48 protein-coding genes (1 of these 48 only partly in view) are annotated in these 57,671 nt (G+C 60.5%); 26 read left to right on the top strand and 22 right to left on the bottom strand.

The genetic code is table 11. From position 1 onward, the window contains the following. From ACLBW8_RS07460 to ACLBW8_RS07480, 5 genes are all read right to left on the bottom strand, one after another. On the bottom strand, positions 1-1,774 hold the 5' portion of the coding sequence (locus ACLBW8_RS07460; protein WP_447805068.1) for a sarcosine oxidase subunit alpha. The gene continues 1,244 nt to the left of window position 1, outside the view; the window shows 1,774 of its 3,018 coding nt (coding positions 1-1,774); the start codon lies at positions 1,772-1,774; its stop codon lies off the left edge, out of view. Then, the gene (locus ACLBW8_RS07465; RefSeq protein ID WP_003194855.1) at positions 1,771-2,073 is read right to left on the bottom strand and encodes a sarcosine oxidase subunit delta; all 303 of its coding nucleotides are present in this window, start codon (positions 2,071-2,073) and stop codon (positions 1,771-1,773) included. The genes ACLBW8_RS07460 and ACLBW8_RS07465 overlap by 4 nt, the downstream gene beginning before the upstream one ends. A 15-nt stretch (positions 2,074-2,088) precedes the next feature. After that, positions 2,089-3,339 (bottom strand): sarcosine oxidase subunit beta, encoded by a 1,251-nt coding sequence (locus ACLBW8_RS07470; RefSeq protein WP_010207084.1) that lies wholly within the window; start codon positions 3,337-3,339, stop codon positions 2,089-2,091. A gap of 22 nt (positions 3,340-3,361) precedes the next feature. After that, positions 3,362-4,615, bottom strand: a complete 1,254-nt coding sequence (gene glyA / locus ACLBW8_RS07475) for a serine hydroxymethyltransferase (protein ID WP_064454447.1) — start codon at positions 4,613-4,615, stop codon at positions 3,362-3,364. A gap of 249 nt (positions 4,616-4,864) precedes the next feature. After that, positions 4,865-5,593 (bottom strand): TraX family protein, encoded by a 729-nt coding sequence (locus ACLBW8_RS07480; RefSeq protein WP_447805069.1) that lies wholly within the window; start codon positions 5,591-5,593, stop codon positions 4,865-4,867. A 90-nt stretch (positions 5,594-5,683) separates the two neighbouring features. Here ACLBW8_RS07480 and ACLBW8_RS07485 point away from each other — a divergent pair, with 90 nt between their 5' ends. After that, positions 5,684-6,724: a threonine aldolase family protein gene (locus tag ACLBW8_RS07485; protein ID WP_432751454.1), complete on the top strand. Its 1,041-nt coding sequence runs from the start codon at positions 5,684-5,686 to the stop codon at positions 6,722-6,724. A 183-nt stretch (positions 6,725-6,907) separates the two neighbouring features. Beyond that, positions 6,908-7,108, top strand: coding sequence for a hypothetical protein (locus ACLBW8_RS07490; RefSeq protein WP_064454450.1), 201 nt, complete (start codon positions 6,908-6,910; stop codon positions 7,106-7,108). Positions 7,109-7,189: 81 nt separating this feature from the next. Here ACLBW8_RS07490 and gbcB read toward each other — a convergent pair whose 3' ends face one another. Next, the gene (gbcB, locus tag ACLBW8_RS07495) at positions 7,190-8,290 is read right to left on the bottom strand and encodes a glycine-betaine demethylase subunit GbcB (protein WP_064454451.1); all 1,101 of its coding nucleotides are present in this window, start codon (positions 8,288-8,290) and stop codon (positions 7,190-7,192) included. A 282-nt stretch (positions 8,291-8,572) separates the two neighbouring features. Here gbcB and gbcA point away from each other — a divergent pair, with 282 nt between their 5' ends. After that, the gene (gene gbcA / locus ACLBW8_RS07500) at positions 8,573-9,868 is read left to right on the top strand and encodes a glycine-betaine demethylase subunit GbcA (protein ID WP_262666428.1); all 1,296 of its coding nucleotides are present in this window, start codon (positions 8,573-8,575) and stop codon (positions 9,866-9,868) included. 845 nt (positions 9,869-10,713) lie between these two features. Here gbcA and etfB read toward each other — a convergent pair. The 6 genes from etfB to ACLBW8_RS07530 form a co-directional block, all read right to left on the bottom strand. After that, positions 10,714-11,484 carry an electron transfer flavoprotein subunit beta gene (gene etfB / locus ACLBW8_RS07505; protein WP_447805070.1) on the bottom strand — a complete coding sequence of 257 codons (771 nt, stop codon included), beginning with the start codon at positions 11,482-11,484 and terminating at the stop codon, positions 10,714-10,716. Positions 11,485-11,494: 10 nt separating this feature from the next. Next, on the bottom strand, positions 11,495-12,715 hold the full coding sequence (gene etfA / locus ACLBW8_RS07510; RefSeq protein WP_447805071.1) for an electron transfer flavoprotein subunit alpha: 1,221 nt from the start codon (positions 12,713-12,715) through the stop codon (positions 11,495-11,497). Then, on the bottom strand, positions 12,715-14,658 hold the full coding sequence (gene dgcB / locus ACLBW8_RS07515; protein ID WP_447805072.1) for a dimethylglycine demethylation protein DgcB: 1,944 nt from the start codon (positions 14,656-14,658) through the stop codon (positions 12,715-12,717). Before dgcB ends, etfA begins: the two co-directional genes overlap by 1 nt. Before the next feature lie 170 nt (positions 14,659-14,828). Further along, the gene (gene dgcA / locus ACLBW8_RS07520) at positions 14,829-16,889 is read right to left on the bottom strand and encodes a dimethylglycine demethylation protein DgcA (protein WP_064454456.1); all 2,061 of its coding nucleotides are present in this window, start codon (positions 16,887-16,889) and stop codon (positions 14,829-14,831) included. Positions 16,890-16,904: 15 nt separating this feature from the next. Beyond that, positions 16,905-17,435 (bottom strand): DUF5943 domain-containing protein, encoded by a 531-nt coding sequence (locus ACLBW8_RS07525; protein WP_003194877.1) that lies wholly within the window; start codon positions 17,433-17,435, stop codon positions 16,905-16,907. A 213-nt stretch (positions 17,436-17,648) separates the two neighbouring features. Further along, the gene (locus ACLBW8_RS07530) at positions 17,649-18,626 is read right to left on the bottom strand and encodes a dipeptidase (RefSeq protein WP_064454458.1); all 978 of its coding nucleotides are present in this window, start codon (positions 18,624-18,626) and stop codon (positions 17,649-17,651) included. A gap of 219 nt (positions 18,627-18,845) precedes the next feature. Between ACLBW8_RS07530 and ACLBW8_RS07535 the strand changes: the two genes are divergently transcribed. Together ACLBW8_RS07535 and ACLBW8_RS07540 are read left to right on the top strand one after the other, a co-directional pair. Further along, positions 18,846-19,247 carry a lysozyme inhibitor LprI family protein gene (locus tag ACLBW8_RS07535; RefSeq protein WP_064454459.1) on the top strand — a complete coding sequence of 134 codons (402 nt, stop codon included), beginning with the start codon at positions 18,846-18,848 and terminating at the stop codon, positions 19,245-19,247. Between the two features lie 40 nt (positions 19,248-19,287). Beyond that, the gene (locus ACLBW8_RS07540; RefSeq protein WP_447805073.1) at positions 19,288-19,704 is read left to right on the top strand and encodes a DUF3010 family protein; all 417 of its coding nucleotides are present in this window, start codon (positions 19,288-19,290) and stop codon (positions 19,702-19,704) included. A gap of 121 nt (positions 19,705-19,825) precedes the next feature. On the opposite strand, the gene ACLBW8_RS07545 is transcribed toward ACLBW8_RS07540, so the two are convergent. Continuing rightward, positions 19,826-21,004 carry an ATP-binding protein gene (locus ACLBW8_RS07545; RefSeq protein ID WP_221295796.1) on the bottom strand — a complete coding sequence of 393 codons (1,179 nt, stop codon included), beginning with the start codon at positions 21,002-21,004 and terminating at the stop codon, positions 19,826-19,828. 68 nt (positions 21,005-21,072) lie between these two features. Beyond that, on the bottom strand, positions 21,073-22,017 hold the full coding sequence (locus ACLBW8_RS07550) for a GlxA family transcriptional regulator (RefSeq protein WP_221295797.1): 945 nt from the start codon (positions 22,015-22,017) through the stop codon (positions 21,073-21,075). A gap of 193 nt (positions 22,018-22,210) precedes the next feature. Between ACLBW8_RS07550 and ACLBW8_RS07555 the strand changes: the two genes are divergently transcribed. From ACLBW8_RS07555 to ACLBW8_RS07580, 6 genes are all read left to right on the top strand, one after another. Then, positions 22,211-23,155: a choline ABC transporter substrate-binding protein gene (locus ACLBW8_RS07555; RefSeq protein ID WP_447805074.1), complete on the top strand. Its 945-nt coding sequence runs from the start codon at positions 22,211-22,213 to the stop codon at positions 23,153-23,155. A gap of 78 nt (positions 23,156-23,233) precedes the next feature. Then, positions 23,234-24,121: a 3-keto-5-aminohexanoate cleavage protein gene (locus ACLBW8_RS07560; RefSeq protein ID WP_447805075.1), complete on the top strand. Its 888-nt coding sequence runs from the start codon at positions 23,234-23,236 to the stop codon at positions 24,119-24,121. Between the two features lie 175 nt (positions 24,122-24,296). Continuing rightward, on the top strand, positions 24,297-25,262 hold the full coding sequence (locus ACLBW8_RS07565) for an L-carnitine dehydrogenase (RefSeq protein WP_447805076.1): 966 nt from the start codon (positions 24,297-24,299) through the stop codon (positions 25,260-25,262). A gap of 126 nt (positions 25,263-25,388) precedes the next feature. Further along, positions 25,389-25,868: a thioesterase family protein gene (locus ACLBW8_RS07570; RefSeq protein ID WP_447805077.1), complete on the top strand. Its 480-nt coding sequence runs from the start codon at positions 25,389-25,391 to the stop codon at positions 25,866-25,868. Positions 25,869-25,877: 9 nt separating this feature from the next. Next, positions 25,878-27,038 (top strand): gamma-butyrobetaine dioxygenase, encoded by a 1,161-nt coding sequence (locus ACLBW8_RS07575; RefSeq protein WP_447805078.1) that lies wholly within the window; start codon positions 25,878-25,880, stop codon positions 27,036-27,038. 377 nt (positions 27,039-27,415) lie between these two features. Further along, positions 27,416-27,679: a hypothetical protein gene (locus tag ACLBW8_RS07580; RefSeq protein ID WP_053258396.1), complete on the top strand. Its 264-nt coding sequence runs from the start codon at positions 27,416-27,418 to the stop codon at positions 27,677-27,679. 95 nt (positions 27,680-27,774) lie between these two features. Here ACLBW8_RS07580 and gbdR read toward each other — a convergent pair whose 3' ends face one another. Then, positions 27,775-28,878, bottom strand: coding sequence for a choline metabolism transcriptional regulator GbdR (gene gbdR / locus ACLBW8_RS07585; RefSeq protein ID WP_447805079.1), 1,104 nt, complete (start codon positions 28,876-28,878; stop codon positions 27,775-27,777). Positions 28,879-29,387: 509 nt separating this feature from the next. Beyond that, positions 29,388-30,764, bottom strand: coding sequence for an L-serine ammonia-lyase (locus ACLBW8_RS07590; RefSeq protein WP_064454469.1), 1,377 nt, complete (start codon positions 30,762-30,764; stop codon positions 29,388-29,390). Positions 30,765-31,180: 416 nt separating this feature from the next. Here ACLBW8_RS07590 and ACLBW8_RS07595 point away from each other — a divergent pair, with 416 nt between their 5' ends. The 3 genes from ACLBW8_RS07595 to choV all read left to right on the top strand — a co-directional run bounded on the left by ACLBW8_RS07595 (position 31,181) and on the right by choV (position 34,216). Beyond that, positions 31,181-32,128 carry a choline ABC transporter substrate-binding protein gene (locus ACLBW8_RS07595; RefSeq protein ID WP_064454470.1) on the top strand — a complete coding sequence of 316 codons (948 nt, stop codon included), beginning with the start codon at positions 31,181-31,183 and terminating at the stop codon, positions 32,126-32,128. A gap of 67 nt (positions 32,129-32,195) precedes the next feature. After that, positions 32,196-33,041, top strand: a complete 846-nt coding sequence (gene choW / locus ACLBW8_RS07600) for a choline ABC transporter permease subunit (protein WP_017139374.1) — start codon at positions 32,196-32,198, stop codon at positions 33,039-33,041. After that, positions 33,038-34,216 carry a choline ABC transporter ATP-binding protein gene (gene choV / locus ACLBW8_RS07605; RefSeq protein ID WP_064454471.1) on the top strand — a complete coding sequence of 393 codons (1,179 nt, stop codon included), beginning with the start codon at positions 33,038-33,040 and terminating at the stop codon, positions 34,214-34,216. The genes choW and choV overlap by 4 nt, the downstream gene beginning before the upstream one ends. Before the next feature lie 184 nt (positions 34,217-34,400). Here the strand turns inward: choV and ACLBW8_RS07610 are convergent, their stop codons facing one another. Further along, entirely contained in the window at positions 34,401-36,335 is a 1,935-nt protein-coding gene (locus tag ACLBW8_RS07610; protein ID WP_407016407.1) for a BCCT family transporter, read from the bottom strand. A gap of 390 nt (positions 36,336-36,725) precedes the next feature. Here ACLBW8_RS07610 and betI point away from each other — a divergent pair, with 390 nt between their 5' ends. From betI to yccS, 10 genes are all read left to right on the top strand, one after another. Continuing rightward, entirely contained in the window at positions 36,726-37,319 is a 594-nt protein-coding gene (gene betI, locus ACLBW8_RS07615; RefSeq protein WP_010207128.1) for a transcriptional regulator BetI, read from the top strand. Between the two features lie 109 nt (positions 37,320-37,428). After that, positions 37,429-38,901 (top strand): betaine-aldehyde dehydrogenase, encoded by a 1,473-nt coding sequence (gene betB / locus ACLBW8_RS07620; RefSeq protein ID WP_064454473.1) that lies wholly within the window; start codon positions 37,429-37,431, stop codon positions 38,899-38,901. A gap of 142 nt (positions 38,902-39,043) precedes the next feature. After that, entirely contained in the window at positions 39,044-40,747 is a 1,704-nt protein-coding gene (gene betA, locus ACLBW8_RS07625; RefSeq protein WP_447805080.1) for a choline dehydrogenase, read from the top strand. A 205-nt stretch (positions 40,748-40,952) separates the two neighbouring features. Next, positions 40,953-42,395, top strand: a complete 1,443-nt coding sequence (locus ACLBW8_RS07630; RefSeq protein WP_447805081.1) for a TldD/PmbA family protein — start codon at positions 40,953-40,955, stop codon at positions 42,393-42,395. Next, positions 42,395-43,711, top strand: a complete 1,317-nt coding sequence (locus tag ACLBW8_RS07635; protein WP_447805082.1) for a TldD/PmbA family protein — start codon at positions 42,395-42,397, stop codon at positions 43,709-43,711. Before ACLBW8_RS07630 ends, ACLBW8_RS07635 begins: the two co-directional genes overlap by 1 nt. 310 nt (positions 43,712-44,021) lie before the next feature. After that, entirely contained in the window at positions 44,022-44,912 is an 891-nt protein-coding gene (locus tag ACLBW8_RS07640) for an alpha/beta fold hydrolase (protein ID WP_447805083.1), read from the top strand. Between the two features lie 36 nt (positions 44,913-44,948). Next, positions 44,949-46,376, top strand: a complete 1,428-nt coding sequence (gene mdtD / locus ACLBW8_RS07645) for a multidrug transporter subunit MdtD (RefSeq protein WP_064454478.1) — start codon at positions 44,949-44,951, stop codon at positions 46,374-46,376. 130 nt (positions 46,377-46,506) lie between these two features. Beyond that, the gene (gene dbpA / locus ACLBW8_RS07650; protein ID WP_237140927.1) at positions 46,507-47,844 is read left to right on the top strand and encodes an ATP-dependent RNA helicase DbpA; all 1,338 of its coding nucleotides are present in this window, start codon (positions 46,507-46,509) and stop codon (positions 47,842-47,844) included. A gap of 188 nt (positions 47,845-48,032) precedes the next feature. Further along, entirely contained in the window at positions 48,033-49,211 is a 1,179-nt protein-coding gene (locus ACLBW8_RS07655) for a BaiN/RdsA family NAD(P)/FAD-dependent oxidoreductase (protein ID WP_064454480.1), read from the top strand. 234 nt (positions 49,212-49,445) lie between these two features. Further along, positions 49,446-51,629: a YccS family putative transporter gene (gene yccS / locus ACLBW8_RS07660; protein WP_262666439.1), complete on the top strand. Its 2,184-nt coding sequence runs from the start codon at positions 49,446-49,448 to the stop codon at positions 51,627-51,629. Between the two features lie 87 nt (positions 51,630-51,716). Here the strand turns inward: yccS and ACLBW8_RS07665 are convergent, their stop codons facing one another. Next, positions 51,717-52,454 carry a substrate-binding periplasmic protein gene (locus ACLBW8_RS07665; RefSeq protein WP_262666440.1) on the bottom strand — a complete coding sequence of 246 codons (738 nt, stop codon included), beginning with the start codon at positions 52,452-52,454 and terminating at the stop codon, positions 51,717-51,719. Between the two features lie 198 nt (positions 52,455-52,652). Here ACLBW8_RS07665 and ACLBW8_RS07670 point away from each other — a divergent pair, with 198 nt between their 5' ends. Next, positions 52,653-53,105 (top strand): GNAT family N-acetyltransferase, encoded by a 453-nt coding sequence (locus tag ACLBW8_RS07670; protein WP_447805084.1) that lies wholly within the window; start codon positions 52,653-52,655, stop codon positions 53,103-53,105. Positions 53,106-53,219: 114 nt separating this feature from the next. On the opposite strand, the gene ACLBW8_RS07675 is transcribed toward ACLBW8_RS07670, so the two are convergent. Genes ACLBW8_RS07675 through ACLBW8_RS07685 form a run of 3 tightly spaced genes read right to left on the bottom strand, consistent with a single transcriptional unit; the run spans position 53,220 to position 56,184 of the window. After that, positions 53,220-53,516: a winged helix-turn-helix domain-containing protein gene (locus ACLBW8_RS07675; RefSeq protein ID WP_447805085.1), complete on the bottom strand. Its 297-nt coding sequence runs from the start codon at positions 53,514-53,516 to the stop codon at positions 53,220-53,222. Between the two features lie 19 nt (positions 53,517-53,535). After that, positions 53,536-54,036, bottom strand: coding sequence for a M48 metallopeptidase family protein (locus tag ACLBW8_RS07680; RefSeq protein ID WP_064454485.1), 501 nt, complete (start codon positions 54,034-54,036; stop codon positions 53,536-53,538). Positions 54,037-54,078: 42 nt separating this feature from the next. Further along, the gene (locus ACLBW8_RS07685) at positions 54,079-56,184 is read right to left on the bottom strand and encodes a putative bifunctional diguanylate cyclase/phosphodiesterase (RefSeq protein WP_447805086.1); all 2,106 of its coding nucleotides are present in this window, start codon (positions 56,182-56,184) and stop codon (positions 54,079-54,081) included. 309 nt (positions 56,185-56,493) lie between these two features. On the opposite strand from ACLBW8_RS07685, the gene ACLBW8_RS07690 reads away from it, so the two are divergent. Next, the gene (locus ACLBW8_RS07690; protein ID WP_064454487.1) at positions 56,494-57,159 is read left to right on the top strand and encodes a polysaccharide lyase family 7 protein; all 666 of its coding nucleotides are present in this window, start codon (positions 56,494-56,496) and stop codon (positions 57,157-57,159) included. 47 nt (positions 57,160-57,206) lie between these two features. Here the strand turns inward: ACLBW8_RS07690 and ACLBW8_RS07695 are convergent, their stop codons facing one another. Continuing rightward, a complete protein-coding gene (locus ACLBW8_RS07695; protein ID WP_447805087.1) occupies positions 57,207-57,629 on the bottom strand; it encodes a hypothetical protein in 423 nt (140 codons plus the stop codon). Between the last annotated feature and the right edge of the window lie 42 nt (positions 57,630-57,671).

The following is a 57,671-nucleotide window of genomic DNA, read 5'->3' on the forward strand; positions in this document are numbered from 1 at the left end:
GGAACATGGTGGTGCCCATCTGCGGGATGGTCACGTTCAACGAGCGCGCGGCAATCGCCAAGCCGTTGACGTTACCCAGCTTGCCCTGGTCGGTGCCAAAACCCAGCGCGGTGTAGCGTTTGACGTGCTCGACCGACTCGAAACCTTCACGGGTGGCGAGTTCGATGGCGGCAGCGGTCACGTCGTTTTGCAGGTCGACAAATTGCTTCGGCGCCCGTGCAGTGGCTTTTTCGTGAGGCACCTGGAACAGCGCCAGCGTCGGCTCTTCCAGACGGCTCAAGGCTTTTGGCAGCGTGCCCTGCACGGGCGCGAAACCGGCTTCGCTGGCTGCGCGCACGCCGCCTTCAAAACCATCCGCCAGGGAATCGCCAAGGCCGTACACGCCGTTGATACCACCGACGCACACGCGTTTTTGTGGTGCTTCGCCCGGTACAAAACCGAGGATATCTTCACGCCAGGTCGGCTTGCCGCCCAAGTGCGAGGCCAAGTGAACAACCGGGCTGTAGCCGCCGGAGCTGGCAACCAGGTCGCACTCCAGCCACTCGCCGGGGCTGGTGACTTTATGCGCTTTCACATCGATGGCTGCGACACGAGCACCCGTCACATGCTTACTGCCACGGGCCTCGATCACGGCGCTGCCGGTGAGGATGCGAATGCCTTTGGCACGGGCTTCTTCGACCAATGCACCGCGTGGGTTATGGCGAGCATCGGCCACCGCTACAACCGCAAGGCCTGCATCAAACCAGTCCAGTGCCACGCGGTAGGCGTGGTCGTTGTTGGTCGACAGCACCAGTTTTTTGCCGGGTGCCACGCCATAGCGACGCACGTAAGTGGAGACTGCGCCGGCGAGCATGTTGCCCGGCACGTCGTTGTTGCCGTACACCAGCGGGCGCTCGCACGCACCGGTCGCCAGCACCACACGCTTGGCGCGCACACGGTGGATACGCTGACGCACCACACCAATCGGCGCGCGGTCACCGAGGTGGTCGGTGAGGCGTTCGTGAATGGTCAGGAAGTTATGGTCGTGGTAACCGTTGACGGTGGCGCGAGGCAACAGCAGCACGTCCGGCAGGGAGTTGAGCTCGGCGATCACACTGGCGACCCACTCGGTGGCCGGTTTGCCGTCGAGGCTTTCGCGGGAATCAAGCAGCGAACCACCAAACTCTTCCTGCTCGTCCGCGATGATCACTCGCGCACCGCTGCGCGCAGCCGCCAGGGCGGCCGACAGACCGGCAGGGCCGGCGCCGACAATCAGCACGTCGCAGTGACGGTTCATGTTGTCGTAAGTGTCCGGGTCGTTCTCGGTCGGCGAGCGACCAAGGCCTGCGGCCTTGCGGATGTACTTCTCGTAGGTCATCCAGAACGATTGCGGGTACATGAAGGTTTTGTAATAGAAGCCCGGCGGCATCAGCTTGCCGCCGACCTTGCCGAGAATACCCATCATGTCGTTGTTCACGCTTGGCCAGCCATTGGTGCTGGTGGCGACAAGGCCTTGGTACAGCGCCTGTTGCGTGGCGCGCACGTTGGGAATCTGGGTGGCTTCGGTGGCGCCGATCTGCAACACCGCGTTCGGCTCTTCGGCGCCGGCGGCAAAGATGCCGCGTGGGCGCGAGTATTTGAAGCTGCGACCGATGATGTCGACGCCGTTGGCCAACAGTGCAGCGGCCAGGGTGTCGCCTTCAAAGCCTTTGTAGCTCTGGCCGTTGAAGGTAAACGTCAGGACTTTATTACGGTCGATGCGGCCACCGTTGGACAGGCGATTGATCTGGCTCATACCTTCTCTCCAGAGGCCTTGGCGGTGAATTGCGGCTTCTCGCCGATCTTGTAGGTTTCAAGAATTTCGTAGGTCACGGTGTCGCGCGTGGCGTTGAAATACTGGCGGCAACCGGCGGCGTGAATCCACAGCTCGTGGTGCAGGCCACGGGGGTTGTCGCGAAAGAACATGTAGTCGCCCCACTGTTCGTCGGTGCAGGCGTTCGGGTCCAGCGGGCGCGGAATGTGCGCTTGGCCGGACGCGTGGAATTCCTCTTCGGAGCGCAGTTCGCCACAGTGAGGACAGAAGATATGCAACATAGGGGATTTCTCCTGTTAGTGGGCGACGGCCGCAGCGCCGTGTTCATCGATCAACGCACCGTTGTGGAAACGGTCGATGGAGAAAGGTGCAGCCAACGGGTGCATTTCACCCTTGGCGAGGCTGGCGGCAAACACGTTGCCTGAGCCCGGCGTGGCCTTGAAGCCACCGGTGCCCCAACCGCAGTTGAAGAACATGTTCGGCACCGGGGTTTTGGAGATGATCGGGCAGGCGTCCGGCGTGGTGTCGACGATGCCGCCCCACTGACGGTTCATGCGCACACGCGACAGCACCGGGAACATCTCGACGATGGCCTGGATGGTGTGTTCAATCACCGGGTACGAGCCGCGCTGGCCGTAGCCGTTGTAGCCGTCGATGCCGGCGCCAATTACCAGGTCGCCCTTGTCGGACTGGCTGATGTAGCCGTGCACGGCGTTGGACATGATCACGCTGTCGATAATCGGCTTGATCGGCTCCGACACCAGGGCTTGCAGCGGGTGGGATTCAATCGGCAAGCGAAAGCCCGCCAGCGAAGCCATGTGGCCGGAGTTACCGGCCGTCACCACACCGACGCGCTTGGCGCCGATAAAGCCTTTATTGGTTTCCACGCCAATACACACGCCGTTTTCCTTGCGGAAACCGATCACTTCGGTCTGCTGGATCAAGTCCACACCAAGTGCATCAGCAGCGCGGGCAAAGCCCCAGGCCACGGCATCGTGACGGGCCACGCCGCCGCGCCGTTGCACGGTGGCGCCGAGTACCGGGTAGCGGGTGTTTTTTGAGCAATCGAGGTACGGGATCTCGTCGGCCACTTGTTTGGCGTTGAGCAGTTCGCCGTCCACGCCGTTGAGGCGGTTGGCGCTGACGCGGCGCTCGGAATCACGAATGTCTTGCAGGGTATGGCACAGGTTGTAAACGCCACGCTGGGAGAACATCACGTTGTAGTTCAGGTCCTGGGACAGGCCTTCCCACAGTTTCATCGCGTGTTCGTACAGGTGCGCCGACTCGTCCCAGAGGTAGTTGGAACGCACGATGGTGGTGTTGCGCGCGGTGTTACCGCCGCCCAGCCAGCCTTTTTCGACCACGGCCACGTTGGTGATGCCGTGCTCTTTGGCCAGGTAATAGGCGGTCGCCAGACCATGCCCGCCGCCGCCGACGATGACTACGTCGTAGACCTTTTTAGGGGTCGGCGTGCGCCACATCTTCTGCCAGTTTTCGTGGTGGCTGAGTGAGTGCTTGAAGAGGCCGAAGCCCGAGTAGCGTTGCATAGTCATTACTCCAAAACCGCGCTCAGCGATAAACCGGGAAATCAGCGCACAGGGCAGACACGTGCTTGGCCACGTTGGCCTCGACATCGGCGTCGCCGAGGTTGTCGAGGATGTCGCAGATCCAGCCGGCCAACTCGATGCACTGCGGTACTTTGAAGCCACGTGTGGTCACCGCCGGGGTGCCGATGCGCAGGCCCGAGGTCACGAACGGCGACTGCGGGTCATTCGGCACGGCGTTCTTGTTGACGGTGATGTGGGCGCGACCGAGGGCGGCGTCCGCCTCTTTGCCGGTGAGGCCCTGGCGAATCAGGCTGACCAGGAACAGGTGGTTATCGGTACCGCCGGAGACAACATCGTAGCCACGTTTGATAAACACGCCGGCCATGGCCTGGGCGTTGTCGATCACTTGTTGCTGGTACACCTTGAAACCTGGCTCCGCCGCTTCCTTGAAGCACACCGCCTTGCCGGCGATGACATGCATCAGCGGGCCGCCCTGGGCGCCGGGGAACACCGCAGAGTTGAGTTTCTTTTCAATTTCTTCGTTGGCCTTGGCCAGGATCAAACCGCCACGTGGACCGCGCAGGGTCTTGTGGGTGGTGGTGGTGACCACGTCGGCGTAAGGCAGCGGGTTCGGGTACAAACCAGCGGCCACCAGGCCGGCGACGTGAGCCATGTCGACGAACAGCAGCGCGCCGACCTTGTCGGCAATCGCGCGAAAGCGTGGGAAATCCAGGGTTTTGGAGTAGGCGGAGAAACCGGCCACCACCATCTTCGGCTTGTGCTCGACCGCCAGACGCTCAACTTCGTCGTAGTCGATCAGGCCGGTGTCGGTGTTGATGCCGTATTGCACCGCGTTGTACAGCTTGCCCGACGACGACACTTTGGCGCCGTGGGTCAGGTGGCCGCCGTGGGCCAGGCTCATGCCGAGGATGGTGTCGCCAGCATTGATCAGCGCCAGGTACACCGCGCTGTTGGCGGACGAACCGGAGTGTGGCTGCACGTTGGCGTAATCGGCACCGAACAGTTGCTTGGCGCGCTCGATGGCCAGCGCTTCAACCTTGTCCACGTGCTCGCAGCCACCGTAGTAGCGCTTGCCCGGGTAACCTTCAGCGTATTTGTTGGTGAGGCCGCTGCCTTGCGCTTCCATCACACGTTTGCTGGTGTAGTTCTCTGACGCGATCAGCTCGATATGATCTTCCTGACGCTGCTCCTCGGCATTCATCGCCGCCAGCAGTGCGTCGTCATATCCCTGGATCTGGTCTTTTTTGCTGAACATCGCGTCTCTCCCAGCCTTTCGTATTGTTAAGGCCCGTGCAGGGCCCTTTGATGCGATGGTAGGGCTGGCGCCGGTAGATCAAATGCCTACGGACGCCACGCAAAGGTGCGTTTACGACATTGCCGGAACAACACCGAATAAATGTGGAAGCAGGCTTGTGTGGGAGCTGGCTTGCCTGCGATGCAGACACCTCGGTGTATCAGTTGCATTGGGGTGATGCAATCGCAGGCAAGCCAGCTCCCACAAGGGTTAGGCGATAATCTGTCGGACGATTAGCAGCATCAAAAAATGCAGTGGATATAAGCTATATGCCCAGCGCCGCATGGCGGGTGGAGACACATGCCTGGCATGGCGCACTAAGACCAACCCCGCCAATGGCGCAATCAGGCAAGCGCCCAGCCCGAGCATCGCAACGAGGCTGCCGCTGTTGAGCAAAATCTGCCATTGATTAGCCGCCACACAGACCAAACCCGGTAACAAGCTGAAATACCATGGGCGGCTGAACACCAGCAGCATTGCCAACGGCAGCAAGACACCGAAAAAGCCGAACATCAGGTGTGTGGAAAACACCGCGCCCATCGCGACGGCGATCAGCGCCAAACCTCGATCAAAAAGCGTCTTCTGCTGCCATCCTCGGGCAACGAGCAGGCCCAGCGCCAGGGTCGGCAAGACGTTTAATGTATCGGCATCGTCGATAAACATTCGGTACGGCACTTCGCTGATCACACTGAACAGCAACAGCCAGCCCAGGTAGCGCCACTGGCCGGTCACAGGCGCATGCCGGACCCGGTGCACATTGGCCGCAATCGCCAGGCAAAACCAGGGAAACGCCAGCCGGCCTGGCACATACAGGCCATCGAGGCTCAAACCGACATAACGCAAGTGATCCAGCACCATGCTCAGCAGCGCCAGCCACTTGAGCAAATCCAGGGCGCCATCCCGGACGCGTCCGACAGGAATCGTTTCAGTACCGTGCATAATTCCCCAGTGACTTTGCATTTACAGTGCGTGCGCACCCTGGACAATCTTGGTTACAGTGCGCACCAACATCGACCACAGGAATGGGCCATGACCGACAAGAGCCAACAATTCGCCAGCGACAACTATTCCGGCATCTGCCCGGAAGCCTGGGCCGCCATGGAACAAGCCAACCAGGGCCATCAACGCGCCTACGGCGATGATGAATGGACCCACCGCGCCGCCGACGGATTCCGTCACTTGTTCGAAACCGACTGCGAAGTATTCTTCGCTTTCAACGGCACAGCCGCCAACTCCCTGGCACTGTCCTCGCTGTGCCAGAGCTACCATAGCGTGATTTGCTCGGAAACCGCCCACGTTGAAACCGACGAATGCGGCGCGCCGGAGTTTTTCTCCAATGGTTCCAAGCTCCTCACCGCTCGCACCGAAAACGGCAAGCTGACCCCGGAATCGATCCGCGAAATCGCCCTCAAGCGCCAGGACATCCACTACCCCAAGCCCCGCGTAGTGACCCTGACCCAGGCCACTGAAGTCGGCAGCGTGTACACCCCGGAAGAAATCCGCGCGATCAGCGCCACCTGCAAGGAACTGGGCCTGAACCTGCACATGGACGGCGCGCGCTTCGCCAATGCCTGCGCGTTCCTCGGTTGCTCCCCGGCCGACCTGACATGGAAAGCCGGTGTGGACGTGCTGTGCTTTGGCGGTACGAAAAACGGCATGGCGGTGGGTGAAGCGATCCTGTTCTTCAACCACAAACTGGCCGAAGACTTCGATTACCGCTGCAAACAGGCCGGCCAGCTGGCGTCGAAAATGCGCTTCCTCTCGGCACCCTGGGTGGGCCTGCTGGAAAACGACGCCTGGCTCAAACACGCACGCCACGCCAACCACTGCGCACAATTGCTGAGCAGCCTGGTGGCGGATATTCCCGGCGTGGAATTGATGTTCCCGGTGCAGGCCAACGGCGTGTTCCTGCAACTCTCGGAAGCGGCCATCGAAGCCTTGACGGCCAAGGGCTGGCGCTTCTACACCTTCATCGGCAAAGGTGGCGCACGGTTCATGTGTGCGTGGGATACCGAGGAAGAACGTGTAAGAGAATTAGCCGCGGATATTCGCCAAGTGATGGGCGCCTAAGCGCGACGAATAGTGGCTGATTGCCGAGACTGTTATCTGGTGTTTCCGACAGCATACGACTGCATTTTCATCGACTAGCCTCTTGGAACCCGAAAGGAAAAAGCCGCTGCAGCGGCCTCCTTTCGGGAATACCTGCCTGCCGAATAATCGGCCGGAAACGGAAATCCAGCAGAGGGTTAGACCATGGAAGTTCAATGCTACGCCATGAACGCACGCCAAGAAGGCAGTCTCAGCAACACATTCGTAAGCTGGGACGAGTTCAGGAAGCTTGCGAAAGTCGGTGACACCATCAGGGAGCCTTCGAGAACCCTGACTATCTATGAAAAAGTCTATGAACTGACAGCCTCCGGTGATCAGTTCGCCATTCAGCTCTACGCCCGCTAAGCACTAAGGACTGCGTCGGAGACTCATGACCTCCGACGCGGGACTGACTCACCTGTTGATAAGTGGTGAGCGCGCGGCTAATTAGAACTCAATACGCACATCGCCCTTCGGCACGCTGCAGCACGACAAAATGTAGCCTTCGGCTTCGTCTTCCTCGGTAATCCCGCCGTTGTGGTCCATCTCGACCTCACCGCCCAGCTTCATCACCTTGCACGTCCCGCAGATGCCCATGCCGCAAGCCTTTGGAATCAGCAGGCCAAGTTTGGCCGCAGCGGCGTGGACGGTTTCGCCCGGCGCCACACGAATGCTTTTGCCTGAGGCAATGAACTCCACCTGGTGCAGATCCGCCAAGTCGACTTCCGGTGCATCGGCAGCCTGTTCGGCTTGTTCCACTGCGTCGGCACGGGCTTCCGGCGGCGTGGCACCAAAGGACTCCTCGTGATAACGCGCCATGTCAAAGCCCGCCGCTTCCAGCAAGCGTTTCACCGCACTCATGTACGGCGTAGGGCCGCAGCAGAAGACTTCGCGCTCCAGGAAGTCCGGCACCATCAACTCAAGCATTTTGTGGTTCAGGTAGCCGCGATAACCGGCCCAGGGTTCGCCCAGGCCGTGCTTTTCGCAGATCAGGTGCAGGCTGAAGTTGTCGATCCGCGACGCCATGTGCTCCAGCTCGCGGTGGTAGATGATGTCTTTGGGCGAGCGGGCACTGTGAACAAAGGTCATGTCGACATTGGCGTTGGTGTCGTAGAACCAACGGGCCATGGACATCACCGGCGTGATGCCGACGCCACCGCTGAGGTACAACACTTTCGGGCTCGGGAAGTCGATGGCATTGAACAGCCCAACCGGCCCGTGCACCGCCAACTCCTGGCCTTCATGCAGCGTGTCGTGCAACCAGTTGGAGACACGCCCGCCCGGCACGCGCTTGATTGTCACCGAGAAGCTGTAAGGCACCGACGGTGAACTGGAAATGGTGTAGGAGCGCATGATCGGCTGGCCTTCGATTTCCAGCTCCAGGGTGACGAATTGCCCAGGCTTGAAGAAGAACAGAATCGGCTGGTCGGCCATGAAGCAGAACGTGCGCACGTCCCAGGTTTCCTGGATGACTTTGACGCAACGGACGATGTGCCGACCATTGGCCCAGGTCTGGGTCGTTACCGGATTCAGGAAGTTGTTGGACATGCTGTTCTCCACCGCCGATATTCGGCCTTATGGTGGCGATTCTGCGTAACGCGAGAACCACCCATTTACCTATCTGCGACATTCACATACTTATCGCGACCAGCCCCCATACCACGGGGCTTGCGCGTCGGGATCAGAGTGGGCCATGTCGCTCATGGATAAGGTTCTGGTATTCACCGGCCCCACACTCGCTCCCAACAAAGACGCTTTCTTTACGCCTTGCACTGCACTAACCGTAGCCACTTTCGCCGGCCACACAGAATGGCCATGAGGACACACACGATGGACGTCACCGCAACCTTAAGCTTGGGCGATCCGCTGGAACCCGCACGCAAGGCCACCGCGCAAATGCTGCAAGAGCGTGAGCGCACCTTTTCGCTGCCGCAGCCGTTTTACTCTGATGAGCGGTTGTTTGATATCGACATGCAGGAGATCTTCCAGAAAGAGTGGTTGATCGCCGGCATGACCTGCGAGATCCCCACCAAGGGCAACTACCTGACCCTGCAAGTGGGCAAGAACCCAATCATCGTGATCCGTGGCGCCGAAGGCGTGGTGCATGCGTTCCACAACGTGTGCCGCCACCGTGGCTCGCGCTTGTGCACCAGCGAAAAAGGCAAGGTCGCCAAACTGGTCTGCCACTACCACCAGTGGACCTACGAGCTGGACGGCCGTCTGTTGTTCGCCGGTACCGAGATGGGCGCCGACTTCGACATGAAGCAGTACGGCCTCAAACCGGTGAACGTGAAGACCGCCGGCGGCTATATCTTCATCAGCCTGGCAGAGAATCCACCGGCTATTGATGACTTCCTGTCGACGCTGAACCATTACATGGAACCGTACGACATGGAGAACACCAAGGTGGCGATTACCACCACCTTGTTTGAAAAAGCCAACTGGAAGCTGGTGCTGGAAAACAACCGCGAGTGCTACCACTGCAACGCGTCGCACCCGGAACTGCTGAAAACCCTGCTGGAATGGGACGACGTTACCGACCCGCGCGCCGACCAGGCCTTCAAGGACCACGTCGCCGCTTCGGCCGCTGCCTGGGACGCCGAGAAAATCCCTTACGCCCACGCCAGTTTCGGCCTGCGTAACCGTATCGTGCGCATGCCGCTGCTCAAGGGCACCGTGTCGATGACCCTCGACGGCAAGCAAGGCTGCAAGAAGTTGATGGGCCGCATCAAGAACCCGGACCTGGGCTCGATGCGCATCCTGCACCTGCCGCATTCGTGGAACCACTGCATGGGCGACCACATCATCGTGTTCACCGTGTGGCCGATCAGCGCCCAGGAAACCATGGTCACCACCAAGTGGATCGTGCACAAGGACGCCGTGGAAGGCGTGGACTACGACGTTGACCGCATGCGCCAGGTCTGGGACGCCACCAACGATCAGGACCGTCGCCTGGCCGAAGAGAACCAGCGTGGGATCAACTCCACCGCTTACCAACCAGGGCCGTACTCCAAGACGTATGAGTTCGGCGTGGTGAACTTTGTGGATTGGTACAGCGAGCGGTTGCTGAGCAACCTGGGGGCTGCGCCGGCGCCATACCTCAAGGGCGTGGCCGTACACGAATAACGGCTACACCACAGATCAAAATGTGGGAGCGGGCTTGCTCGCGAATGCAGTGGATCAGCCAGCATATCTGGCGACTGACACACCGCCTTCGCGAGCAAGCCCGCTCCCACATCAGGTCTTCACACTGCTCAAGAATTGATCAATTCCCTCGCAACCCTTTACCGCCCTGCCCTCCAGCCTTTGCCCAACAACTTATCCACAAAGCCACCCACAGCAATTGTGGGCAAGTGCGCTTCCCACCTGTAAATAAATGAAGAAAATCCGTGACTTATTCAAGTAGGCCGGTTTAAACCCCACCTGATCATTTATTGATCAAATCTTTGAAAGCCACGAATGACGTGCCCTGTAGCAGTGCGCGAACACCTTATCCACAGAAGCACCAACAGACTTTGGGGGCAACTTTGCCGGCACTGTGGAAAACCACGTCAAACCTTCATAAAACGGGGGTTTCAGGGTTTTAATTCACCAAACAGGCCGGATTGATCAATTATTGATCAGACCAGTAAAAGCCTTAATCTACGTGGCCTGTAGCCGATAGCGAACATCTTATCCACAGAAGCGCCAACAGACTTTGGGGGCAAGTCGGTACCGGCGAATAGAGTTATTCATGGGAAAACCCCAGGAAAAACCGCTGGTTAGCCTGGTTGTTTTTCATACAGCGGGCTGCAGGGCTTGATATACCGGGGGCGTGGACAGCCGCGAACAGGTTATCCACAGGTGGGTCAACAGGGATTGTGGGTAATCCTACTTTCTGTGGGAGTCGGGTTTGCCCGCGATAGAAGCGCCGCGGTCTATCAGTTAGACCGCGGTGATGCCATCGCAGGCAAGCCAGCTCCCACAGGGAATCAGCGCACCACGCCTTCTTCTATGAGTAACTTGAGGATGGCGTCTGCGCCCGCTTCAGGGCTAAGCCCCTTGAGGACTTGCCCACCGCCGCCGCTGGCTTTGGCCGTGGCAGCCTTCATGCGGTCCGCGCCGCTTTTGGCCTTGATCACCTTGAGGCGCTTGGGCCGTGGCTTGGCGGGTTGCAACACCGCGCCTGTGAATAACTCGTCTTGCTCAATTTCGACCTCATGGGCCGCCAGCTCCCCGCGTTGTGCAGGCCCGTAGGCGCTTTGCCGTGGTTTGGGCGCGGCGTTATCCACCGTGGCCAGAAACGGCAGACGCACTTTCAAACGCCGCCGTTGACCGCGCGGCAAAGCTTGCAGCACATGGGCCACGCCGCCGTCGATGGACTCCACCTGCGCCAGCCCGACAATCAACGGCCAGCCCAATTGCTCGGCCAGCAGGAACGGCAACATGCCCGAGCCCTCGCCGGTTTCGGCCTGGGTGCCGGTGAGCACCACCTGGGCGCCTGCGTCGCGCAAATACTCACTGAGCACCGGCAACGCATCAGCGCCTGCCGGCTGTTCCAACACGTGCAACTGCGGCAAGCCCATGCCCAGGTAGCTGCGCAAGGTCGGTTCGTGGAGGCTGCCGGCGTGCAGCACCTGCAACTTATCCCCAGCCATTTGCAGGCCCAGCTCGACGGCACGTGCGTCTTGCTCGGCACGGCGCGGGCGACCGGACGTGGGGTGGGCGCCGATGGAAACCAGGCTGATTACATTCGTCGTCATGGTCATGTCCCTAAGCTGCATCGCGCTTGGCGCCGTTGCGGTAAACCTGCACCGCATCGATCAAGGCTTGCAGAATCGCGGCGCTTTCGCCGATCACCGACAGGTCGGCACGCTTGATCATGTCGCAGCCAGGATCCAGGTTGATCGCCACCACCTTGTCGCAGGCACCGATGCCTTGCAGGTGCTGGATCGCCCCGGAAATCCCCACGGCCACATACACCCGCGCCGTGACCCAGGTGCCGCTGGCGCCGACCTGGCGATCACGCGCCATAAAGCCGTCGTCCACCGCCACCCGCGAGGCGCCTTCGGTCGCACCGAGGGCGGCTGCAGTCTGGTGGAACAGTGCCCAGTCCTTCACGCCGTTACCGCCAGAGAAAATAAACTCCGCTTCGGCCATGGGAATCGCCGCCGGGTCGACTGCCACGGCGCCGAGATCTTCGATCCGCGACAAGCTGCGCGCAAGGGGTGTGGATAACTCGACGGGCAACACTTCATGGCGCGTGTCGCTGACCGGGTCGGCACATTCGACTGCGGCCAGAATCAAGCGTGGCAACGGGCGAGCCATATCCTCCTGGCCCGCACCGGCACGGCCGATGCACTCCTCACCTTTGATTTGCCAAACCCGCGTGGCCGGGCGTTCCTTGAGGCTCGCAGCAAAACGCCGGCCCAACTCGCCGCCGCCACTGCGACTGTCCGGCAGCAACCAATGGCGCGGGTTGAACTGGTTATCCACAGCCCGCAGGCCCTGGACGCGTTGCTCCGGTGAATAACCGTCGAATGCGTGGCCTTCGAGCACCAGCAGGCGATCAACGCCCGCCGTCGCAAAGGCATTCTCCTTGTGTTCGCCGAACACCACCGCCAGCACGGCGCCGTCGCTGCCGGCGAGTTGCCGGGCCAGGCCGAGCACGTCGCGGTCGTGGCTGCTCAGGCGGCCGCCGACCATGTCCGGCACCACGTTGATGTAGAACGCGGGCGCCGGCACCTGATGCAGCGGCAATTGCACCTCCACCGCCGCCGTACGCTTCGCCGCGCCGCCCTGTTGGGCGCCGCTGCGGTCAATACGCTTGAGGCCGTTGGGGCCGATAAAACCGATGCCATGCAGGTTTTTGCGGATGACACCGTTAGGCCCCATCCAACTGTGTTGCAGCGGCTGCATCGCCGCATGCAAGGGGTGCAGGCGGTTACGGGCGATCCATTCGGCCCGTGGATCGCGGCGGATAATGTCGCTCATCAATGCACCTCCGCAGGTTCACGCTTGATAGGGGCTTTCACCGGGGCGGCGTCTTCGAGCAAGGCGTCAGCGACCAGTTCGGCGATGTCCTTGATCAATGGGCGCGGCTCGACGACGCCTTCGAGCATCGCCGTGCATTGCGGGCAGCCCACGGCCACCAGCTCGGCGCCGGTTTCGCGGATGTCTTCCATACGCATATCCGGGATACGTTGCTTGCCGGGGATATCGGTGATGGGCGCACCACCGCCACCGCCACAGCAGCGCGAGCGGAAACCGGAGCGTTGCATTTCCTTGACCTCGATACCCAGCGCCCGCAGCACTTGGCGCGGCGCCTCGTATTCGCCGTTGTAGCGGCCGAGGTAGCACGGGTCGTGATAGGTCACGCTACTGCCCTTGTGCTGACCCAGGTTCAGCGCACCCTCGCCGATCAGCTCGGCCATGAACGTGCTGTGGTGCTGCACGAGGTAGTTGCCGTTGAAGGCGCCGTATTCGTTTTTCAGCACATGGAAACTGTGCGGGTCGCAGGTGACGATGCGCTTGAAGCTGTACTTGGCCAGGGTCTGGATATTGCGCGCAGCCAGCAGCTGGAACGTGGCTTCGTCCCCCAGACGCCGCGCCACATCACCGCTGTCGCGCTCCTCCAGGCCCAGCACCGCAAAGTCGACGCTGGCCGCTTTCAGCACCTTGACGAAGGCGCGCAAGGTGCGCTGATTGCGCATGTCGAAGGCACCGTCGCCCACCCAGAACAACACCTCGGTGCTGCCTTTTTCGCTGAGCAGCGGCAGGTTCAAATCCGCCGCCCAGTTCAGTCGACCGCCGGGGGCGAAGCCGCCGGGGTTGTCGGTGGCGATCAGGTTCTCGAGGACTTCGGCGCCCTTGTTCGGCGTGGCACCTTTTTCCAGGGTGAGATGGCGGCGCATGTCGACGATGGCGTCCACGTGCTCGATCATCATTGGGCACTCTTCCACACAGGCACGGCAGGTGGTGCACGACCACAGGGTGTCGGCGTCCACCAGACCGTTGACGATTGGCTGGTGCGGGTTGCCGCTGTGTTCGCCAATCGGCTTGCCTGGATACGGGCTACCGGCAAAGTTGGCATCGGTGCCGCCGGCCAGGCCAACCACCATGTCCTGGATCAGCTTCTTCGGGTTCAATGGCTGGCCGGCCGCAAAGGCCGGGCACGCGGCTTCACACTTGCCGCACTGCACGCAGGCGTCGAAACCAAGCAGTTGGTTCCAGGTGAAATCCTTGGGTTTTTCCACGCCCAGTGGCGCGGTTTTATCGCTCAAGTCCAGCGGTTTCAAACCGGTGGAGCGGCCGCCACCAAAGCGCTCGGCGCGGCGGTGCCAGGCCAGGTGCAGGGCACCGGCGAAGGCATGCTTCATCGGGCCGCCCCAGGTCATGCCGAAGAACATCTCGGACACGCCCCACAACACGCCGACACCGAGCAGTGCGGCGAGCAGCCAGCCGCCAAAGTCAGCCGGCAGAACCCCGGCCACCGGCAAGGTCACCAGGAAGAAGCTCACCGAGAACGCCATCAGGCTTTTCGGCAGGCGCATCCACGGGCCTTTCGACAGGCGTGACGGCGGGTTACGCCGGCGCAGATAGACGAACGTGGCGCCGACAAACATCAGCACCGAGGCGAGCAGCAAGGCGTAGCCGAGGATGCGGTTATGCAGGCCGAAGCCGTGGACCAGAATCGCCAACAGCGCCGACAGCACAAAGCCCAGGGCCGTGGCGACATGGGTGTTGGCGATGTATTTGTCGCGGGCGACGACGTGGTGCAGGTCGACCATGTAGCGCTTGGGCATGGCCAGCAGGCCGCCGAGCAAGTCGACCCTGGAGGCGCGGCCCCGGCGCCACATGTTCACCCGGCGCAATGCGCCGAGGACGGCAAGGCCCAGGGCGGCAAACAAGAGAATAGGCAGCAAGGTGTTCAACATGGTGAAGCTCCCAAAGACCACACAGGTCTACTGTGAAACCGGACCTTAATGTGGGAGGGGGCTTGCTCCCGATGGCGGACTGTCAGTTCCTGTATCTGTCGCTGACCCACCGCTATCGGGAGCAAGCCCCCTCCCACACTTGACCGAGTACACAGTGGCTCAGTGTCGGGTCAGAAATCCTTGCAAAGGCGCAGGGCGTCATAGATGGCGGCGTGGGTATTGCGCTGGGCCACACAATCACCGATGCGGAACAGCAAGTACCCGTCACCCGTTTCGCTCAGGCACGGCTGCGGCTTGATCGCGAACAGGGCTTCGATGTCCATCTGGCCCTTGTTGCGCGAACCTTCCTTGAGCCCGTAATAGATTTCTTCATCCGGGCGCACGCCGTTCTCGACGACCACCTGATCGACAACCCGCTCTTCTTTGGCGCCGGTGTATTCGTTCTCCAGCACCGCCACCAGCTTGTCGCCTTCGCGGTAGACCTTTTCCAGCATCATGTCGCCGGTCATGATCACTTCCTTGGGGTACATGCTGCGGTAGTACGTCGGGAACGACGTACCGCCAATGGCCACGCCCGGTTTGATATCGTCAGTGACGATCTCGACCTGGCTGCCTTTGTCCGCCAGGAAGTCCGCCACCGACATGCCGGTGAATTCGCAAATGGTGTCGTACACCAGCACGTTCTTGCCCGGCGCGACTTTGCCGTCGAGCACGTCCCAACTGCTGACCACCAGGCCTTCGGCCGCGCCCCAGTGTTCGTTCTGCTCCAGGAACGGATGACCGCCCACCGCCAGCACGACCACGTCCGGACGCAGGTCCAGGATGGTCGCCGCGTCCGCCGCCACGCCCAGGCGCAGGTCGACGTTCAGGCGCGCCAGCTCCAGCTGGAACCAGCGGGTGATGCCGGCAATCTGATCACGCTGCGGCGCTTTGGACGCGGTGGTGATTTGCCCACCGATAAAGTCTTTCTTCTCGAAGAGGGTTACATCGTGGCCACGCTCGGCGGCAACGCGCGCCGCTTCCATCCCGGCCGGGCCGGCCCCCACCACCACGACTTTGCGTTTGGGCCCGGTGGATTTCTCGATGATGTGCGGCACGCCCATGTATTCACGGGACGTCGCGGCGTTCTGGATGCACAACACGTCCAACCCCTGGTACTGGCGGTCGATGCAGTAGTTGGCGCCGACGCACTGCTTGATCTGGTCGATCTGGCCCATCTTGATCTTGGCGATCAGGTGCGGGTCGGCGATGTGGGCACGGGTCATGCCGACCATGTCTACATAGCCGCCTTCCAGAATGCGCGTGGCCTGGTTCGGGTCCTTGATGTTCTGCGCGTGCAGCACCGGGGCCTTGACCACTTCCTTGATACCGGCGGCCAAGTGCAAAAACGGCTCCGGTGGATAACTCATGTTCGGGATCACGTTGGCCAGGGTGTTGTGGGTGTCGCAACCTGAACCCACGACGCCGATAAAATCGAGCATGCCGGTGTCGTCGTAATACTTGGCGATCTGTTTCATGTCCTCGTGGGACAAGCCGTCCGGATGGAACTCATCGCCGCACAGGCGGATGCCCACACAGAAATCCGGGCCGACTTCCTTGCGTACCGCCTTCAAGACTTCCAGGCCGAAACGCATGCGGTTTTCAAAGCTGCCGCCCCATTCGTCGGTGCGCTTGTTGACTCGTGGGCTCCAGAACTGGTCGATCATGTGCTGGTGCACCGCCGATAGCTCCACGCCGTCCAGGCCACCGGCTTTCGCCCGCGCCGCAGCCGTGGCGTAGTTGCCGATCACGCGCCAGATTTCTTCCGGCTCGATGGTCTTGCAGGTGGCGCGGTGCACCGGCTCGCGGATGCCCGATGGCGACAGCAGGGTCGGCCAGTGTTCGCCGTCCCAACGCGAGCGGCGGCCCATGTGGGTAATCTGGATCATGATCTTGGCGCCATGCTTGTGCATGGCATCGGCCAGGTTCTGAAAGTGCGGGATGATCCGGTCGTCGGCCAGGTTCACCGATTTCCACCAGCCTTGCGGGCTGTCGATGGCCACGCTGGAAGAACCGCCGCAGATGGCCAGGCCGATCCCGCCCTTGGCTTTCTCTTCGTAATACTTCACATAGCGGTCGGTGGTCATGCCGCCGTCGGTGGCATACACCTCGGCGTGGGCGGTACTGAGCACGCGGTTGCGGATGGTCAGTTTGCCGATCTGGATCGGCGCAAACATTGCTTCGAAAGCCATGGCAGGGTCCTCGACTTACAACGGCTTGACGGTGAACAGCCCGTCGTCGTGGCCTTCTTCGGAGCCACCGTAGACTTGTTCGGCCACCGTGCGGATGTTGCTGCCGCGCGCTTGCAGAATCTGGTCCATGGCGCCGGCAAACCACCCGGTGAACATGTAGTCGACCTTGCGCCCGACCTTGCCGTACACATAGACGAATGCCGAGTGTTCGAGCTTGACGCTGGCGGTGCCTTTGTCGAGGTCGATGTCCTGGATCTTGAACAGGCCCCAGCCGCGTTGCGACAGGCGTTTCATGTAGTGCTCGAACACCGCAACGCCTTCCAGGCCGTGGCATTCAGCTTCTTTTTCACACCAGTGCCAGGCGGATTTGTAGCCGGCCTTGTAGAGGATTTCGGCATAGGCGTCCGCGCCCAGCACTTCTTCGATACCCATGTGGTTGTTGACGAAGAAATGGCGCGGCACGTACAGCATCGGCAGGGCATCGGAGGTCCAGACACCGGTTTCGCTGTCGACTTCGATTGGCAATTGCGGGGCGATCTTGGCCATGGAAACTTAACTCCAAACAATTCGGTTTCAGTGCTTAGCAAAGCTTTTGCTTTGCTCTTATAAACAAGCCGTGTGAATGACTTTGGAGCCGTAGCGAGCACGTCGAGAGCAAGGAAGGACCGGAGCGACAAGCGAGACAGTACGGTACGTACGGCGAGTTTGGCGCGAGGACCTGACGCAGCTATCGGCGAGCGGAGTAGGCTCCAGAGTTATTCACTCGCCCCAGACGTCTTTCAAGACATTGACCCAGTTCTCGCCCATGATCTTGCGCACCACGCGCTCACTGTGGCCGCGCTTGAGCAGGGTCTCGGTGAGGTTGGGGAACTCGCCCACGGTGCGGATGCCCAGCGGGTTGATGATCTTGCCGAAGCTGGTCAGGCGGCGGGCATAACCCTTGTCGTGGGTCAGCATTTCGAAGAAATCCTGGCCATGGCCCTGGGTGAAGTCGGTGCCGATGCCGATGGCGTCTTCGCCAACGATGTTCATGGTGTATTCAATGGCTTCGGCGTAGTCGTCGATGGTCGAATCAATGCCCTTGGCCAGGAACGGCGCGAACATGGTCACGCCGACAAAACCGCCGTGGTCGGCAATGAACTTCAGCTCTTCATCGGACTTGTTGCGCGGGTGCTCTTTGAGGCCCGACGGCAGGCAGTGGGAGTAGCACACCGGTTTTTTCGATTCGAGGATGACTTCTTCGGAAGTCTTGGAGCCGACGTGGGACAGGTCGCACATGATGCCGACGCGGTTCATTTCGGCAACGATCTCACGGCCGAAACCCGACAGGCCGCCGTCGCGCTCGTAGCAGCCAGTGCCGACGAGGTTCTGGGTGTTGTAGCACATTTGCACCACACCCACGCCAAGCTGCTTGAAGATCTCGACGTAGCCCAGTTGGTCTTCAAATGCATGGGCGTTCTGGAAGCCGAAGATGATGCCGGTCTTGCCCAGTTCCTTGGCTTTGCGGATGTCGGCGGTGGTTTTCACCGGGATCACCAGGTCGCTGTTCTCACGGATCAGGGTCTGGCTGGCCACAATGTTATTGATCGTGGCCTGGAACCCTTCCCACACCGACACGGTGCAGTTGGCGGCGGTCAGGCCACCTTTGCGCATGTCCTCGAACAGGTCGCGGTTCCACTTGGCAATGATCAGCCCGTCGATAACGATGCTGTCGGCGTGCAATTCGGCTGGGCTCATCAGGCGTCCCCTTATTGGCGATTCATGCGCCGAATCGTCTGCCGGCGCTTTGGGGCCAGCATATGCCCAGGGGCAACCTGAGCCGGGTGCAAAAACGACAGGGGAATTGCCGAAAGCGTCAATCAACGACAAAGGCCTACATGACATCTCTGACTGGTAGCTGTTCTTTGTCCCACGCTTGAGCCAGAATTTGCTTCATCACCTATATGAGACGGCGCAATGAAATCGATTTTCCTGGCTTTGGCACTCATCGCAACCGGCGTCCATGCGGCCGAAGACACCGACAACACGCCGTGCGATGGCATCGAAAACGACAAGCAAACCCTGGAATGCGCGACTTTCAACAAAACCACCGCCGAGCAATTGCTCAAGGATAACTACCAAGGCCTGCTGGAACGCATGGGTTCGACCTATGGCAGCAACAAGTCACAACTGGCCGACATTACCGCTCGTCTGAAGGATGCCCAGCAGAAGTGGGAAAAATTGCGTGATGCCGATTGCGCCGTGGACACCTTCCCGGCGGTGAACGGCAGCAAGGACTACGCGATTCAGCAGAATGACTGCCTGGCGCGGATGAGTGATGAGCGGTCGGAGTTTTTGGAGTCGATCGGGCAGGAATAAGCGACAATCCTGCCACTTTTCCTCTGGACCAAGGCCACTCATGACTATTTGCGGCATCGAAATCAAAGGCAGCGAAGCCATCATCGCCGTCGCCTCCCTGGACAACCAGGCGCTGACCCACGTCGCCCTGGCTACCAAAAAAATCGCCCTTGAAGACGATGATGAAGCCGCCAACGTCAAAGCCTTCGCCGCCCAGGTGAAGGCGTTTGTGCAGGCAAACGCCATCACCCGCATCGCGATCAAGAAGCGCAGCAAGAAAGGCGAGTTCGCCGGCGGCCCGACTACCTTCAAGATTGAAGGGGTGTTTCAGCTGTTGGATGGGGTTGAGGTGACGTTGCTGTCACCACAGACCATTAATGCGCAGAACAAGAAACACAACTTTGATCTGCCGGCCTCGCTGAACAAGTATCAGCATGAGGCCTACAAGGCGGCGTGTTCGGCCTTGGTAAAGAAATAAGCCACACCGAAGATCAATGTGGGAGCTGGCTTGCCTGCGATGGCATCAACTGTGTGTCACTGATACACCGAGGTGCCCGCATCGCAGGCAAGCCAGCTCCCACCCTTGAACCTTGTTGCCATTAAATCCTTGTACGGCTTTTGTACAGCAGCCAATCACCAAAGGATTTGTCTTCCAGGGCATAGCCGCCCCGGCTCGACTTCCACACCAGCTCTTTGTCGCGCAGGGCATCGATACAGGCCTGAATCGTCTGGGTGCCCGGCACCACGTCGCTGCCCATGTCCTCCAGCGCTTTGCTGACGGCCGTGAGGGTGCTGTCCGTGAACGGCGCGAAGGGCTCGTTGGCGCGCGATCGCTCCACCATCACTTCCAGCACGGCGCGTTGGGGAATGGTGAGATTGTTCCAGGCGCTTTCGAACTCAGTCCATATACCCGCGCGCAATAGTTCGGCACGACTGTGCAGCAGTTGGCCCAAATTGCTGGCCTCGCCCAGTTCCAGCGCCACTTCCCCGATGATGGTGCGCAGCATCTCGGGACGATGACCTGCCAACTCAAACGCCTCATCAATGTCGGCAGCGCTGAATTGATTGGTTTCGGCCAGGTGCGCGTTGAGGTGTGCGGTATAAGCCTGGGTGAACGCTTTGCCGAGCAAGGGGAACGGCGTGATGCTGGAGCCGAAAAACGGCTGACTTTTGCCCAACACCAGATGCGCAAGCTTGTCGCGATTGGAACCGGTGAACACGAGGTGCAAGCCGCTGCCCTCCTCGTCACGGCCTTGGTTGAGCTGATCCCGGGCAGCCTTCAACGCAAACATCGCGTTGATCCCTGACTCGCTGGTTAAGGCGTGCTGCGCTTCGTCAATCACCAGTACGACGGGTTTTTCCGCAGCACTGTGGAGCAATTCCAAGGCTTGGGTCAGCGTCGCACCGACCGGCAACTGTGGCTTGGTAAAGTCCCAGGACAGGGTACGCAGAAAGCTGAGCTTCTCGATTCCCATGTTCTTGGCCAGTTTGCGAATGCCCTTTTCATAGGGCACCAGAGCAGCGGCAATCGCGCTGTCGATCAACTCTGCCGGATCTTTCTCTTTGTCGGCCCAGAGATCGACATACACCGTCAGCCAACCCCGGAGCTGGCACTCCGGGATCAGGTCTTCGCGCAAAAAGGTGCTTTTACCGGTGCGCCGAGGCGCCGCCAGGAACAGGCCCGACGTGAAATCCTGAATCCCGGCCCCCACCAAACCGTCGGCAATGCTACTTGCCAGCGTGGGGCGGCGGAACACGAAGCCGCTGTTCTTCGACATGGTTTTATACTCAATTATTCAAGCAACTATAAATTATAGTCGTGAGTATAATTAACTATAATTGCCTGTCAAACCACCTCCCGTCGCCGATCCTCCCTCGGACACTTGGCAAACCGCGCCCGATAGCTACGCGTGAAATAGGACGGCGACTCAAACCCGCACGCAATACTCACCTCCAGCACGCTCATATCGCTCTGGCGCAGCAGTTGCCGGGCTTTTTCCAGGCGTAAGCCCAAATAGAAGTTGCTCGGCGTGTCGTTCAAGTGCAGGCGAAACAGCCGCTCCAGCTGCCGCCGCGTAACTTTGATTGCCTCCGCCAGCGCCAAGGTGCTCAGCGGCGGTTCGGTGTGTTGTTCCATCTCGCCAATCACCTGCACCAACTTCTTGTTGTTGATGCCGTAGCGCGTGGCGATCTGCATGCGTTGGTGGTCTTTGCGTGGGCGGATGCGGCCGAGCACGAATTGCTCGGACACCTGGATCGCCAGGTCCGGCCCGTGAGCCTGGGCGATCAGGTCGAGCATCAAGTCGATGGACGCTGTGCCGCCAGCGCAGGTGATGCGGCGACGGTCGATCTCGAACAGCTCCTGGGTCACGGTGAGCTGTGGATAAGATTCCTTGAACGCATCGATGGCTTCCCAGTGCAAGGTGAGCCGGTGGCCGTCGAGCAGGCCTGCTTCGGCGAGCACGCAGGCGCCGGTGTCGATGGCGCCGAGCGTGACGCCATCGTGATCGAGGCGGCGCAGCCAGTGTTCCAGTGCCGGCGTGGCGAACTGCAGTGGCTCGAACCCGGCCACCACCAGCAGGGTCGCGCCCTTTTTCAACGGTTCCAGCGCAGCGTCGGCGTTGACCGACATGCCATTGCTCGCCAGCACCGCGCCGCCGTCGGCGCTCAATACATGCCAGCGATACAGCTCGCCGCGAAAACGATTGGCCACCCGCAGCGGTTCGATCGCAGAAATAAAGCCGATGGCAGAGAAGCCCGGCATCAGCAGAAAGTAGAAATCCTGGGACATGGAGCGCTCTCGTAGGACGGACAGCGTGGTCACTGTGATACGCCAGTTCAATCGGCCATTCAAGGGGGCAGGTCGCTGCAGTGCAAGAGCTGGTCGCCGCCGTGCGTTTTGTCGCCCCGCAAGCTGCGTAACGTGATCCCACGGCGCACAAAGACGCCGGAACCCACAATAACAACCTGCCGAGGGAACCACCATGAACCGACTGATCAGCCGCTGCGTGCTCGCACTCAGCGCCAGCGCCATTTTTAGCACCAACGTCCTGGCAGCCGATGCGGCTTCTTGCCAGAACGTGCGCATGGGCGTGGTGAACTGGACCGACGTAATCGCCACCAGCGCCATGACCCAAGTGTTGCTCGACGGCCTCGGCTACAAGACCAAACAAACCAGCGCTTCCCAGCAAATCATCTTCGCCGGCATCCGCGACCAGCGCCTGGACTTGTTCCTGGGTTACTGGAACCCGCTGATGACCCAGACCATCACCCCGTTCATCGACGCCAAACAGGTCAAGGTCCTCGAAAAACCGAGCCTGCAAGACGCCCGCGCGACCCTGGCGGTGCCGACCTACCTGGCCGACAAAGGCCTGAAAACCTTCGCCGATATCGCCAAGTTCGAGAAAGAACTGGGCGGCAAGATCTACGGCATCGAGCCGGGCTCGGGTGCCAACACCCAGATCAAGGCGATGATTGCCAAGAACCAGTTCGGCCTGGGCAAGTTCCAGCTGGTGGAGTCCAGTGAAGCCGGCATGCTCGCCGCCGTGGACCGCGCCGTGCGCCGCAAGGAAGCCGTGGTGTTCTTCGGCTGGGCACCGCACCCGATGAACGTCAACGTCGCGATGACTTACCTCACCGGCAGCGACGACGCCCTGGGCCCGAACGAAGGCATGGCCACCGTGTGGAGCGTCACTTCGCCGACCTACGCCGAACAGTGCCCCAACATCCACAAGCTGCTGACCAACCTAACCTTCACCGCCGCCGACGAGAGCCGAATGATGCAGCCGTTGCTGGATCACAAGGACGCTCTCGAGTCCGCCAGGCAGTGGCTCAAGGATCACCCGCAAGACCAGCAGCGCTGGCTCGAAGGGGTGACGACCTTCGACGGCAAACCGGCCGCCGCCAACCTGCAATTGAGCAGCCTATAACCTGATTCGAATCACCGTGTCGCAGCCGCGCCTGGCTGCGAACGGCATTACTACGCCCGCCTGTAAGGAACCTGCCTCATGAACCACGACGTCATCATCACCTGCGCACTCACCGGTGCTGGCGACACGACCGCCAGAAGCCCACATGTGCCGGTCACCCCCAAACAAATCGCCGCCGCCGCCGTGGAAGCCGCCAAGGCCGGTGCGACTGTCGTGCATTGCCACGTGCGTGACCCGCAGACCGGCAAGTTCAGCCGCGACGTCGCCCTGTACCGCGAAGTGATGGAGCGCATTCGTGAGGCCGACGTCGACATCATCGTCAACCTCACCGCCGGCATGGGCGGCGACCTGGAAATCGGCGGCGGCGAGAACCCGATGGAATTCGGCCCCAACACCGACCTGGTCGGCCCGCTGACCCGCCTGGCGCACGTCGAGGCGCTGCTGCCGGAAATCTGCACCCTGGACTGCGGCACCCTGAACTTCGGCGATGGCGACACCATTTACGTGTCCACCCCCGCGCAACTGCGTGCCGGCGCCAAGCGTATTCAAGCGCTGGGCGTAAAAGCCGAGCTGGAAATTTTCGACACCGGCCACCTGTGGTTCGCCAAACAGATGATCAAGGAAGGCCTGCTCGACAACCCGTTGTTCCAGCTGTGCCTGGGCATCCCATGGGGCGCGCCGGCCGACACCACCACCATGAAAGCCATGGTCGACAACCTGCCCGCCGATGCGGTGTGGGCTGGCTTCGGGATCGGCCGCATGCAAATGCCGATGGCGGCGCAAGCCGTGCTGCTGGGCGGCAACGTGCGGGTCGGCCTGGAAGACAACCTGTGGCTGGACAAAGGCGTGCTCGCCACCAATGGCCAACTGGTGGAACGCGCCAGTGAAATCCTCAGCCGCCTCGGCGCACGGGTCATGACCCCGGCGGAAGGCCGCGTGAAGATGGGCCTGACCAAACGCGGCTAGACACGCAACAGGCCCCCTGCCGAAACCGAATCAAATGTGGGAGCGGGCTTGCTCGCGAAGGCGGCGAATCAGCCACCGAATGCCTCAACTGACACAGCGCGTTCGCGAGCAAGCCCGCTCCCCCACTTTGAACGGGTTGCCAAAACAGAATGTGCGAATACTTTAGGAAATTGCCATGCGCTTTATCACTGAGATCAAAACCTTCGCCGCCCTCGGCAGCGGCGTTATCGGCAGCGGTTGGGTGTCCCGCGCCCTGGCCCACGGCCTGGACGTGGTCGCCTGGGACCCGGCGCCCGGCGCTGAGGCAGCCCTGCGCAAGCGTGTCGCCAATGCCTGGGGCGCGCTGGAGAAACAAGGCCTGGCACCGGGTGCATCCCAGGACCGCTTGCGTTTCGTCGCGACCATCGAAGCATGCGTAAAAGACGCGGACTTCATCCAGGAAAGTGCCCCGGAGCGACTGGAGTTGAAACTGGAACTGCACAGCAAGATCAGCGCGGCGGCCAAGCCGAATGCGTTGATTGGCTCGAGCACTTCAGGCCTGTTGCCGAGTGAGTTCTACGAGGGCTCGACCCACCCGGAGCGCTGCGTGGTCGGTCACCCGTTCAACCCGGTTTACCTGCTGCCGCTGGTGGAGGTGGTGGGCGGCAAGCACACGGCACCGGAGGCTGTTCAAGCGGCGATCAAGGTGTACGAATCCCTCGGCATGCGCCCTTTGCATGTGCGCAAGGAAGTCCCGGGTTTTATCGCTGACCGCCTGCTCGAAGCGCTGTGGCGTGAAGCGTTGCACCTGGTGAATGACGGCGTGGCGACGACGGGCGAGATCGACGACGCGATCCGTTTTGGCGCCGGTTTGCGCTGGTCGTTCATGGGCACCTTCCTGACTTACACCCTCGCAGGTGGCGATGCCGGCATGCGGCACTTCATGGCACAGTTCGGCCCGGCGCTGCAGTTGCCGTGGACGTACTTGCCCGCGCCGGAATTGACCGACAAGTTGATTGACGATGTGGTGGATGGCACCAGTGTGCAGTTGGGCAAGCACAGCATTTCGGCGCTGGAGCGCTATCGTGATGATTGCCTGTTGGCGGTGCTTGAAGCGGTAAAAACCACCAAAGCCAAACACGGTATGAGCTTCGCTGAGTAACTAATGTGGGAGCGGGCTTGCTCGCGAATGCGGTGGATCAGTAACGAATGCATCAACTGACACACCGCATTCGCGAGCAAGCCCGCTCCCACATTTTTGACCGAGTACATTTTCGGATTACACGCCATGCCTGCACTGACTACCTACACCACAAAAATCCAACCCGACTGGGTGGACTACAACGGCCACCTGCGCGATGCGTTCTACCTGCTGATTTTCAGTTACGCCACCGACGCACTGATGGACACCTTGGGTCTGGACAGCGAAAACCGCGAAGCCAGCGGCCACTCGCTGTTCACCCTGGAGCTGCACCTCAACTATCTGCACGAAGTAAAACTCGGTGCCGAAGTGGAAGTGCACACCCAGCTCATCGCCCACGATGCCAAGCGCCTGCACCTCTATCACAGCCTGCACCTGGTGGGCGGTGAGAAGGAACTGGCGGGCAATGAACAGATGTTGCTGCACGTCGATCTCGCCGGCCCGCATTCGGCGCCGTTCACCGAGGCCACCCTGGAAAAACTCATCGCCATCAGCGCTGAGCAGGCCGACCTGCCGCGGCCTGCCCTCCTCGGCCGGGTGATTGGACTGCCACCCGGAAAACAATAAGGAGCCACCATGCAAACCGCCGCCGCTGTTGCCGATTTTCGTACTTACCCGCTGATCAGTGACCTCGCCGAGGCGCAGGTGCTGGACGATCAGATTCGTGTGCATTGGGCCGATGGGCGGCTGAGCCCGTTTCATCATCAGTGGCTGCGGGACAACTGCCCCTGCGCGGAATGCGTGTACAGCGTGACCCGCGAGCAGGTGCTGGAAATTGTCGATGTGGATGAACACCTCAGCGCTGTCAGTGCCTGCATTGACGAAGGCTTTCTGCAGGTGGAATGGAGCGGCGGCCATCTCAGCCGGTACGCTCCCGGTTGGCTGCGGGCGCACGCCTATGACGATGAGTCGCGCGCTGAACGCCGTGCGGCAAAACCCCAATCCAAGCTGTGGGATCAGCGGTTTACGCTGCCGGTGTTCGACTACGCCGCAGTGATGGAAGACCCCAAGGTCTTGCTGCAATGGTTGCTGGCCTTGCGTGATTCAGGCCTTACGCAAATCCGTGGTGTGCCTACCGAGCCCGGCTCTCTGGCGCTGGTCGCCAAGCGCATTTCCTTTATTCGCGAGAGCAACTTCGGCGTGCTGTTCAATGTGCAATCCAAGGCCGATGCCGACAGCAATGCCTATACCGCGTTCAACCTGCCGCTGCACAGCGACTTACCGACGCGGGAGCTGCAACCGGGGCTGCAATTCCTGCATTGCCTGGTGAACGATGCCACCGGTGGCGAGAGTATTTTTGTCGACGGGTTTGCTATCGCCACGGCGCTGCGCACGGAAGACCCCGAGGCGTTTCGTGCCCTGTGTGAAATCCCGGTGGAGTTTCGCAACAAAGACCGTCACAGCGACTATCGCCGCCTGGCGCCGATCATTGCGCTGGATGCCTTGGGGGATGTCGCGGAAATTCGCATGGCTAACTTTCTGCGGGGGCCGTTTGAGGCGCCGGTGGAGCAGATGCCGTTGCTGTATCGCGCGTATCGGCGCTTTATTGCGATGACGCGGGAAGAGCGTTTTCGTTTGGTCAAACGTTTGAATCCGGGTGAGTTGTGGTGCTTTGATAACCGCCGCACGTTGCACGCACGCAACGCGTTCGACCCGGCCTCCGGGGCGCGGCACTTCCAGGGTTGCTATGTCGACCGGGATGAATTGCTCTCGCGGATTCTGGTGTTGCAGCGGTAGACCGCAGCGCGGCCATCGCAGGCAAGCCAGCGCCCACACTTGCCGGCATTTCAAAGATAAATCTCGGTCAAGTGTGGGAGCGGGCTTGCTCGCGAAGAGGCCAGTGCATTCACTGCAAATCCCAGGCAAAAAAAGCCCCGAACCAGCCGTGACTGGATCGGGGCAGAGTGCAATGCGTGAGCGTGACATCCCGAGGGTGACCAAACCTTCAAGCTGCTTGCCTGGCAGTCAGTGTGCCTATTACTTGCGTCGGTAAATGACCCGAAAACGACCTGTTCATAGCCATCTGAGCCATTCGTTGATTCTGCCCTTGCCGACCGGCCGAGGGCCTACCAGAATCCAGGTCAATCCCCGTTCCCTACACCAGGATAAACGTCATGATGCACGCGGATTTGATTGACCAGCATGACCTGCTGAGCCAGCTGCGCTCGCTGGGTTTTGAAGTGTCCAGCGGTGCCACCGCCGAGCAGGCCTGCGAGTGTGCGGTACGCGGTTTGAGTGCCGCACGGGCCAAAGCACTCAAGGGCATGGTGGAACAGATGTACACCGGCAGCGCGACGATTTTGCCGGCAGTGAGGCAGGCAATCGACAAGCAGTTGTTGCCGGCTTTGGTGCAGTTCAAGCAAAACTCCGGCGCCTGATAGAGCGCTGTCGCGAGCAAGCCCGCTCCCACAGTTGACGGTGTTCACATATCAAAATGTGGGCGCTGGCTTGCCTGCGTTGCAGGCGACTCGGTCTAGAGCCTTACACTGGCAAACGTCGACTCATTACGCGCCTGACTCAACGCCGACATCGGCCCCGACAACGGTGACAACACCAGCGCCTGCGGAATCGGCATCATCGCCACTTGCTGGGCGGTGTTGGAACCTACGCGCTCATCCCGTGGCGGGATGCCGAAGTATTCGCGGTAGCACTTGGAGAAGTGCGGTGTGGACACAAACCCGCACACCGAGGCCACTTCGATGATCGACATCGGCGTTTGCTTGAGCAATTGCCGCGCACGGATCAGGCGCAACTTGAGGTAGTAGCGTGATGGCGAGCAATGCAGGTATTTCTGGAACAGCCGCTCCAGCTGCCGACGGGACACAGCGACGTACACCGCCAGCTCGTCCAGGTCGATCGGCTCTTCCAGGTTAGCTTCCATCAGCGCAACAATTTCCTGCAGCTTCGGCTGGTTGGTGCCGAGCATGTGCTTGAGCGGCACGCGCTGGTGATCCTGTTCGTTGCGGATGCGTTCGTACACAAACATCTCGGAGATGGCGGCCGACAATTCACGGCCGTGGTCGCGGCTGATCAGGTGCAGCATCATGTCCAGCGGCGCGGTGCCGCCCGAGCTGGTGAAACGGTTGCGGTCGAGGGTAAACAGGCGTGTGCTCATGGCCACGCGGGGGAAAGCTTCCTGCATCGACGCCAGGCATTCCCAGTGCACGCTGCAATCAAAACCGTCGAGCAAACCGGCGCAAGCCAGGGCCCAACTGCCGGTGCACACGGCGCCGAGACGACGCGACTGGCGCGCCTGGCTTTGCAACCACGACACGTGCTCACGGGTGACGGTACGCTGGATACCCACGCCGCCGCACACAATGACAGTGTCCAGGACCGGGGCTTTGTGCATGGAGGCATCGGGGGTGATTTGCAGACCGTCGCTGGCCCAGACCTGGTTGCCGTCGACACTCAGGGTTGTCCAGCGATACAGCTCGCGGCCGGACAACTGGTTGGCCATGCGCAGCGGTTCCACAGCCGACGCCAGGGAAATCAGCGTGAAATTGTCCAGCAGCAAAAAGCCGATGGATTGAGGCGCACGGTTCTGGGGTTGAGCCCCGGAGTTGAACGACGTCATCGCGGTATCTCCTCACACAAAGCGGGTGATGGCCTCAGGCGAGGCTCTTGTTATTGCGCTCTGCTCTTGTGCAGAGAGAGGCTTTGATTTGATAGAGCAAATGCCATGCCTAAAATTGAATGGGCATTCAATAACTCCTGAAAACGACCTGATGACGTGTCTATATAAGCCCGCGCAGGAAGTGCGGGATATGCTCCGAAAAGGACGCAGGAGCAGCCTTGCTCAAGGGGTGTGAGCAGTTCGGTAGCACTTGTGGGAAGGCGCTTTGAGGGCTTGGGAAAAGTCTGTCACCGCACGCACAGGTGACGGGTGGCGGGGTGGGAAATCGTTTGGGAGCTACTTATCTGTTTGCGACGCGCTAAAAGGTGGCGCTTTTGTATCCGGGTGTTCACTTTTTGAGCAGTGTTGCCTGAGCTACCGCCATCGCGGGCAAGCCCGCTCCCACATTTTGATCTGTGAATACATTCAAAGGTGGGAGCTGGCTCGCCTGCGATGCAGGCGACTCGGTATCAACACTCCACCGCACTCACCGCCAACCCACCGCGCGAGGTTTCCTTGTACTTGTCATGCATATCCGCCCCGGTATCGCGCATGGTGCGGATCACGCGGTCCAGGGAGATAAAGTGCTGGCCATCTCCGCGCAGCGCCATTTGCGCCGCGTTGATCGCTTTCACCGCCGCAATCGCATTGCGCTCGATGCACGGCACTTGCACCAGCCCGCCCACTGGGTCGCACGTGAGGCCGAGGTTGTGTTCCAGGCCGATTTCGGCGGCATTGCACACCTGCTCCGGCGTGGCGCCGAGGATCTCGGCCAGCCCGGCGGCGGCCATAGCGCACGCCGAACCGACTTCGCCCTGGCAGCCGACTTCAGCCCCCGAGATCGAAGCGTTTTTCTTGCACAAAATACCCACCGCCGCCGCACCCAGCAGGTAGTCGACGACGTTGGCTTCCGTGACCTCTTCGCTGAACTTCATAAAGTAGTGCAGCACCGCCGGAATAATCCCTGCCGCACCATTAGTCGGCGCGGTGACCATGCGCCCACCCGCTGCGTTTTCTTCATTGACCGCCAGGGCGAACAGGTTGACCCACTCCATGGCGCTCAAGGTCGAGCCAATCACATTCGGCTTGCCCAGCTCCTGCAGGCTGCGGTGCAATTTGGCGGCGCGACGACGCACATTCAGCCCACCGGGCAAGATGCCTTCGTGCTTGAGGCCCTGCTCCACACAATCCTGCATGGCCCGCCAGAGCTTCATCAGGCCACTGCGGATTTCTTCTTCGGAGCGCCAGACCTTTTCGTTAGCCAGCATCAACTCGGCCACGCGCAGGTTATGGGTTTTGCACAGCTGCAACAGTTCCACCGCACTGGAAAAATCATAGGGCAGTTCGGTGCGGTCCATGTCGGCCACACCGCTTTGCGCCTGGGCTTCGTCCACCACAAAACCGCCACCGACTGAATAGTAAGTATCGCGGTGCAGTTCGCCGTCTTCACCGAACACCACCAGCGTCATGCCGTTGGGATGGAACGGGAGGTTTTCGTCGAGCAGGCGCATGTCGCGTGCCCACATGAAAGGCACTGGCAAATGCCCATCGAGCAAGAGCGTGTCGGTCTCGCGCAGGGTGTGAATGCGCAGGCCGATTTGCGACGGGTCGATTGCGTCCGGCCACTCGCCCATCAGGCCCATGAGGGTGGCGGTGTCGCTGCCGTGGCCGATGCCGGTGGCCGACAACGAGCCATACAGCTGAACTTCGACGCGCCTGACCTGTTCCAACAATTCACGTTCACGTAATGCCTGGACGAACAACGCCGCGGCACGCATGGGGCCGACGGTGTGAGAACTGGAAGGCCCAATGCCGATCTTGAACAGGTCGAAAACGCTGATAGCCATTGCGGTAGAACTCCTCGATAAGCACGGCCAGGCTTGAACGAGGTGCTACGCTCAGATCGCCCAGATGGCGGCATCATCAAGCTTTTGCTTGCCCTCACGGCGTCTCACACCGACGCACCCATGCTCACTAGCGTCGCACCCGTGCGATCAGGCGTTTTGGCCGTTTTTAGCGGTGCAGATCGGTAAAAACTGCAGTTTTGCCTTTGGAAAAATCTGTAAGCGACGTCACCGACACTGGATACGACCATCCCTGTACTGGATACGACGCCCCCTGTAGGCGTCAGATTTTCACTGGTACATGATCAGTCTCGACTCGTTTGCAAGGCACCGTGCCTGCGCTTCATCGCACGCCCCAACCGCAACACTTATAAAGCGCGGCGAATGCCGCCAGAAAAAAGACACAGGAGTCTACCCCGATGAAAGGTTCACCCTCGTTGTTGTTGGCCGCCATGCTGAGTCTGCCAGTCCTGGCGAACGCTGCAGAACCGGCACAATGTCAGACCGTCAACTTCTCCGATGTCGGCTGGACCGACATCACCGTCACTACCGCGACCACCAGCGAAATCCTCAAGGGCCTGGGCTACAAGCCACGCACCACGATGATTTCGGTGCCGGTGACCTACAAGTCCCTGGCCGACGGCAAGAACATGGACATCTTCCTCGGCAACTGGATGCCGACCATGGAAAACGACATCAAGCAGTACCGTGATGCCGGCACCGTGGAAACCGTGCGCGCCAACCTTGAGAACGCCAAGTACACCCTGGCGGTGCCCGAGGAGCTGTACAACAAAGGCCTGAAAGACTTCGCCGATATCGCCAAATTCAAGGACGAGCTGGGCGGCAAGATCTACGGCATCGAACCGGGTAACGACGGCAACCGCACCATCCAGACCGTCATCGACAAGAACCAGTTCGGCTTGAAAGACGCAGGCTTCAAGGTCGTGGAATCCAGTGAAGCCGGGATGCTCTCCCAGGTGGAACGCGCCACCAAACGTGGCCAGGCGATTGTGTTCCTCGGCTGGGAACCGCACCCGATGAACACCCGCTTCAAGATCAAGTACCTGACCGGGGGTGACGATTCGTTCGGCCCCAATTACGGCCAGGCCACCATCTACACCAACGTTCGCAAGGGCTACACCCAGGAATGCAGCAACGTTGGCCAATTGCTGAAAAACCTGTCGTTCACCCTGGACATGGAAAGCTCGCTGATGGGTAACGTCCTGGACGACAAAATGAAGCCTGACGCCGCGGCCAAGGCCTGGCTGAAGAAGAACCCCGCCGTACTCGACACCTGGCTCGCCGGTGTGACCACCGTCGATGGCAAACCAGGTCTGGAGGCAGTAAAAGCGTATCTCGCCAAGTAAGTGCTGACCCCGGGCCGGTACGCTGGCCCGGGATGTTTTTCCCCTTCGCATGTGGACATTCACTACCATGCTGACTGAACAGAAAATCCCACTAGGCCAGTACATCGCTGCCTTCGTCGAATGGTTGACCAAACATGGTGCCAACTACTTCGACGCAATCGCATCGACACTGGAAACGATGATCCACGGCGTGACGTTTGCGCTGACCTGGTTCAATCCGCTGGCATTGATCGGTCTGATTGCGCTACTCGCTCACTTTATTCAACGCAAATGGGGCCTGACGGTTTTTGTCATCGCCTCCTTCCTGCTGATCCTGAACCTCGGGTACTGGCAGGAAACCATGGAAACCCTCGCGCAGGTGCTGTTCGCCACTCTGGTCTGCGTGGTCATCGGTGTGCCGCTGGGCATTGTTGCCGCGCACAAACCGCTGTTCTACACCATGATGCGGCCGGTACTCGATCTGATGCAGACCGTGCCGACCTTCGTCTACCTCATCCCAACCCTGACCCTCTTCGGGCTGGGTGTGGTGCCCGGTCTGATTTCCACGGTGGTGTTCGCGATTGCCGCGCCTATCCGCCTGACTTACCTGGGTATCCGCGATGTGCCACAAGAGTTGATGGACGCCGGTAAAGCCTTTGGCTGCTCGCGCCGTCAGTTGCTCTCACGCATTGAATTGCCACACGCCATGCCGAGCATTGCCGCCGGCATTACCCAATGCATCATGCTGTCGTTGTCGATGGTGGTGATCGCGGCCCTGGTGGGCGCCGACGGCCTCGGCAAGCCGGTGGTCAACGCACTAAACACCGCCGACATTGCCCTGGGCTTTGAAGCCGGCCTGGCAATCGTATTGCTGGCCATCATGCTCGACCGCATCTGCAAACAACCCGACGCCAAAGTAGGGGGTGATGCATGAGCATTATCCGATTCGACAATGTCGATGTGATCTTCTCCAAAGACCCGCGCGAAGCCCTCAAGCTGCTCGACCAGGGCATGCACCGCAACGAGATCCTGAAAAAAACCGGGCAGATTGTCGGCGTTGAAAAAGCCAGCCTGGACATTGAGAAAGGCGAGATCTGCGTGCTGATGGGCCTGTCGGGCTCAGGCAAGTCGAGCTTGCTGCGCTGCATCAACGGCCTCAACACCGTGAGCCGCGGCAAGCTGTTTGTCGAACATGAAGGCCGCCAGATCGACATCGCTTCGTGTACACCTGCCGAGCTCAAAATGATGCGCACCAAGCGCATCGCCATGGTGTTCCAGAAGTTCGCCCTGATGCCGTGGCTGACGGTGCGCGAGAACATCAGCTTCGGTTTGGAAATGCAGGGCCGCCCCGAGAAGGAACGGCGCAAGCTGGTGGATGACAAGCTGGAACTGGTGGGCCTGGCCCAATGGCGCAACAAGAAGCCTGACGAGTTGTCCGGCGGCATGCAGCAGCGTGTCGGCCTGGCCCGTGCGTTGGCGATGGACGCCGATATCCTGCTGATGGACGAACCCTTCTCCGCCCTCGACCCACTGATTCGCCAAGGCCTGCAAGATGAACTGCTGGAGCTGCAACGCAAGCTGAGCAAGACCATCGTGTTCGTGAGTCACGACCTGGATGAAGCACTTAAGCTGGGCAGCCGCATCGCCATCATGAAAGACGGCAAGATCATCCAGTACAGCGTGCCGGAAGAGATCGTGCTGAACCCGGCGGACGACTATGTGCGCACCTTCGTCGCCCATACCAACCCGCTGAACGTACTGTGCGGTCGCAGCCTGATGCGCACCCTGGACAACTGCAAACGCATCAACGGTTCGGTGTGTTTGGACCCGGGCGGCGACTCGTGGCTGGACCTGGCGGAAGGCAACACCATCAAGGGCGCACGCCAGAATGGCGCGGTGCTGAACTTGCAGAACTGGGTACCGGGGCAAGCGGTTGAAGGGTTGGGCCGGGTGCCAACGCTGGTGGATTCGAATATCGGCATGCGCGATGCGCTGCAGATTCGTTACCACACCGGGAACAAGCTGGTGTTGCACAACAACAACCAGGTGGTGGGGATCTTGGGGGACAGCGAGCTTTACCATGCCCTGCTCGGCAAGAACCTGGGCTAATGGCCCACTGCAAAACCCATTGAAGAAACGGGGTCAATGTGGGAGCGGGCTTGCTCGCGAATGCGGTGTGTCAGTCAGCACATCTGTCACTGATACACCGCATTCGCGAGCAAGCCCGCTCCCACATTTTGCTCTGTTGACACATAAAAAGCGGCACCAGTGAAGGCACCGCTGCGCTCAACCATCAGCTATAGACACGGCCAAGGAGCTGCCGATGGCTTTCAAACTGATCGAGCACGTCCCGGGTGATTTGTTCCTGGGCAAAGCCCATCAGGTCGTATTCCTGAGGCCCATTGTGCAGGTAAACCTCGGCCCGGTAGTAACGCGTACGCTCTTCCTCGGGCAAGTCGCTCGGTGCCGACGAATAAGCATCCAGGCTCACTTCGTAGACAAATGGGTTGCCCTCCTCCATCTCGATGCGCACACCAATGCAGCGCTTGGACTTACCCAGCAGGGTCTGCACTTCCAGCCCTTGATCACGCAACGCAGTCGCCGCTTCTTCCAGCGCCGGCGTCACATGTTTGTCCATAAAACGCTGCACAGTGCCCTGGCTCGGCTGCAGGTCCAGTGCGGTCAGGCGCTCGCTGAAACCACGACGACCGCGCTCAGCCAACTGTGCCTGCTCCTGCTCCATCGCCACGTCCTGGCGCATCGCCTTGTGCAAACCGAACATAAACAAAATCAGCACCACCGAGAACGGCAGCCCCGCCAGCACGACCATGGTCTGCATGGCTTCGAAGTTGCCGGCAAACAGCAGGCCGATGGTCACCAGCGTAATCACCGCCGACCAGAAGATCCGCAGCCAGTGCGGCGCATCTTCATCCACATTGCCGCCTTTGCAGGAAAGGTTGGCCATCATCACCGCGCCGGAATCCGCCGGGGTCAGGAACAGCACAAAGCCAACAAAGATCGACACACCGATGACGATTTTCGACGCTGGGTAATGCTCCAGCAATTGGTAGATGGCCATCGACGGTTGTTCCAGCGCCGTCTTGCCCAACTCCACCGCACCGTGGTTCAGCACCAGGTCCAGCGCCGAGTTACCGAAGATCGACAACCACGCCAAGGTGAAGCCCAGCGGAATCAGCAGCACACCGGCCACCAGTTCACGCACCGTGCGACCACGGGAAATACGCGCGATGAACATGCCCACGAATGGCGCCCAGGAAATCCACCAGGCCCAGTAGAACAGGGTCCACAGGCCCATCCAGCGTTCGGTTTTGTCGGCATCGCCTTCGTACACATAGAGGTCGAAGGTTTTCAGCACGATACCGTTGAGGTAGTCACCGGTGTTCTGCACCAAGCCGTTGAGCAAATGCAGGGTCGGGCCGAACAGCAGCACAAAAATCAGCAAACCGCTGAACAGTACGATGTTGAGGTTGGACAGGCGGCGAATGCCGTTTTCCACACCCGACACGGCAGCGATGGTCGCCACGGTGCTCATCACAATAATCACGATCAGCAGGTTGGTGTTGCTGTGCGCCATGCCGAACAGGTTTTCCAACCCGGACGACACTTGCATCGCACCAATCCCCAGGTTCGTCACCAGGCCCAACAGGGTCACGAACATGCCAAAACCGTCCACCGCGTGGCCGGCTGCGCCCTTCACCCAGCGCTCGCCCACCAGCGGGTACAGCGCCGAACGCAAGGCCAGCGGCTGGTTATGACGGTAGGCGAAATACGCCACGGCCAGGCCGACCAACGCATAGATCGCCCAGCCGTGCAGGCCCCAGTGCAGGAACGTCAGTTGCAGCGCCTGGCGTGCCGCGCCATTGCTGGCGGCCGCGCCTTCGGGCGGGTTGAAGTAGTGGTCCAACGGCTCCGAGGCGCCGAAGTACAGCAGCGAGATGCCGATACCCGACGAGAACAACATGCCGGCCCAGGCGCCGTAGCTGAAGTCCGGGGTGTCATCCTTGCTGCCCAGTTTCAACTTGCCGTAGGACGAAAACGCCAGGCCGACCACAAACACCAGGTAAGCGGCGATGACCACCATGTAGTACCAGCCGAAGCTTTTCGAAAGCCAGGCTTGCGCTACGCCAAGCATGCGCCCGGCCTCCTGCGGGGCGATGATCAGAATGGCGGTCAACAACAGAATCAGCGCGGTGGAGGTGTAGAACACCCAACCGTTGACCCGTACCTTTTCCGGCGGGGTCTTTATAAGAGAGGCAGAACTCATGGCGCAGATGCTCCAGGCAGTGCGAGAGAGAAACACAAGGCAACGGTTATCCCGGGACATCGATTTTTCGGCAGTCGACGGACGGGTGTTATAAAGACACCCCGAAAATTCTTGAGCCCCGCCGAAGCGGTGGCAGGCCCTGATATGGCCGGTTTCAAGGATTTTTGCAGGTGTCAGAGGCTGCTGCTCACAGGTAGGAAATATCTGTAGGGAGCGACCATTTGTCGCAGATCTTATTCTTTGTTGATTGAACGTTCAATCAAAACAAAATAGACTGGCCTTCAAGCCGACGGACGTTTATCGCCCACCGGCAGGCCTAAGGAGAGGTGCTACATGCCCAAGGTCGGTATGCAACCCATACGCCGCCAGCAGTTGATCGAAGCCACCTTGACGGCCATCGATCAGGTCGGGATGGGAGATGCCAGCATTGCGCTGATCGCCCGTTTGGCCGGCGTCTCGAACGGCATCATCAGTCACTACTTTCAGGACAAGAACGGCCTGATCGCCGCAACGATGCGGTACTTGATGAATGTGCTGATCGAGAACGTCCACGAACGCAGGCTTGCGCTGAAGGACGACAGCCCACGGGCGCACCTTCGGGTGATCATCGAGGGCAACTTCGACGCCAGCCAGGTCAACGGCCCGGCAATGAAAACCTGGCTGGCCTTCTGGGCCACCAGCATGCATCACCCGTCATTGCACAGGTTGCAGCGGATCAACGATCAACGTCTGTATTCCAACCTGTGCTGCCAGTTCCGCCGAGTGCTACCGCTGCCGCACGCACGCAAAGCAGCCAGAGGCCTGGCGGCCCTGATCGACGGTTTGTGGCTGCGCGGCGCCCTGTCGGGAGACGCTTTCGACACGGAGCAGGCGCAACGGATCGCTTACGAATACATGGATTTCCAATTGGCCAAGCAGGTGAGTTAGAGCACACATAACCGCTCAACCCCTGAACGTCCGCCACTCAGTGTTGCCAGAACCCTATGGCCCACTTTCGGCGGGTAACGCCAACCACTTATGCACTTGCGAGGACTTTATGGCCCGTTTCGAACTGCAAAAACTCTACATTGACGGCGGCTACAGCGACGCTGGCAGCGATGCCACTTTCGAAGCCATCAACCCGGCTAACGGTGAAGTTCTCGCCCAAGTGCAACGTGCTACCAAAGACGACGTTGAACGTGCCGTGGTCAGCGCTGAAAAAGGCCAGAAAATCTGGGCCGCCATGACCGCCATGGAGCGTTCGCGCATCCTGCGCCGTGCCGTCGACATCCTGCGCGAGCGCAACGATGAGCTGGCCGCCCTGGAAACCCTGGACACCGGTAAAGCCTTCTCCGAAACCCAATACGTCGACATCGTCACCGGCGCTGACGTGCTGGAATACTACGCAGGCCTGGTGCCGGCCATCGAAGGCGAGCAGATCCCGCTGCGCGACACCTCCTTCGTCTATACCCGCCGCGAGCCGCTGGGCGTGGTCGCCGGTATCGGCGCGTGGAACTACCCGATCCAGATCGCCCTGTGGAAATCCGCACCGGCCCTGGCCGCGGGTAACGCGATGATCTTCAAGCCAAGCGAAGTCACCTCGCTGACCACCCTGAAACTGGCCGAGATCTACACCGAAGCCGGCGTTCCTGCAGGCGTGTTCAACGTGTTGACCGGCAGCGGCCGTGAAGTCGGCACCTGGCTGACCGAGCACCCACGCATCGAGAAGGTCTCGTTCACCGGCGGCACCGACACCGGCAAAAAAGTCATGGCCAGCGCTTCCAGCTCCTCGCTGAAAGAAGTGACCATGGAACTGGGTGGCAAGTCCCCGCTGATCGTGTTCGAAGACGCCGACCTGGATCGCGCAGCCGACATCGCGATGATGGCCAACTTCTACAGCTCCGGTCAGGTCTGCACTAACGGCACTCGCGTATTCGTGCCCAAGCACCTGCAAGCAGCCTTCGAAGCCAAGATCGTTGAGCGTGTGGCGCGCATTCGCGTCGGCAACCCGCAAGACGAGAACACCAACTTCGGCCCGCTGGTCAGCTTCGCCCACATGGAAAGCGTGCTCGGCTACATCGCCAAAGGTAAGGAAGAAGGCGCCCGCGTACTGTGCGGCGGCGACCGTCTGACCGCTGGCGAATTCGCCAAAGGCGCCTTCGTGGCTCCGACCGTGTTCACCGACTGCACCGACGAAATGACCATCGTCCGTGAAGAAATCTTCGGCCCGGTGATGAGCATCCTCACTTACGAGACCGAAGAAGAAGTGATCCGCCGCGCCAACGACACCGACTTCGGCCTGGCTGCCGGCCTGGTCACCAAAGACCTGAACCGCGCTCACCGCGTGATTCATCAACTGGAAGCCGGCATCTGCTGGATCAACGCCTGGGGCGAGTCCGACGCCAAGATGCCAGTCGGTGGCTACAAGCAGTCGGGTGTTGGCCGTGAAAACGGCATCAGCTCGCTGAACAACTTCACCCGCATCAAATCGGTACAGGTTGAGCTGGGCGACTACGCCTCGGTGTTCTAAACCCGAGCCTTGCGTTGCCTTTGAGGCCGCCATCGGGGGCAAGCCCCCTCCCACCTTTGACTGTGTAAACCCGATCAAATGTGGGAGGGGGCTTGCCCCCGATGAGGCCCGACCTGACCACACTTCAAAGAGGGTGCATCCAATGTCCCAAGAATACGACTACATCATTGTGGGTGCCGGCTCCGCCGGTAACACCCTGGCGACCCGTCTGACCGAAGACGAAGGCGTCACCGTTTTGCTGCTGGAAGCCGGCGGCCCTGACTACCGCTTCGACTTCCGCACCCAAATGCCGGCCGCCCTGGCGTTCCCGCTGCAAGGCCGTCGCTACAACTGGGCCTACGAAACCGATCCAGAGCCACACATGGACGGTCGCCGGATGGAATGCGGGCGCGGCAAGGGCCTGGGTGGCTCTTCCCTGATCAACGGCATGTGCTACATCCGTGGTAACGCCATGGACTACGACAACTGGGCAAAACTTCCAGGTCTAGAGAACTGGACCTACCTCGACTGCCTGCCGTACTTCCGCAAAGCTGAAACCCGCGACATCGGCCCGAATGATTGGCACGGCGGCGATGGCCCGGTCAGCGTGACCACGCCTAAAGCCGGCAACAACCCGCTGTTCCACGCGATGGTTGAAGCAGGCGTACAGGCTGGTTACCCGCGCACTGAAGACTTGAACGGCTACCAGCAAGAAGGCTTCGGCCCGATGGACCGTACCGTCACGCCAAACGGCCGTCGCGCCAGCACCGCGCGCGGTTACCTGGACACGGCTAAAAAGCGTTCGACCCTGACCATCGTCACCCACGCCCTGACCGACAAAGTCTTGTTCGAAGGCAAGCGCGCCGTTGGCGTGCGTTACTTGATCGGCGCCGCTGAAGAGCGCGTTGAAGCCCGCGCGCGCAAAGAAGTGCTGGTGTGCAGCGGTGCGATCGCGTCGCCGCAATTGCTGCAACGCTCCGGTGTGGGCCCGGCCAAACTGCTGGAAAGCCTCGACATCCCGGTGATCCACGACCTGCCAGGCGTCGGCGAAAACCTGCAGGACCACCTTGAGCTCTACCTGCAATATGCGTGCACCCAACCGGTGTCGCTGTACCCGTCGCTGCTCTGGTACAACCAACCGGCCATCGGTGCCGAGTGGCTGTTCAACGGCACCGGCATCGGCGCCAGTAACCAGTTCGAAGCGGGCGGTTTTATCCGCACCCGTGAAGAATTCGAATGGCCGAACATCCAGTACCACTTCCTGCCGGTCGCGATTAACTACAACGGCAGCAACGGCGTGAAAGAGCACGGTTTCCAGGCGCACATGGGCTCCATGCGCTCGCCAAGCCGTGGCCGCGTGCAATTGAAGTCGAAGAACCCACGGGACTACCCGAGCATCCTCTTCAACTACATGGCCACCGAGCAGGACTGGCAGGAATTCCGCGACGGCATCCGCCTGACCCGTGAAATCATGCAGCAACCGGCTCTCGACCAATACCGTGGCCGCGAAATCAGCCCGGGTATTGAAGTGCAAACCGATGAGCAACTCGACACGTTCATCCGCGAGCACGCCGAAACGGCATTCCACCCGTCCTGCTCGTGCAAGATGGGCACCGACGAGATGGCGGTAGTGGACGGCGAAGGCCGTGTGCATGGCATGCAGGGGCTGCGTGTGGTCGATGCGTCGATCATGCCGATCATCACCACCGGCAACCTGAACGCGCCGACGATCATGATCGCCGAGAAAATCGCCGACAAGATCCGTGGCCGCAAGCCATTGCCGCGCAGCACTGCCGATTACTACGTAGCAGGCGACGCGCCGGTGCGTGGCAAGCCACTGCGTGAAGTGGGCCCGATGGCGCAGTAACTGATACACCGCGGTGCCCCATTCGCGAGCAAGCCCGCTCCCACATTTTGACCGTGTTAACCCGATCAAGTGTGGGAGGGGGCTTGCTCCCGAAGAGGCCCGAACAAGCGCTGTAAATCCCCCGCCTACACTTTCCTTGATCAGCTCCCCGCCCCAGGCCTACTCTGTTGCCTGCCCGCGATGAGCCGCCCACAAGGAAGGCCCCATGTTCGACCACCACGCCACACTCAAAAAGCACTTCAGTGCCCTGCGCACTGCTGCTGAATTTTTCTCGCTGCGTTACGTGCGCGAATCCGGCCAATACCTGTCGGTACGCAAGAACGTCGCCGAGCCGCCACACCTGAACCACGACGAGGGCGCCATGCTCACCGTGCGTCTCAACGGCGTGGAAGCCTATGCCGCCACCAATGACCTCTCCCTTGCCGGCCTGCAAGCCGCCCTTGAGCGTGCTGAACAGCAAGCCCGGCGGATCTTGCCCCACGCCCTGCTCGACTTGCACACACAGCAGGTCTCCAGCGACGTCGCCGACTACCTGTCGCCCGACCTCGACCAGCCCTTCCCTTCCTTAAGCGACTGCTACCAACTGCTCGGTGACGAGTCTGCCGCCGTGCCCAAGGATGAGCGCCTGGTCAGTTGGGAAGTCAGCCTGGGCACCACCCATGTGGAACAGATCTACCTCAACAGTGCCGGTGCCGAGCTGCGCCAGGCCCAGCGTTTCGTCTACCCGGGCCTGAGCGTCACCGCCTTCGATGGCAACGACAGCCAGACCCGCACCCTGGGCGGTACCAACTTTGGCCAGCAAGGCAGTGCGAACGTGATTCGCCGCTTCGGCCTGGTCGGCGCCGCCCGCACGGTCGCCGACGAAGCCCTGCAACTGCTGCTCGCGCCAAACACGCCCCACGGCCCGCGCGACCTGCTGCTGATGCCCGACCAAATGATCCTGCAGATCCACGAGTCCATCGGCCACCCGCTGGAACTGGACCGCATCCTGGGCGATGAGCGCAATTACGCCGGCACCAGCTTTGTGAAGGCCGACGACTTCGGCCACCTGCAATACGGTTCGCCCTTGCTCAACGTGACGTTCGACCCGGACATCCCCGAACAACTCGCCAGCTACAGCCATGACGACGACGGCACCCGCGCCACCAAGCAGTTCCTGATCCGTGACGGCCTGCTGCTCAAGCCATTGGGCGGCGCGTTGTCGCAATTTCGCTCAGGACTGGGCGGCGTCGCCAACAGCCGCGCCTGCAGCTGGAACCGCGCACCGATCGACCGCATGGCGAACTTGAATATCGAAGCTGGCAACAAGACCCAGGCCGAGCTGATCAGCGGTATCGAGCACGGCATCCTGATGAGCACCAACCGCTCCTGGTCCATCGACGATGCGCGCAATAAATTCCAGTTCGGCTGCGAGTGGGGCCAGTTGATCGAAAACGGCGAACTCAAGGGCGTGGTGAAGAACCCCAACTACCGCGCCATTTCCGCGCAGTTCTGGCGCAAGCTCAGCGCCGTAGGCGACGCCAGTACCTTCAAGGTCCTGGGCACGCCGAACTGCGGCAAAGGCGAACCCAACCAAGTGATACGCGTGGGCCATGCGTCACCTGCGTGCGTGTTCAGTGATGTCGACGTTTTTGGGGGAGATGCCTGATGAACAACTTCAAGGCACTGGTGGACTGGCTCAAGCAGGCCATCACCGACAAGGAACAATTTCACCTCGGCTTTGCTGCCGAATCCTCCGAGTTCGTGCGGTTTAACCACGCGCAAGTGCGCCAGGCCGGGCAGGTGCAACAGGCCAGCCTGAACCTCAAGCTGATCCACGACGGCCGTCATGCCGACCTCGCTATCACCCTGGCCGGTGAGCCGGCGCTGGACCGCCAACGCCTCGCCCATGGCCTGCAACAGTTGCGCGAGACCTTGCCCTTATTGCCGCAGGACCCGTACCTGCTGCTCAATCACAACGCCTGGCAAAACCACAACGAACAACTGCACCCGCTACCGGAACTGGCCCAGGTACTGGAAGACATCAGCCAGGCTGCAGAAGGCGTGGACCTGGTCGGTTTCTATGCCGCAGGCCCCATCAGCCGTGGTTTCGCCAGTTCGGACGGCGCGTTCGGCTGGCATCAGGCCAACAGCTTCAACTTCGATTTCAGCCTGTTTCACACCAATGGCGAAGCGGTAAAAGCCAGCTACGCCGGGCACACCTGGGACAGCGCCGAGTTCGCCGCGCGGTTCCTGCAAGCGCGCGAGCAGTTGGAGTTTCTGGGTCGACCTTTGCACAGCCTGGCCCCCGGCCAATACCGCGCTTACCTCGCCCCGGCAGCGCTGGAAGAAATCATCAGCATCATTACCTGGGGCGGGTTTTCCGCCCAGGCCATCGCCAGCAAAGGCAGCTCTTTGCAAAAGCTGTATGCGGGTGAACAGTCGTTGAGCCCCTTGGTAAAAATCGATGAGCAGATCAGCGGCTCGCTAAGCCAGGCGTTTTCCACTGAGGGCTACCCGCGCGCGGATGTCACGCTGATCAACGCGGGCAAAGCAGAAGGTCAGTTGATCAACTCGCGCAGCGCCGCCGAATACGGCCTGAGCACCAACGGGGCGAGCAGCGACGAGTCGCCCAGCGCCTTGCAGATGGCGGCGGGCAGCCTGGCCCAGGCCGATATCCTCAAGCAGTTGGGCACCGGGTTGTATATCAGCAACCTGTGGTACCTGAACTACTCCGACCTGCCGGCCGCGCGCCTGACCGGCATGACGCGCTTCGCCACGTTCTGGGTGGAAGACGGCGAGATCAAGGCGCCGGTCAGCACCATGCGCTTTGATGACAGCGTCTACAGCCTGCTCGGTTCACAACTCGAAGCACTGACCGCTGAGCGGGAGCTACTGTTGTCGGCCAGTACGTACAGCCAGCGCAATACTGCGTCCAACCTGTTGCCGGGGGCGCTGGTCAAACGCCTGACCTTAACCCTGTAAACATAAAACCCAATGTGGCAACTGGCTTATGTGGGAGCTGGCTTGCCTGCGATGCAGACAACTCGGTGTGTCAGCAGGACCGCAGTGATGCCATCGCAGGCAAGCCAGCTCCCACAATATTCTGTGTTAGTTTCTGACCCCCCCGTTTAACCCATTCCTACCGCAAAATCCCATCTCACACTTCTCCCTGTGCGGCCTGTTGTCGCCCGCAAAAAACCTCGTTATAACGGTTAGTGGCACCCCGCCACCACCCACGTGCCCGCACGTGATGCATGACCTTGCCCGGGAAAGGGCAAGCTGGAGCGTTGACATGGACCATGGAAGTTTTGTCATAGAAAAGCTGTTCAAACACTACAACGTTCACGTAGAGCAGCTAGGTAATAATCCGCAAAGAAAAACCGTCCTGATGGTCAATGGGGCCCTGTCCACCACCCGTTCGTTTGCGCGCACCAGCAAATGCCTGGCCGAGCACTTCAATGTGCTGCTGTTCGACCTGCCGTTCTCCGGCCATTCGCGCGAGCACAACACGGACCTGGACCTTGTGACCAAGGACGACGAGGTACAAATCCTGCGCGCGCTGGTTGAACGGTTTCAGGTCAACCATCTGGTGTCGGCCTCCTGGGGCGGCATCTCCACGCTGTTGACCCTGGCCCACAACCCGCCCTCCATCGAAAGCTCGGTGGTGATGGCCCTGGCGCCCAACCTTAACCAGGCAATGCTCGATTATGTGGAACGCGTGCGGGTGCTGATCGAAGCCGATGACAAGTCCGCCGTCGGCCACTTGCTCAACGAGACAGTCGGCAAATACCTCTGCCCCCGGCTCAAGCGCAATAACCATCGGCACCTGTCGGGCATGGCGACCACCGAGTACCGCCAGGCACGTTTTCATATCCATCAGGTGCTCGGCATGGGCGACGGCAACTACCTGCCAACACTCACTCAAATCGAAACCCCGGTGCATTTCATCAACGGCGCGCTGGATGAATACACCCCGGCGACCGAGGCCCGGCTGTTCAAAAAATACGTGGGTCGCAGCACGTTCGCCGTCGCCGAGCACACCGGCCACTTGCTCGACCTTGAGTCCCGCGAGGCAGCGTTGGCGGTGCACCGGTCGCTGTTGGATTTCCTGGTCGGGGAGCACGCGCCATTGCCAGATTTAGACGAACCGCCAGTGGGAAAAGGAGCAATGGATGGCGCATAATCGGCGACACATAGCCTGCTAACCAAAAGGTAGCCCATGCCGAATCGCGCCCCTCTCGATGCCAAGACCGCCCGCTGGCTCCCCTGGGTGGTCGCGATTGCCTTCTTCATGCAGTCGCTGGATGGGACGATTCTCAACACAGCCCTGCCGGCCATGGCCCGGGACCTCGCGGAAAACCCGCTGCGCATGCAAGGGGTGGTGATCGCCTACATGCTCACCGTCGCCTTGCTCATCCCGGCCTCGGGCTGGATCGCCGACCGCTTTGGCACCAAGAAAATCTTCTTCGGCGCGATCATGCTGTTCAGCGTTGGTTCGCTGCTGTGCGCCCTGTCCAGCAGCTTGACCATGCTGGTTGGCGCGCGGGTCATCCAGGGCTTGGGCGGTGCGCTGATGCTGCCGGTCGGGCGCCTCGTGGTGCTACGCGCTTACCCGCGCTCCGAGCTGGTGCGGATCATGGGCTTCATTACCATCCCCGGCCTGCTCGGCCCGTTGCTTGGCCCGACCATGGGCGGCTGGATGGTGCAATACCTGACCTGGCACTGGATTTTTTTGATCAACCTGCCGGTGGGCATGATCGGCTGTTACGCCGTGTGGAAACTGATCCCCGACCTGCGCGGCAGTGAGCGCACGCGTTTCGACAGCATGGGGTTTGTGCTGTTTGGCGCGGCGATGGTGCTGATCACCATCGCCATGGAAGGCCTGGGCGAACTGCACCTGCCGCATCTGCGCGTGATGTTGCTGCTGTTCGGCGGGCTGGCATGCCTCGCGGCTTACTGGCTGCGCGCAGGCCATATCGATAACCCGCTGTTTTCTCCAGTGCTGTTCAAGACCCGGACTTTTGCAGTGGGCATTCTCGGCAACCTGTTTGCGCGACTGGGCAGCGGCGCCTTACCGTTCCTAGTGCCGCTGCTGTTGCAGGTGGCGCTGGGGTACTCGCCATCGGAAGCCGGGATGAGCATGCTGCCCCTTGCGGCAGCGGCGATGTTTGCCAAGTCGATTGCCCGTACCTTGATCGAACGCCTGGGTTACCGCGTGGTGTTGACCGGCAATACCTTGGCGCTTGGCATCATGCTGGCAAGCATGGGTCTGGTCAGTGAACAGACGCCCTACTGGTTGCTGCTGTGCATGCTGGCGATCCTCGGGGCGATCAACTCCCTGCAATTTACCGCGATGAATACCGTCACCCTGATCGACCTGGACGATGAACAGGCCAGCAGCGGCAACAGTTTGCTCTCGGTGGTGGCGCAATTGTCTCTGAGCCTCGGCGTGGCGTGCGCCGGTGCCTTGCTCGGCGGCTTTACCGCAGAGCAAGGCAACGATGGCGTCAGCACCGTGCTCGGCGCCTTCCAACTGACCTTCCTCACCGTGGGCATCATGGCCATGCTGGCGGCGGCGATCTTCCTGCAACTGTCGCCCACCGACGGCAAGCGCGTGGTCAGCCGCGAGCACGACATCGAGCATTAACAGGCTTCCCGTCTAGAACTTGCGGGGAAAATCCTGTGGGACTGGTACACTGCGCAACATTTTGTTTTGCAGAGCCAGTCCCGTGACTACCATCGCCACCGCTTTTAATACTTTGCCGCTCTCCGCCGCCATGCTGGCTAACCTCGACTCGCTGGGTTATGTCGAGATGACGCAGATCCAGGCGCAAAGCTTGCCGGTGATCCTCAAAGGGCTGGACCTGATTGCCCAGGCCAAGACCGGCAGCGGCAAGACCGCCGCCTTCGGTATCGGCCTGTTGAACCCGATCAACCCGCGCTACTTCGGCTGCCAGGCCCTGGTGATGTGCCCGACGCGTGAGCTGGCCGACCAGGTCGCCAAGGAAATCCGCCGTCTGGCCCGCGCCGAAGACAACATCAAGGTGCTGACCCTGTGCGGTGGCGTGTCCCTCGGCCCGCAGATCGCTTCCCTGGAACACGGCGCCCACGTCATCGTCGGCACCCCGGGCCGCATCCAGCAGCACCTGCGCAAAGGTTCGCTGGTACTGGACGGTTTGAACACGCTGATCCTCGACGAAGCCGACCGCATGCTCGACATGGGTTTCTACGACGCCATCGAAGACATCATCAGCAAGACCCCGGCACGCCGCCAGACCCTGCTGTTCTCGGCCACCTACCCGGTGAGCATCAAGCAGCTGGCGTCGAAATTCATGCGCGCACCGCAGCAAGTGAAAGCCGAAGCTTTCCACTCCGATGACCAGATCGAGCAGCGTTTCTACGAGATCTCGCCGGAAGAGCGCATGGACGCCGTGACCAAGGTGCTCGCGCATTTCCGCCCGGCGTCGTGCGTGGCGTTCTGCTTCACCAAGCAGCAAGTGCAGGAAACCGTGGATCACCTGACGGCCAAGGGCATTTCCGCCGTCGGCCTGCATGGCGACCTGGAACAGCGTGACCGTGACCAGGTGCTGGCGATGTTCGCCAACCGCAGCACCTCGGTGCTGGTGGCAACCGACGTGGCCGCCCGTGGTCTGGACATTGACTCACTGGACATGGTGATCAACGTCGAGCTGGCCCGCGATTCGGAAATCCACATCCACCGCGTAGGCCGTACTGGCCGTGCCGGTGAGACGGGGATTGCGATCAGCCTGGTGGCGCCGTCCGAAGCGCACCGCGCCCAGGCCATCGAGCAGTTGCAGAAATCGCCGTTGAACTGGGACCAACTGGACAACCTCAAGCCACAAAGCGGTGGCCCGCTGCTGCCACAGATGAGCACCCTGTGCATCGCCGCCGGCCGTAAAGACAAAGTCCGCCCGGGCGACATCCTCGGTGCACTGACCGGCGATGCCGGCATCCCGGGTGCCCAGGTCGGCAAGATCGCGATCTTTGACTTCCAGGCCTTCGTGGCCGTGGAGCGCGGGATCGCCAAGCAGGCGTTGCAGCGTTTGAATGACGGCAAGATCAAAGGCCGTTCGTTGCGCGTGCGCATCCTGTAAAGACCTCCCCTCCAATGGAGATCTAATGTGGGAGGGGGCTTGTGTGGGAGTCGGGCTTGCCCGCGATGCAGACACCTCGGTATGTCAGTTACACCGAAGTGATGCTATCGCAGGCAAGCCAGCTCCCACACAAGCCCCCTCCCACATTTGACTGTATTCCAATTCAGAATTTGTATGAGGACATTGCTGTGCGCTCGACCGAAGTTGTGATCATTGGCGCCGGCGCCGCAGGCTTGATGTGTGCGCTGACCGCCGCCGGGCGTGGGCGCAAAGTGATGTTGATCGACCACGCGAACAAGGCCGGCAAGAAGATCCTGATGTCCGGCGGTGGCCGCTGCAATTTCACCAATATGTACACCGAGCCTGCCAACTTCCTATCGCACAACGCGCACTTCTGCAAGTCGGCCCTGGCCCGCTATACCCAATGGGATTTTATCGCCCTGGTGGCCAAGCATGGCGTGCCGTACCACGAGAAGAAGCTCGGCCAGTTGTTCTGCGATAACAAGTCCAGCGACATCCTCGGCATGCTGCTCGATGAATGCATTCAAGTCGGCGTGAGCATGCACCTGGACACGTCGGTCGAAGAGATTGCCAAGCTGGAAGCCGGTTATCAGTTGCAAACCACCTTGGGTGAGCTGCGCTGCGAATCCCTGGTGATCGCGACGGGCGGCCTGTCGATTCCGACCTTGGGCGCGACCGGGTTTGGTTATCAAGTGGCCAAGCAGTTCGGCCATGAACTGCTGCCGACCCGCGCCGGGCTGGTGCCGTTCACCATCACCGACCAGCTCAAGGAGTTGTGTGGCGAGTTGTCGGGCACCTCCGTGGATTGCCTGGTCAGCTGCAATGACCAGAGCTTTCGCGAGAATATTCTGTTCACTCACCGTGGCCTCAGCGGCCCGGCGATTTTGCAGATTTCCTCGTACTGGGAATCCGGCGACACGGTGGAAATCAACCTGCTGCCCGACCACGACGCCCACGCCTGGCTGCAACAGCAACAGGTCGAGCGCCCCAACAGCGAGCTGAAAACCCTGCTGGGTGAGATCTTCACCAAGAAAATGGCCAACCTGCTGGCGGAAACCTGGTTCGTGTCCAAGCCGATGAAGCAGTACACCCACGCTGAAGTGGCCGACATCGCGCAAAAACTCTCGAGCTGGCAACTGGTGCCGGCCGGCACCGAGGGCTATCGCACGGCCGAGGTGACACTGGGCGGAGTGGATACGCGCGAAGTGTCGTCCAAGACCATGGAATCGCTGAAAAGCCCGGGGTTGTACTTCATCGGCGAAGTGCTGGATGTGACCGGTCACCTGGGCGGGTTCAACTTCCAGTGGGCCTGGGCCTCGGGCTACGCCGCAGCGCAATACGCCTGACGCTACGCGGTAACAAATGTGGGAGGGGGCTTGCTCCCGATGGCGGTGTATCAGTCAATTCATGAGTGACTGTTGCACCGCTATCGGGGGCAAGCCCCCTCGCACATTGATTGCATTCCACATTTGGAATGCAATGGCTGGAATATATTTTGCTGTTGGATGTGATCGCTACGCTTGCCGTGGCGTCATTACTGGCTCAATTTAGCGGCATCGTCCCGGAAGACTCCAGACTTCATGTCATCGACCTCGTTCAAGCAGTCCATGCGGCGCCTGTGGGCCCTGGATAAATTCAGTTACAGCGTACGGGTATTCATCGCCCTCACCGGCAGCATGGCGCTGTGCTGGTATCAGGATGAAATGACCCTGCTGATCCCGCTGTTCCTGGGGATTATCGCCAGCGCCCTGGCCGAGACCGATGACAGCTGGCAAGGCCGCCTCAATGCCCTGGCGGTAACGCTGGTATGTTTCAGCATCGCTGCGCTGTCGGTGGAGCTGCTGTTCCCTTATCCCTGGATTTTCGCCATCGCCCTGGCCCTGGCCAGTTTCTGCCTGACCATGCTCGGCGCCCTCGGCGAACGCTATGGCGCGATTGCGTCGGCCACATTGATTCTGTCGGTGTACACCATGATCGGCGTGGACCAGCGCGGGGGGGCCGTCACCGATTTCTGGCATGAGCCGCTGCTGCTGGTGGCCGGTGCCGCGTGGTACGGCGTGCTGTCGGTGCTGTGGCAGGCGCTGTTTTCCAACCAGCCGGTGCAACAGAGCCTGGCGCGGTTGTTTCGCGAGTTGGGGCGCTACCTCAAGCTCAAATCGTCGCTGTTCGAACCGATCCGCCAACTGGATGTGGAAGCACGGCGGCTGGAACTGGCCCAGCAAAATGGCCGCGTCGTTGCGGCGCTGAATGCGGCGAAGGAAATCATCCTGCACCGCGTGGGCAATGGTCGACCGGGCTCGAAGGTCAGCCGCTACCTGAAGCTGTACTTCCTGGCCCAGGACATCCACGAGCGTGCCAGTTCGTCCCACTACCCTTACAACGCCCTGGCCGAAGCCTTCTTCCACAGCGATGTGCTGTTCCGCTGCCAGCGCCTGCTGCGCCAGCAAGCCAAGGCCTGCCAGACCCTGGGCGAGTCGATCCAGCTGCGCCAGCCCTTCATTTATGACGACAGCTTCGCCGAAGCCCTGGGCGACCTGAATGCCTCGCTGGAACACCTGCGCATCCAGAGCAACCCCGCGTGGCGCGGCTTGCTGCGCTCGTTGCGCGCCCTGGCCGCCAACCTGTCCACCCTCGACCGCCTGCTCGGCGACGCCAGCAACCCCGACTCCCTCGCGGATGCCACCGACAGCAACCTGCTGGACCGCGCCCCGCGCAACCTGAAGGAAATGTGGACGCGCCTGCGCACGCAGCTGACGCCGACGTCACTGCTGTTCCGCCATGCCTTGCGCCTCGCCCTGGCGCTGACCATCGGCTACGGCACCTTGCATGCCATTCACGCCTCCCAGGGCTACTGGATCATCCTCACCACCCTGTTCGTCTGCCAGCCCAACTACGGCGCCACCCGGCGCAAGCTCGGCCAACGGATCATCGGCACTGCCATCGGGTTGACCGTGGCCTGGGCGCTGTTCGACCTGTTCCCAAGCCCGCTGGTGCAATCGCTGTTCGCCATTGCCGCAGGCCTGGTGTTCTTTATCAACCGCACCACCCGCTACACCCTGGCTACGGCGGCGATCACGCTGATGGTGTTGTTCTGCTTCAACCAGGTGGGCGATGGCTACGGGCTGTTCCTGCCACGGCTGTTCGATACCTTGCTCGGCAGCCTGATCGCCGGCCTGGCGGTCTTCCTGTTCCTGCCGGACTGGCAAGGTCGCCGCCTGAACAAGGTGCTGGCCAACACCCTGACCTGCAACAGCATCTACCTGCGCCAGATCATGCAGCAATACGCGGCGGGCAAGAGCGACGACCTGGCTTATCGGCTGGCGCGGCGTAACGCCCACAACGCGGATGCGGCGCTGTCCACGACACTGGCCAATATGTTGATGGAGCCGGGGCATTTTCGCAAAGAGGCCGACGTAGGCTTCCGCTTCCTGGTGCTCTCGCACACCTTGCTCAGCTACCTGTCGGGGCTGGGCGCACACCGCGAGACCCAACTGCCGGCCGAAGTGCGTGAGCATCTGATCGACGGCGCCGGCAACAGCCTGGCGGCGAGCATCGATGAGATCGCCACCGGGCTGGCCAACAAGCAGCCGGTCGCGATTCAGAGCGATGCCGAGGAAGCCTTGGCGGCGGAACTGGAACAGATGCCGGATGAGATCGATGAAGGGCAACGGTTGGTGCAGACACAATTGGCATTGATCTGTCGGCAGCTGGGGCCGTTGCGAACGCTGGCGGCGCATCTGATCAAAGATACTGCCGAAGCTTAAATCGCCATCGCAGGCAAGCCAGCGCCCACGTTGGAATGCGCTTACCTGTAGGAGCCGGGCTTGCCCGCGATGGCGCCCGCAAGAACACTACATCCCATGCGCCTTCATCAACCGCTCGTAACTGCCATCGACCTTCATCTTGGCAATCTCCCGGTCAAAGCTGGCGACGATCTCCTCATGCTCGGGGTTCTTCAGGCTCACTAGAATATGCAGGCTGTTTTCACTCAGTGGCTTGGGTAAAAACTCCACCGCATTGCGCACCCGCGCCGACTCGCGCGCCAAGTAGTAGCGGGCAACATATTCATCTTCCAGCGTCAGCCTTACGCGCTGCGCCGCGAGCATGCGCACGGCCATGGCGAAATTATGCACAGGCACCTTCTGCAGGTGTGCATCCTGATCGAACGCCGCCGAATAGGCATACCCGCGCACCACGGCGATGGATTCGTCGTGCAGTTGCTCCAGGTCCTGATAGTCGATGGGATCATCGCGGCGCTTGATAAACCGCACACGGTTAAGCAGGTATTCACCGGAAAACTGTCCCAGTTTGGTACGCGCATCGTCGTACCAGGCATTGACCAGCACGTCATAGCGGCCGTCGCCCACGCCCATCAGCGCCCGAGCCCAGGGCACTTGTTCAAAGTCACTGGCGTAGCCTGCGCGAGCAAGGGCCGTGCTGACGATATCGGTGGCCAAGCCGCCGTTGATCAAGGTGGCATCGGTAAAAGGCGGCCAGGCATCCGCCACCAGGCGCAGACGTTGTGCGACCGCAGGCTGGGCCAGCAACAACACTCCTATCAAAGCAACGGCACGAGAAAATCGCGGCATGCTTAAAGTCCTTGGCGGGCAGGCAGTGGCCTGATAACAGTAGCTCATCAATGAGCCTGCATTGCAGATTACACAAAGAAGCCAGCAGCGATTGCACTGAATGATGGCGAATTGACGCCATTCACAAAAACGCTCGATTTAGACAGGGGGGCCGCAGGCGCTTACTATCGACAACAGACATTAATAAGAGAGCACGCCATGACCGTTGAATGGGTCTGCAAACATCACGATGACTTGGGCAAGGAGCAGCTTTACGCGATTTTGCGCCTACGCAGCGAGGTCTTTGTCGTTGAACAGAAATGCGTTTACCCGGACCTCGACGGCCAGGATCTTTCGGGTGATACCCACCACTTGATGGCCTGGAAGGATGACGCGTTGGTGGCGTACCTGCGCTTGCTCGACCCGGAATCACAGGGTGGTGATGTGGTGATCGGCCGAGTGATCGTCGCGCCGGTGGCACGCGGCACCGGGCTGGGCCACCAAATGATGGAAGAGACCCTCAAGCGCATTGAAGATATCTGGCCTGAGACGCCGATCTTTCTGTCAGCCCAGGCGCATCTGCAGGGGTATTACGGGCGGTATGGGTTTGTGGTGGCGGGTGAGGAATACCTGGAAGATGATATTCCCCATATAGGCATGCGGCGCGCCTGATGGCCCTTTCGCGAGCAAGCCCGCTCCCACAGTTAACCGCGTCCGACCGTTGAAACGCGGTCGAATGTGGGAGCGGGCTTGCTCGCGAAAGCGTCAGTCCAATCACCGCCACATTCAGGGATACCCCAACACCTGCTTGATCGACGCCAGATTAGCCTCGATCCACCCCCGATCAATCGCCCCCCAGCTACGAATACGATAGTGCCCGGCATGATTGCGCGCGCCGTCTGCCTGCTCGAACTCACACACGATATCCAGGTCGGCCAACGCCGCAATCGTGTCCTGCGCTGTGCGCCGTGGCATGCCGGTGGCATCAGTCAACGCCGGGACACTGCTGGCCTGCCCACTGTCGATCAGGTACGCCACATACAGGCGGCGGTAAAAACTGCTTTTGGTCTTGCTCACATCCATGGTCGAAAGCCTTATGAGGTTAGGGCTTGCCCTGCAAGTCGCGATACGTGAGGTAAACCCGCAGGTCGAATTCCACCTGATGGTAGCCCGGCATCATGTATTCGCAGAGTTTGTAGAACGCCTTGTTGTGGTCCGATTCCTTGAAGTGCGCCAGCTCGTGCACCACGATCATGCGCAGAAACTCCGGCGCGGCCTCCTTGAACAACGCGGCGATGCGAATCTCTTTCTTGGATTTGAGATTACCGCCCTGCACCCGCGAAATAGTGGTGTGCAGGCCTAAAGCGCGGTGGGTCAGGTCCAGGCGGTTGTCGAACAGGACTTTGTCGATGGCCGGCGCGTTACGCAGGTGTTCCTGCTTCAAGGCCAGGGCATAGCTGTACAGCGCCTTGTCACTCTGCACCGCATGACGTTCGGGGTAGCGCTGCTCCAGGTAGGCGCCCAATTGGTCCTTGGCGATCAATTGGCGCACTTGCTCCTGGAGAGCTGCGGGGTAGGCCTGGAGGTATTTCAGCGCGGTCATGGAGTCTGCAACAGGGTTCGAATGGGCGCCAGTGTAGCGAATTCAAAGCGGCCGGGGGTGGGACCAGATCGCCATTTCCTCGGCCACCAGTGGCTGCGCCGCCCACGGCCCTTGAATACATGAGCAGCCATTGGCCCTGAGCCACTGGGATTGCTCCTGGGTTTCCACCCCCTCGGCGATCACCAACACGTCAAAGTGCCCGCACAACTGGATAATACTGCGGGCCATCGCTGCATCGCGCACCGAGCCTGGCAGACATGCCACCAGTTGCGGGTCCAGCTTGAGCGTGTCGAACTCCAGATCACGCAAATGGGCCAGTGAGCATTGGCCCAAACCAAAGTCATCCAGGGCAATACGCACGCCGATCTGACGCAATAGTTTGAGCTGCTTGTGGGTTTCTTCAAGGTTGCTCATCAGGCTGTCTTCGCTGATCTCCACCTCCAACTGCCGCCCCTGCAACCCATATCGCTCAAGGACCTGCTGCAGTTGGCTCGCCAGGTTTGGCATGTTGAACTGGCTGCTGCTCAGGCTCACGCTCAGCACCAACTCGTCATCGAAGGTGGCTTGCCAGGCCCGACGCTGGGCGGCGACTTGCTGGTAGATCCAGGCGCTCAACTGGCTGATCAGCCGCGCCTCTTCCAGCAACGGTAAAAACAAGCCCGGCGGCACATCGCCGACGCTTGGGTGCTGCCAGCGCAATAGCGCCTCGACGCCGCGCAAACGGCCATCCTCCAGCGACACCTGGGGCTGGTAGACCAGGGCGAAATCCTTGTTTTGAATCGCGTTACGTACACTGTCTTCGAGCATCAGGCGCGAACGGGCACGGCCGTTCATTTCCTGATCGTAATAGCGATATTGCTGACGCCCTGCACGCTTGGCTTCGTACATGGCGATATCCGCCGCGCGCAGCAGGCCATTCAAGTCAGCGCCGCAGTCCGGGAAGGTCGCAATACCAATACTGACACCGAGCATCACGTCCAAACCATCGACTTGCTGACAGACAGACACTCGCTCGATCAGTTTTTCCGAAATCTTCGCCGCCTGCTCCGGAAACTCCAGCTCCAGCAAAGCGGTGAATTCATCCCCGCCCATACGCCCGAGAATGTCGTAGGACCGCAGACACGCCTGCATTTGCTCCGAGACCCAGCGCAGCACCCGATCCCCCGCGTCGTGGCCCAGCGAATCGTTGACGCGCTTGAAGCCGTCGAGGTCCAGGTAGAGCAACACCAGCGACAGCCCATTACGTTCGCTGCGCAGCAAGGTGTTCTCTACTGCCTGGTGAAAGCCACGCCGATTCAGCAGCCCGGTCAACGGGTCGGTAACCGCCTGGAACTCCAGTTGCTGATGCAGGTGGCGCACCTCGGACATGTCCAGCACCGTCACCACCATAGCCTTCTGCTCGGCGGGCAGAGGCGCGCAGGACAAGGCCACCGGCACCTGCTGGCCGCGACCGGTGCGCAAAATAGCGTCGTGCTGGCGCCAGGTCTCGCCCTTGCGATAGGCCTCATACATCGGGAACCCCAACCAGGTGGGCACATGGGGCTTTTGCAGGAAACTCAGAAAGCTCTCGCCCTGCAACTCGGCCATCGTGGCATTCAGCAACCGCGAAATGGCCGGGTTGGCGTACTGGATCACACTGGCCTCGCCCACCACCAGGATGCCCTCGGCGGCGTTGTCCAGCACCGAGGCATTAAAGGCCCGCGCGGATTCCAGGTCATGGCTCAGGCGCTGCAAGGCTCGGCGGTTGCGCTGGTGCTCCAGCAGGGCCTGGACCTTGGGCTTGAGAATATGCGGGTCGAAGGGCTTGAACAGGTAGTCGATGGCACCGCTGGCATAGCCTTCCAGCACGGCCGCAGAAGACTGGGCATGCGCGGTCAAAAAAATAATCGGCGTCATGCACGTACGCTGGCTGCCACGCATCAGGCGCGCCACCTCAAAGCCATCCATGCCGGGCATGCGCACATCCAGCAACACCAGGTCGACTTCGTGCGCCAACAGTAATTCCAATGCCTCCAGCCCTGAAGCTGCGGTCATCACTTGCCAATCTTCACGCTGCAAAAGCGCACGCATGCTGATGAGGTTTTCCGGGTAGTCGTCGACCACCAGAAGAACCGAACTGCCATCGCCGGGGTATGGAGCGCAATCCATGCTACGTCTCTTCCTTGAGGAGTTGCACCGGTTACTTCTGATATAAAAACCGGACAAACACTGAGGTCTCACTCTAGCCCCGGTTCCAAAAAAGCAGAAGTGACGCGGGTGCCATCATTGCGCCAAAGCTTAGGAAGCCGACTAACGGTAAGCCCCTACAGCCCACGGACCATGGGAAACATGGCTTTTTGGCATTCCTCTGACGCCAATAAATCGCCAGCAATTGTTTAACAACCTGACGATCAGCGCTTATAAAGAACCTGTAAGGCCCCCGGGCCAAAGCCGTCACCTCTGTAAAAGGCCAACACCATGATCGACCTTTCCACCTGGAACCTGAGCATTCCGGTCGGCTCCCCGCCCGCGACCATCGACACCCCGAAACTGCTGAGCGGCTTCAAGGACCAATATTTCCAGGCCGAAGGCAGCAACGTGCAATTCTGGACACCCGTGACCGGCACCCGCACCGAAAACGCCATCTACCCGCGCAGCGAACTGCGTGAAACCTACGCCGACGGGCGCCTGCGTAACTGGACTTACAACGAGGCCAACAACTTCCTGCGCGCCACCGTGACCGTCAACCAAGTGCCTTCCAGCGGCAAAGTGGTGATCGGCCAGATTCACGCGTATGACAGCCAGAAACCGCTGATCAAGCTGGAATACCAATTCAAGGAATCGACCCAGACCGGCAACATCGTCGCCAAAGTGCGCATGCGCCCGGATGATGGTGAGGGGCGCGTGGTCACCGTCGCCAGTAACGTGCCATTGGAGAAGAGCTTCACCTATGTGATCAACCTCAATAAGGCCGGTTTACTCAGCGTATCTGCCGCAGACGGCCAATGGAACGAGCGCATTGGCGCCGCGTGGGCTGCGAAGCCGCTGTACTTCAAGGCTGGGGTGTATGTGCAGGACAACAGTGGGAATAGCAAGGAAGGTGCACGCGTGACGTTTGCCAAGTTGGATATTGATCACGAGTGACACGTGAAAGAAGCCCCGTTCATACCGGGGCTTCTGACTGACATGAGTTACTCAACACACATCAACATGAAGCCCATCGACGAATCACCTGCTGGCTTGCTATCGCCGACCCTGAGTGTCAATACGTTAACGTAATTAATAGCCGGAACACTGCCCAACTTGGCATGGCCATAAAAGATATGTTCATTGGAACTGACATCCGTGACCGAGACCGTGCAGAAACGTGGCGATTGTTTAAACACGCCTGGGACGAACCTGACCTTGTACTCTGAAAAGTAATCGGGCTGCGCGGTCAACTTTACCTCTTTCACCCAGGTGGGCGACTGCGCCGTGACCTGCCCCTTATCGTCAATAGAGGCGGTAAATATCCGGCTATCCGCATAAGCAATCGAGCCTGTCGCGGCCAGCGCTAGAATAACGCCAGCGGCTTTAATAAAACCCATCATCAATTCTCCGTCATTGAACATCATCAAGGCTCAACCTTAAATGATCCAAGGCCGATAAAAGCGTAC

The organism is Pseudomonas sp. M5A4_2d (assembly GCF_053345295.1).

Bases quoted from the DNA above. Each gene is read 5' to 3' on its own strand.
- ACLBW8_RS07465 (WP_003194855.1), bottom strand. From the start codon at position 2,073: ATGTTGCATATCTTCTGTCCTCACTGTGGCGAACTGCGCTCCGAAGAG.
- ACLBW8_RS07470 (WP_010207084.1), bottom strand. From the start codon at position 3,339: ATGCAACGCTACTCGGGCTTCGGCCTCTTCAAGCACTCACTCAGCCAC.
- glyA (WP_064454447.1), bottom strand. From the start codon at position 4,615: ATGTTCAGCAAAAAAGACCAGATCCAGGGATATGACGACGCACTGCTG.
- ACLBW8_RS07480 (WP_447805069.1), bottom strand. From the start codon at position 5,593: ATGCACGGTACTGAAACGATTCCTGTCGGACGCGTCCGGGATGGCGCC.
- ACLBW8_RS07485 (WP_432751454.1), top strand. From the start codon at position 5,684: ATGACCGACAAGAGCCAACAATTCGCCAGCGACAACTATTCCGGCATC.
- ACLBW8_RS07490 (WP_064454450.1), top strand. From the start codon at position 6,908: ATGGAAGTTCAATGCTACGCCATGAACGCACGCCAAGAAGGCAGTCTC.
- gbcB (WP_064454451.1), bottom strand. From the start codon at position 8,290: ATGTCCAACAACTTCCTGAATCCGGTAACGACCCAGACCTGGGCCAAT.
- gbcA (WP_262666428.1), top strand. From the start codon at position 8,573: ATGGACGTCACCGCAACCTTAAGCTTGGGCGATCCGCTGGAACCCGCA.
- etfB (WP_447805070.1), bottom strand. From the start codon at position 11,484: ATGACGACGAATGTAATCAGCCTGGTTTCCATCGGCGCCCACCCCACG.
- etfA (WP_447805071.1), bottom strand. From the start codon at position 12,715: ATGAGCGACATTATCCGCCGCGATCCACGGGCCGAATGGATCGCCCGT.
- dgcB (WP_447805072.1), bottom strand. From the start codon at position 14,658: ATGTTGAACACCTTGCTGCCTATTCTCTTGTTTGCCGCCCTGGGCCTT.
- dgcA (WP_064454456.1), bottom strand. From the start codon at position 16,889: ATGGCTTTCGAAGCAATGTTTGCGCCGATCCAGATCGGCAAACTGACC.
- ACLBW8_RS07525 (WP_003194877.1), bottom strand. From the start codon at position 17,435: ATGGCCAAGATCGCCCCGCAATTGCCAATCGAAGTCGACAGCGAAACC.
- ACLBW8_RS07530 (WP_064454458.1), bottom strand. From the start codon at position 18,626: ATGAGCCCAGCCGAATTGCACGCCGACAGCATCGTTATCGACGGGCTG.
- ACLBW8_RS07535 (WP_064454459.1), top strand. From the start codon at position 18,846: ATGAAATCGATTTTCCTGGCTTTGGCACTCATCGCAACCGGCGTCCAT.
- ACLBW8_RS07540 (WP_447805073.1), top strand. From the start codon at position 19,288: ATGACTATTTGCGGCATCGAAATCAAAGGCAGCGAAGCCATCATCGCC.
- ACLBW8_RS07545 (WP_221295796.1), bottom strand. From the start codon at position 21,004: ATGTCGAAGAACAGCGGCTTCGTGTTCCGCCGCCCCACGCTGGCAAGT.
- ACLBW8_RS07550 (WP_221295797.1), bottom strand. From the start codon at position 22,017: ATGTCCCAGGATTTCTACTTTCTGCTGATGCCGGGCTTCTCTGCCATC.
- ACLBW8_RS07555 (WP_447805074.1), top strand. From the start codon at position 22,211: ATGAACCGACTGATCAGCCGCTGCGTGCTCGCACTCAGCGCCAGCGCC.
- ACLBW8_RS07560 (WP_447805075.1), top strand. From the start codon at position 23,234: ATGAACCACGACGTCATCATCACCTGCGCACTCACCGGTGCTGGCGAC.
- ACLBW8_RS07565 (WP_447805076.1), top strand. From the start codon at position 24,297: ATGCGCTTTATCACTGAGATCAAAACCTTCGCCGCCCTCGGCAGCGGC.
- ACLBW8_RS07570 (WP_447805077.1), top strand. From the start codon at position 25,389: ATGCCTGCACTGACTACCTACACCACAAAAATCCAACCCGACTGGGTG.
- ACLBW8_RS07575 (WP_447805078.1), top strand. From the start codon at position 25,878: ATGCAAACCGCCGCCGCTGTTGCCGATTTTCGTACTTACCCGCTGATC.
- ACLBW8_RS07580 (WP_053258396.1), top strand. From the start codon at position 27,416: ATGATGCACGCGGATTTGATTGACCAGCATGACCTGCTGAGCCAGCTG.
- gbdR (WP_447805079.1), bottom strand. From the start codon at position 28,878: ATGACGTCGTTCAACTCCGGGGCTCAACCCCAGAACCGTGCGCCTCAA.
- ACLBW8_RS07590 (WP_064454469.1), bottom strand. From the start codon at position 30,764: ATGGCTATCAGCGTTTTCGACCTGTTCAAGATCGGCATTGGGCCTTCC.
- ACLBW8_RS07595 (WP_064454470.1), top strand. From the start codon at position 31,181: ATGAAAGGTTCACCCTCGTTGTTGTTGGCCGCCATGCTGAGTCTGCCA.
- choW (WP_017139374.1), top strand. From the start codon at position 32,196: ATGCTGACTGAACAGAAAATCCCACTAGGCCAGTACATCGCTGCCTTC.
- choV (WP_064454471.1), top strand. From the start codon at position 33,038: ATGAGCATTATCCGATTCGACAATGTCGATGTGATCTTCTCCAAAGAC.
- betI (WP_010207128.1), top strand. From the start codon at position 36,726: ATGCCCAAGGTCGGTATGCAACCCATACGCCGCCAGCAGTTGATCGAA.
- betB (WP_064454473.1), top strand. From the start codon at position 37,429: ATGGCCCGTTTCGAACTGCAAAAACTCTACATTGACGGCGGCTACAGC.
- betA (WP_447805080.1), top strand. From the start codon at position 39,044: ATGTCCCAAGAATACGACTACATCATTGTGGGTGCCGGCTCCGCCGGT.
- ACLBW8_RS07630 (WP_447805081.1), top strand. From the start codon at position 40,953: ATGTTCGACCACCACGCCACACTCAAAAAGCACTTCAGTGCCCTGCGC.
- ACLBW8_RS07635 (WP_447805082.1), top strand. From the start codon at position 42,395: ATGAACAACTTCAAGGCACTGGTGGACTGGCTCAAGCAGGCCATCACC.
- ACLBW8_RS07640 (WP_447805083.1), top strand. From the start codon at position 44,022: ATGGACCATGGAAGTTTTGTCATAGAAAAGCTGTTCAAACACTACAAC.
- mdtD (WP_064454478.1), top strand. From the start codon at position 44,949: ATGCCGAATCGCGCCCCTCTCGATGCCAAGACCGCCCGCTGGCTCCCC.
- dbpA (WP_237140927.1), top strand. From the start codon at position 46,507: ATGCTGGCTAACCTCGACTCGCTGGGTTATGTCGAGATGACGCAGATC.
- yccS (WP_262666439.1), top strand. From the start codon at position 49,446: ATGTCATCGACCTCGTTCAAGCAGTCCATGCGGCGCCTGTGGGCCCTG.
- ACLBW8_RS07665 (WP_262666440.1), bottom strand. From the start codon at position 52,454: ATGCCGCGATTTTCTCGTGCCGTTGCTTTGATAGGAGTGTTGTTGCTG.
- ACLBW8_RS07670 (WP_447805084.1), top strand. From the start codon at position 52,653: ATGACCGTTGAATGGGTCTGCAAACATCACGATGACTTGGGCAAGGAG.
- ACLBW8_RS07675 (WP_447805085.1), bottom strand. From the start codon at position 53,516: ATGGATGTGAGCAAGACCAAAAGCAGTTTTTACCGCCGCCTGTATGTG.
- ACLBW8_RS07680 (WP_064454485.1), bottom strand. From the start codon at position 54,036: ATGACCGCGCTGAAATACCTCCAGGCCTACCCCGCAGCTCTCCAGGAG.
- ACLBW8_RS07685 (WP_447805086.1), bottom strand. From the start codon at position 56,184: ATGGATTGCGCTCCATACCCCGGCGATGGCAGTTCGGTTCTTCTGGTG.
- ACLBW8_RS07690 (WP_064454487.1), top strand. From the start codon at position 56,494: ATGATCGACCTTTCCACCTGGAACCTGAGCATTCCGGTCGGCTCCCCG.
- ACLBW8_RS07695 (WP_447805087.1), bottom strand. From the start codon at position 57,629: ATGATGTTCAATGACGGAGAATTGATGATGGGTTTTATTAAAGCCGCT.